We start from the raw sequence: 57,063 nt of genomic DNA on the forward strand, positions 1-57,063 counted from the left end.
TTCCGGGGTGAATTTCTGACGTTTGGACATGCACTCATTCTCCTACATACGCGTGTCTCACAACATCATGACAGCTCACCGGCCCAATACGCCCGCGAACTAGTCGCCGGAGCCCGGGTAGACCTCGAAGACCCCTTCCACCTCAGCCGCCACGACGACGAACTGAACCGCAGAATCTTCACCTTCCCCGAAATCCAGCGGATCTACACCGCCCCAGGAAATCAAGACCTCATCGCCATGGACTCCAAAGCTCGCGAATTCCCCGAAAGCCTCAAAGAGTTCATCCGCATCCGCGACGCGCACTGCCAAACCCCTTACTGCAACGGAGTCCCGGAAGAAATCGACCACGTGGTCCAGCACCACCTGAACGGGCCGACCACCGTGCACAACTCCTCCTTCCGCTGCTCATTCTGCAACAAGGCGAAGGAACTGCCGGGATGGTATGAAAAAGTCGATCCGTACCTGCCCCACTCCATCGTGATCGACACCGGAGACGGACGGACCTACCGGTCCCTGGCACCCCCAGCGACCGGAGTAGTCCGAGATATTGCCCCACCGGTCATCCACCTGCCCAAGCATCAACGAGAGTAAGCAACTTGACTGAAGTAGTCCTGCCCGAAGCACAGCCACAGGCCGCTAAGCAACGCGCCTCAGGGCAGTTAGCCGTCCTCCTAGGACTCCTAGCTTGCTGCGCCAGCACGCCGAAGCCCGGCCATCGACTACGAAGCCAGGATGACGGGGCAGAGCATCTTTGAAAACGGTAGGCGGCCTTCTGGCGCCTTACCGGAATAATAACCTCAAGAGATATCGGGGTTAAACAAAAGCACCCTCCCGAGCCGTTTTCACGGCTCAGGAGGGTGCTATTGAAATCAGAGCTTAGTAGTCGCGACGTCCGCCGCTACGGCCCGAATCGCCGAAACGGCTCTTGCCGCCACGTCCGCCGCCGCCGAAGCCGCCGCGCTTTTCGCCACCGCGTCCGCCGCCGCCGAAGCCGCCGCGTCCGCCACCGAAGCCACCGGAGCGCTTACGGTCGCCGTAGCCACCGCGATCCGAGTCTTCGGCTGGGCTACGACCGTTGTCGAGCTCCAGGTCGATGGCTTCGCCGCCGATGCGCGTCTTGGACAGTGCACGCCACTGGTCCTTGCTCAGCTCTGCTGGCAATTCGACCAGGGTGTGATCCGAACGGATGTCAATGCCACCGATTTCGGAGGAGTTGAAGCCGCCCTCGTTTGCCAGTGCGCCGACGATCGAGCCTGGCTGAACGCGGTTACGACGGCCAACGGCCAGACGGTACATGGCGTTGCCCTCGGCTGCAGTCTTGCGTGCACCGCGCTCACGTGGTTCGCGACGGGCTCCGTCACGACCGCCCTCACGTCCGCCTTCGCGGTCCATGCGGGCCTTCTTCGATGGTGGGATGACTGGTTCGGTCATCAGCAATGGACGACCGCCCTGAGCCATCAGTGCCAGTGCGGCAGCGATTTCCAGCTGATCCAGGTCTTCGTGCTCGCTGGCGAAACGCTCCACGATTTCACGGAAGGTAGTCAGATCCTGGCCACTGATGGTCTGGTCGATACGGTCAATGAAACGCTGGATGCGACGGTCGTTGACCGAGTCCAGGGAAGGGAGCTGCATCTGGGTCACCGGCTGGCGGGTAGCCTTCTCGATGGCACGCAGCAGGTACTTCTCGCGTGGGGTCATGAAGAGGATCGCGTCGCCCTTGCGGCCTGCACGGCCGGTACGGCCAATGCGGTGCACGTAGGACTCGGTGTCGTGTGGGATGTCGTAGTTGATGACGTGGGAGATGCGTTCCACGTCAAGGCCACGAGCGGCCACGTCGGTTGCGACCAAGATATCGATCTTGCCCGAACGCAGGTTCTCGACGGTGCGCTCACGCTGCTGCTGCGGGATATCACCGTTGATAGCTGCGGCGGTGAAGCCACGTGCCTTCAGCTTGTCGGCAAGATCTTCGGTAGCCATCTTGGTGCGCACGAAGGCGATAACGCCTTCGAATTCCTCGGATTCGAGGATACGGGTCATGGCGTCCAGCTTGTGGGCACCCATAACCTGCAGGTAACGCTGGGTGATGTTGGTGCCGGTCGAGGTGGTCGACTTGACGGAAACTTCCTGTGGGTTGCGCAGGTATTCCGCAGCGATACGACGAATGGTGCGTGGCATGGTTGCGGAGAACAGTGCAACCTGCTTGTCGGCCGGGGTCGACTCCAAGATCTTGTCAACCTCTTCGGCGAAGCCCATGCGAAGCATTTCGTCGGCCTCGTCCAAGACAACGTACTGGAGGTTGGACAGGTCCAGGGAACCCTTGTTGATGTGGTCGATGACTCGACCTGGGGTACCAACAACAACCTGTGCACCGCGGCGCAGGCCGTTGAGCTGTGGGCCGTATGGGGAGCCACCGTATACCGGCAGGACGGTGAAGTCGCTGAGGTACTTGGCGTAGGAAGTGAAAGCTTCAGCAACCTGAAGGGCTAGCTCGCGGGTTGGAGCCAGAACCAGGATCTGCGGGGTGCGAGCTGGACCGTTGAGGTCAGCAAGCTCGGCCATGCGGGACAGTGCCGGCAGCGCGAACGCAGCGGTCTTACCGGTACCGGTCTGAGCCAAACCAACAACGTCACGGCCTTCAAGAAGCAGTGGGATGGTGGCGGCCTGGATTGGCGATGGCTTCTCGTAGCCGAGGTCGGCCAGTGCTGCAAGCACTCGGGCGTCAAGACCAAGTTCGCTGAAGAGCACGGTCGGCTCTTCGGTGGTCTTTTCGTCATTGGTGTTTACGGGCATGTCAGATGACACGAAGAATTACCTCATTCGTTTGGGGGAAGGCCTACCCGTCCCCAAAAGAAAGAACGACGCATAGGCTACACAGTAAAAAACTACTCACGCTCATCAAGCGCTCCCCTATGACATAAAAACCGCGCTCACACTTGGCGGAAGAAATACAACACGAGAAGGCTCTAGCCTCAAAAATTGGGCGAGATGCAAGGAAACCCTGATGTTCGCGAACACCTAATACTATCGACATCAGGGGCCATTTGTCAGGGTGAGAGCCGTGTGAGTTCGGGCACCGCGACGCAGAGGACCCAAAACCGTTGCCGGAACGCTAGGCTGGAAGACGTGAAAAAGCCCGCGAATCCCTCACTTACGGACGTGTCAACCCCCGGTGCACTGCGTATCTCCCGGTTTGTTTGGATATTGGCCGGAGTGCTCTTCTTGGGCTTCGCAGCCAATCTGTTCTTCGATACCTGGACTGGCCGGTCCCTGGACCTAGGGCCGCTGGCACTCGTAGCCCTGCTGGCGGTGGCCGGCATTGCGTTCTGCCTCTTGGCCATCCGCCTGTGGAAGGGCGAACGGTCGGCACGTGCCCAGTTGACCTGGATCGGACTGATCGCGGCGCTGCCTACCCTGCTGCGCATGGGACGCTATGCGATTCTTGCGGCCGTGGTGCTCGTCGCGGTGCTGCTGATGTGGACACCTGCAAGCATCAAGTATTTTAAGCTCGTCTCGCCAAAGCCCAAACAGAAATAGTCGGCGGCCCGGTTAAACACCGCGGGACTCGTAACCCAAATGGTTGCGAGTCCCGCGGTGTTTTTTCTGCTTAGAGCGCCGTGAAGGCGCGCTCCAGATCATCGATCAAGTCGGCGGTGTCTTCGATACCCACCGAGAGGCGAAGCAAATTCACCGGGACGGCCAGTTCGGTGCCCTTGACCGAAGCGTGAGTCATCTCCGATGGGTAGTTCATCAGCGATTCGATGCCACCGAGCGACTCGGCCAAGGTGAAGAGCTTCGTGCTTTCGGCAATCTTCCGCGCGGCGGCCTCGCCACCGGCGAACTGCACCGACACCATGCCGCCAAAACCGCTCATCTGCTTCTTGGCGATCTCATGTCCGGCGTGATCCGCGAAGCCCGGGTAGAGCACGCGCTCCACTTCCTTGCGTTCGCGCAGCCAGGCAGCGACCTGGGCCGCATTCTCGCTATGCGTGCGCATGCGCACGCCCAGGGTCTTCAACCCACGGGTGGTCAGAAAGGCGTCCATCGGGCCGGAGACGGCACCGACCGCGAACTGAATGAAACCGATCTTCTCGGCCAGCTCGTCGTCGTTCACGATGATCGCACCACCGACAACATCGGAGTGCCCACCGATGTACTTGGTGGTGGAATGGACGACGATATCCGCGCCGTGGGTCAGCGGCTGCTGCAGGAAGGGACTGGCGAAGGTGTTGTCGACAACCAGCAGCGCTCCGGCCGCGTGGGCGATCTGGGCGACCCGGGAGATATCGGTGATCTTCATCATCGGGTTCGACGGGGTCTCAACCCAGACCAGCTTCGCCTTGTTCTTTTCGATCGCGGCGGTCAAAGCCTGTTCGTCGGACATGTCCACCGGGGTGTTGCCGATGCCCCAGGCGCCAAGCACTCGGTCGATCAGGCGGAAGGTTCCACCATAGGCGTCGTTGCCCAGGACGATGTGGTCCCCCGGGCGCAGGATCGCCCGGATCAAGGAGTCCTCGGCCGCCAGGCCCGAGCTGAAGGAAAACGCATGTTTGCCGAATTCGGCTCCGGCCAGCTGCGCCTGGAGCGAATCACGGGTTGGGTTGGTGCCTCGGCCATATTCATAGCCGTTGCGCAATTTGCCGATCGCTTCCTGCGCATAGGTCGAGGAGAAGTGCAGCGGCGGAACTACCGCGCCGGTCACCGGTTCAAATTCCTGGCCGGTGTGTACGAAACGAGTATTTGATCCCTGGGTATTTTCGGTCATGACGTTCCTGTCCTTGTGATGGAATTCGTTAGCGGGTGACGTAGGCCAGCAGGTCCGAGGCGGACAGCGCGGCGACGACGTCTCCGCCGTGCGTCAGCAGCACCGCCGGGTGCACGGCCAGCAGTTCTTGGGCACGGGCGAGATCTTCCCCCACGCCGAGCAGCGGGATGGCCAGCTGCTCGAGCTCTGCCAGCTCGCTGGTGGCCGCGGCACCGGCCAGGAGCGCGTCGGCGATGGTCGCCGCGCCGATGACCCCGCGAATTTCGCCGATCCGGGCGGGCAGCTGGCTGGTGGCCACGACCAGCGCTTCGGCACCGGACTCGCGTAGCGCCGCGGCGGCCTGGACCAGGGTGGTCTCGGGTGCTAGGGCCGGTTGCGGCTGGGTAGCCAGCGCGCGGGCTATGCCCACCAGCTCGGAGTCCGCCTCGCAGGTGAAGCCCTGGGTGAGCATCCAGGAGTCGTTGAAGATCTTCGCCAGGTAGCCTCGGCCGCCGTCGGGCGCGATGACCACTACGACGTCGTCCTCGCTCAGGTCCTTGGCCACGCGCAGCGCCGCCACGATGGCCATGCCGGATGAACCGCCCAGCAGCAGTCCCTCCTCGCGAGCCAGCCGGCGAGTCATCTCGAAGGAGTCGGCATCCTTGACCGCCTCGACCGCATCGGGCACCGCAGGATCGTAGTTGCCCGGCCACATGTCCTCGCCGACGCCTTCGACCAGGAACGGGCGGCCGGTGCCGCCGGAGTAGACCGAACCGTCCGGGTCCGCGGCGATGACCTTGACCGGACCCGTGGCACGATCGGCGGAAATCTCTTTGAGGTATCGTCCGGTACCGGTGATGGTGCCGCCGGTGCCCGCGCCGATCACCACATGGGTGAGCTTGCCGTCGGTATCGTTCCAGATTTCCGGGCCGGTCGACTCGAAGTGGCTTTCCGGGGCTCCGGGATTGGAGAACTGGTCTGGCTTGTATGCGCCCTCGATCTCGCGGACCAGACGGTCCGAGACACCGTAGTAGGACTCAGGGGATTCCGGGGCTACCGCCGTGGGCGTCACCACGACTTCGGCTCCGTATGCGCGCAGCACGTCGCGCTTTTCCTCGCCGACCTTGTCCGGGGTGACGAAGATGGTGTTGTAGCCCTTCAGCTGTCCGACCATCGCCAGCCCGACACCGGTGTTGCCGCTGGTAGGTTCGACAATAGTTCCGCCGGCCTTCAGCTCGCCGCTCTGCTCCGCACGCTCAACCATTTTCAGGGAGATGCGATCCTTGATGGATCCGCCCGGATTCAGGTATTCGAGCTTGACCAGCACGGTGGCTTTGATACCGTCGGTCACGCGATTGAGTTTGACGAGTGGCGTGTTGCCAATCAGATCTAGAACTGTAGACGCATACTTCATGTCAAGAACTTTACCGGCGGATGTCACACATGTCGTGGCCGCTCGTAGCTTAGCGTCATCCAGTAGCCATCACCGGCCCGAAATGTTAGCGATGGGCCCGAACAGGGAAGAGGTACCGAGCGTGCACACCGCGGCGATCAGCAGCACCTATGACCCGCGGCGTCCGGTCAATTTGCTGAAGTCCTTGGGGATTTTGCGTCGCGGCCTCGGCGACCCGACCATCCGCCTGTCGGCCACGGACGCCTGGTTGGCCTTTGCGACGCCGCAGGGAGATGCGACGCTGCACATCTCGAAATTGTCACCCGCTGGCGTCGCTCGATTCGGCGCGTGGGGGCCGGGTGCGCGCTGGGCCATCGATTTCGCGCCGGAGCTCTTGGGCAGCCAGGACGATTGGGCGCGCTTCGATGAGCCGGACTTCTTCGCCGCCCTGCCCGAAATAGTGCAGCGCCAGCGCAGGGAACATCGGGATATGGTGCTGCCGCGGACCCACCGGATCTTCGAGCATGCCGCCGGTGCGGTGCTGGAACAACGCGTCACCGGTATCGAAGCTAATCATGCGTGGCGCTGGCTGATCCGGCACCATGGAAGACCTGCACCGGGCCCGGCGCCCGACGGGCTGCGGCTTTTTCCGCGCCCGGAACAAATCGCGGCGCTCAAACGCTGGGATTGGCAAGGCGCCCGGGTTGAGAATCAGCGGGCGCAGACCTTGGGCAGGCTAGCGTTCGCCGCGAGCCGTTTGGAATGGTGGGCCGCCCCGGAACTGGGTGAGATCAAGCCGCAGGCTAGTGGCGCGGGCACCCTGGAAGCTGCGTTGCTGGCCATACCCGGGATCGGGCCTTGGACGGTTGCCGAAACCTTGCAGCGTTCCCACGGCTCCCCCGACCACATTTCGGTCGGCGACTTTCATCTGGCAGGGTTCGTTGGCCAGATGCTGACCGGCCGTCGCGTCAAGGATTCGACAATGCTTGAGCTGCTGTCGCCTTTTGCCGGACAGCGCCAGCGCCTGATTCGGCTGCTTCTGCTTTCCGGCCAGAAAAAGCAAAGCTTCGGGCCACGCTATGCCCCGTTGGATCATCGAGGTCGTTAGTAGCCCGAAGCTTTAGTTGCTAGATAGCTTTTGTACTATTCCGCCTGCGCGCCTTCCTCGGCGATCTGCGCGTGCACCTCGGACATGTCGATGCCCTTCACTGCGGTGACTAGATCTTCGAGCTGGGCCGCATTCAGTACACCAGGCTGGGAGAAAACCAGGACCTTTTCGCGGAATGCCATCACGGTCGGAATCGACGTGACATTGGCAGCGCGGGCCAAACCCTGTTCGGCTTCGGTGTCCACCTTCGAGAACACAACGTCAGGGAACTTTTCCGAAGTTTGCTCATAAACCGGCGCGAACTGACGGCAAGGACCGCACCACGCTGCCCAAAAATCAACGAGCACAATGTCATTGTCTTCAATCAGCTGGGCGAATTCTGCTTCGCTCACATTTTTAGTTGCCATGCTTACACGGTAGCCGAATTCGGCCACAAGTACGTAGCTGAGAGACATGGAGCGCAGTTCGAAAACCCGAAATATCGGGATTTTTGCGTACTTTTCCGGAGATGCAAAAAACTCCCAGATCCTAAGATCTGGGAGTCATTTGTGGCAGATACTGGATTCGAACCAGTGAAGGCGTTGCCAGCTGATTTACAGTCAGCCCCCTTTGGCCACTCGGGTAATCTGCCCCGTTTGTTCACGTCGGAACGAGAAATAACTCTACAGGAGTTTCGGGGACTTGTGAAATCGAGAGGCGCATTTTTGATGTAAGCCTGATCACAGCCCAAATTCGCGCTGCTAAACCGGTAGGCTATGAAGCGAATTGGACCCGTAGAACACCAAGGAGAAATCACATGGCTAGCGATTCCACTTTTGATGTCGTCAGCAAGGTAGACAGCCAAGAAGTCGCCAACGCACTACACCAGGCCCAGAAGGAAATCGTGCAGCGATACGACTTCAAGGGCGTCGGCGCCGAGATCGATTACAGCGGCGAGAAGATCCTGATGAAGGCCAACGCCGAGGAGCGCGTCAAGGCTGTGCTGGACATCTTCCAGTCCAAACTGGTCAAGCGCAACATCTCGCTGAAGTCCTTGGACGCTGGCGAACCTTATGCTTCGGGCAAGGAGTACCGCATCGAGGCGTCCATCGTCGAGGGCATCGCCCAAGACGTTGCCAAGAAGATCAATAAGCTCATTCGCGACGAAGCGCCGAAGGGCGTCAAGTCCACCATCCAGGGCGACGAGCTGCGTGTTTCGTCCAAGTCCCGCGACGACCTGCAGGAGACCATGACGCTGCTGCGCGGCTTCGACGAAGCTGACCTCCAGTTCGTGAACTTCCGCTAGGAACCCGCCGGAGCGCCAATGACAAAGCCGTTGCCAACGAACAGTTGGCAGCGGCTTTGTCATTGCATGGTGAATTTTCAACCGAAGTATTTAGCGGCCTCGGGCCATCGCTTCCAAACGGGCTACTCGGTCGTCCATGGATGGGTGGGTCGAGAACATCTGCTTCAGGCGCGAGCCGAAGGGGTTCGCGATCATCAGGTGCGAGCTGTTCACCAGCTTCTGGTCTTGCGCGGCAAGCGGGGCGGCGCTGATCCCGGATTCAAGCCGGCGTAAGGCGCTGGCCAGCGCCAGCGGATCTCCGGTGAGTTTGGCGCCATCTTCATCCGCATCGAATTCACGGGTTCGGCTCACGGCCATCTGGATGAGCGACGCGGCAAGCGGTGCCAGCAAGGACATGGCAATCAACGCGATCGGGTTGACGTTGCGGTTGTCCCGTCCGCCGAAGAACAGCATGAATTGGGCGACGGAGGTAATCACGCCGGCCACGGCCGCCGCCACCGAAGAGGTGAGGATGTCCCGGTTGTACACGTGCATCAGTTCGTGGCCCAGCACGCCGCGCAGCTCGCGCTCGTCGAGCAGCTGCAAGATTCCCTCGGTGCAGCATACCGCGGCGTTCTGCGGGTTGCGGCCGGTCGCGAAGGCGTTGGGCGAGGTCGTTGGGGATACATAGAGCCGCGGCATCGGCTGCTGGGCGTTAATCGACAGCTCGCGAACGATGCGGTACATGGCCGGCTGATCCGCTTCGGTGATGGGGTAGGCGTGCATCGAGCGCAGGGCGATCTTGTCGCTGTTCCAGTAGCCATAGGCGGTGGTGCCCACGCCGATCAGGGCAAAGATCCAGATGAATGAGCCGTTTCCGCTGCCGAAGGAAATCAGCGAGCCGAGCGCCAGCAGGAGGGCAAACATGCCACCGAGCAAAAGCGCGGTTTTGAAGCCATTGTTGTGTTGATGCACCTTAGGTCCACTCCCATATACGAAATCCCATTGCGGTTCCCTTTAGTGTATTTGAACGAGCCAGTCGATGTTTTTGTTCCCAGCCGGAGGCCCGCGCACCGGGTGCGAGATGGATCACGGCGCCCCTCGCGGATGTGCTTTAGTTCCCGGCTCTTTCCAGATCGAGCCGCGGCGTGACTACCATCACCTTGTACGGCCGCGCCCGGCCGTTGGGCATACGATCGACTCATAATGCTCGATCCATGGCGCCCTTGCGGCCCGTGGCGGCTCGGTGGAAGTAGAAACGATTAACTAATGAGTTCCGGCAGCAATAAACCCGTTCGCTCCGAACATTCCCTTGGCCTGATCCAAGGCACGACCGCATATTTGGTCTGGGGCCTGCTCCCCCTGTACTTCCTGTTGTTGCCGGAAATCTCCGCCTTCGAATTCGTCGCCGTGCGCATCGTCTTCTCGCTGGTTTTCTGCGCCCTGCTGCTGTTCGCGACCAAGCAGATTCGCTTGTTCCTCAGCATGTTCAGGGATCGCCAGGCGGTGGGCCGGCTGGCGCTGGCCAGCGTGCTGATCGCGGTGAACTGGACGCTCTATGCCGTGGCGGTGCTCACCGGCCATGTCCTTGAAGCCTCGCTGGGCTACTTCATCAATCCCATCGTCGCCATCGTGCTCGGCGTGATTGTCCTGAAGGAAAGGCTGAGCCGGTTGCGGTGGTCCGCCTTGGCCGTTGCCACGATCGCGGTGCTGGTTCTGACTTTCGGCCTCGGCCGGGTCCCGTGGATCTCGCTGGGCTTGGCGTTTTCCTTCGGCTTCTACGGACTGGTCAAGAGCCAGGTGGGGAAAAGCGGTACGGCCCTTGGCGCGCTGACCATGGAAACGCTCATCTTGGCGCCGCTCGCTGGCGGCTTCCTGATCTGGACGTCGAGCCAGGGCGCCTCGGCGCTAGCCGGCGTTGAGTTACCGATGCTGGCCCTGTTGGCTGCCAGCGGCATTATCACCGCCGTGCCATTGCTGCTTTTCGGCGGTGCCGCACGCCGCCTGCCGCTGAGCACCCTGGGCTCCTTGCAGTTCTTGGCACCGATCATGCAGTTCATCCTCGGCCTGCTGGTTTTCGGCGAGTCGATGCCGGTGGAGCGTTGGATCGGCTTCGGGTTGGTCTGGGCGGCGGTTGTGCTGATCATTCTCGACATGGTTCGCACGCCGCGGGCAGGGCGCGGCCCGGAACCTAAACAGGTTAGTTGACGCACGAGAGGCCTGGTTCAACAGAACCAGGCCTCTCGTGTTTGAGCGAGTTACGCGTGCTTGCGAATCGCTGCCTCGAGGACGTCGAAGGCTTCGCTCAGCAGAGCGTCCCCGATGACCAGCGGAGGCAGCAGGCGCACCACGTTGCCGTAGGTACCGCAGGTGAGGATCAGCACCCCCTGGGCCAGGCACTCGGCGGCGACCTTCTTGGTCAGCTCCGCGTCTGGTTCCTTGCCACCGGCCTTGACCAGTTCGAGGGCAACCATCGCGCCGCGGCCGCGAACGTCACCCAGCGCCGAAACATCCTTTTGCAGGGCTTCGAAGCGGGCGAAGAACTGCTTTTCGATCTCGCGGGCGCGCCCGGCCAGATCCTGCTCTTCCATGAACTTGATGCTCTCCAGCGCCGCGGCCACCGCGACCGGGTTGCCGCCGTAGGTTCCGCCGAGTCCGCCGCCGTGCACCGAATCGAGCAATTCTGCGCGCCCGATGAGTCCCGACAGTGGCATGCCGCTGGCGATGCCCTTGGCCACGGTCACCAGATCGGGTTCGATCCCTTCGATTTCCGAAGCGAACCACGCACCGGCGCGGGCAAATCCGGCCTGGACTTCATCGGCGATGAAGACGATGCCGTTTTCCTTGGCCCATTCGACCACGCGTGGCAGGAAGCCGGTGGCCGGGACGATGAAGCCGCCCTCGCCCTGGATTGGCTCGATGATGATCGCGGCAATCTGGTCGCCGCCAATCTGCTTCTCCATGGCCAGGATCGCGCGCTCGGCGGCTTCCTTTCCGGAGATGTTCGGGTTTTCCTCGCGGTATGGGTAGCTCATTGGCATCCGGTAGATCTCCGGTGCCAGCGGACCGAAGCCGCGCTTGTAGGGAGCTGCCTTGGCGGTCAGGCCCATGGTGAGGTTGGTGCGGCCGTGGTAGGCGTGGTCGAAGGCGACAACCGCCTGGCGGCCGGTAGCCACACGAGCAACCTTGATCGCGTTTTCTACCGCTTCGGCCCCGGAGTTGAAGAACACCGCGCGCTTCTCGAAGTTGCCCGGAGTGATCGCTGCGAGCTTCTCGGCCAGCTCGATGTAGTTCTCATAAGGGGCCACCATGAAGCAGGTGTGGGTGAAACGAGCCGCCTGCTCGGCAACGGCCTTGGCCACCGCAGGGTTGGAAGCGCCTACGGAGGTCACGGCAATGCCGGAGCCCAGGTCGATCAGCTGGTTGCCGTCAACGTCGACGATGATGCCGCCATCGACATCGGCTGCGTAGACCGGCAGGCTCGATGCCACGCCGGCGGCGACCGCCTTGGCACGGCGGGCGCTCAATGCTTGGGACTTCGGTCCTGGGAAGGCACCATTAATCTGGCGTTTCTGCTCAATGCGGTAAGTAACGTCCACCGTGTTTCCTTTCGAAAAATATTGCCGGTCCTTGTTGCCGGAATGACTCTATCTAGAAGAATATGGCCGTGCGGCGTATTGCTCTACCCATACCAGCACAATAATGAACCACATTCACAGTGCACTTGCACAGAGAAAAAGCCTCCTCCGCTCCGGACGCTGGTCCGAAGAGGAGGAGGCTTAGTTCTTTAGGCAGTGGCCTGGTGTTTATTCGTTGCCAGTGGTGACCGGCTCGACATCGTCATCGTGCTTTTCCGGATTGCGCGAGAGATTCACTAGGCTGATCGCCAGGCCGCCCCAAATGGTCAACATGGCGATGATCATGAAGGTGATTGCAATGCCGCTCATGACTAGTACTCCTTTCCAACTGGATCGGGCAACTCTTCTGCCTCGACGTGTTTCTGATGTTCCGCAAATTCGGGATCATTCAGCTTCGACTTTTTGCTCCATGGAACGAGCGCGAGCAGCACCGCACCGACGATCAAGGCACCTGCCATGCCCCAGCCGAAGACACCGTTGAACCAGACCGGGTAGCCGGAATACGGCTCGGCGATCTTGGTCTGGATTTCGTTGATCAGCATGTAGCCAAGCGCTGCCGGACCGACACCACCGACGAGAACCATCCACGCGGTACCCAGCTTGATGGAGCTGTGGCGGTTCAGGTGCTTGGCCAGGCGCGGCAGCATGCCCAGGCCAGCGCCGAAGACAATGACCAGAACCAATGCACAGGCGAGAATGCCGAACTGGTTCACGAACGCGTCCATGGTATCCAGCAGGTACAGACCGGTGGTGGTTGGGAACAGAATCATCGAAACGAGCGCCACCGGAAGGGTCACCACCAAGGTAGCGGCCTTGCGGTTCCAGCCCAGCTTGTCTTGGAACGCCGCCACGATGACTTCGAGGATCGAAATCAGCGAGGTAATTCCCGCGAAGACCAGCGAACCGAAGAACAGCACGCCGATGACCGAGCCGAAAGGCGCGGCAGAAACGATGGTCGGGAAGGCAATGAAGGCCAGCCCAATGCCGCTGGCGGCCACATCGGAGACCGCGGAGTTCGCGTTGTAGGCCATGAAGCCCAGCGCCGCGAAAACGCCAATGCCGGCAAGCAGTTCGAAGCTGGAGTTGGCGAAGGCCACCACGTAGCCCGAGCCGGTCAGGTCGCTCTTGCGCCTCATGTACGAGGAGTAGGTGACCATGATGCCGAAGGCGATGGACAGGGAGAAGAAGATGTGGCCGAAGGCCGCAGCCCAAACCCCTGGGTTCGACAATGCTTCGAAGTTCGGAGTGAAGAAGGCGTTCAGGCCATCGACTGCTCCGGGAAGGAAGACGGACTGGACCACAAGGATCAAGAACATCACGATCAGCAGCGGCATGATGAAGCCGTTGGCACGCGAAATGCCCTTGTTGACACCGGCGACCATAATGATGATGGCTACCAGCCAGACGCCGAGCATCGGCCCGAAGACCCCGCCCACGATATCCATCGAGACACCGGCTTCGGGTGCGACCTGGAGGAAGTCGCTCTGGAAGAAGGCACCAGCGCCATCGGGGTTGTCATCCCAGGCCTTCGTGAGGGAGAACCAGCAGTACATGGCCGCCCACGCGATAATTGCCGCGTAGTAGATGGCGATAATGAAGCAGATCAGTACCTGCCACCAGCCAAGCACCTCGGCCTTGCGGCTCGCCCGGCGATATGCCAGCGGGGCCGAACCTCGGTAGCGGTGGCCTATCGAATAGTCAAGGAATAGCAGTGGAATACCGGCGCAGAGAATTGCGACGAGGTATGGAATGAGGAACGCGCCGCCACCGTTCTCGTAGGCGACATAGGGGAAACGCCAGATGTTTCCCAGACCAACGGCTGAACCAATCGCCGAGAGAATAAAAAGCTTGCGCGACGAGAACGTCTCGCGCTTGCCTTCAGCGAGTGGAGCGCCCTTTTTCAAAGATGGAGTGCTCATGGCACTAAACTAGCGCAAATGGTTCACATTATGGGCAATTCTCCAAGAAAAATGTCCATAATCTGAACAACTTCGTTTTTCGGGAACTTTTGCGCGGCACCATAGAATTGCGGTATGGCAATCACACTACGCGCCCTATTGGCCCTTGACGAGCTGGATCTTCGTCCGCTCAACGATCATTCGGCAGCCAATGACACCGCAATCACCTGGGGCGCGGTCACCGAACTTCTCAATCCGGCAGACTTCCTCACCGGTCGAGAAATCGTGCTCACCACGGGCGTACGGCAGAAGACGACGGCCAGCCAACGAGAATTCGTCAAGACCCTCGCGCAGAACGACGTCGTGGCCTTGGGATTCGGTACCGGCTTGGGCCACAAAAATGTCCCAGCCTCGATCTTGCAAACAGCAAATGAGGTCGGTCTCCCGGTCTTCGAGGTTCCCTATCAGATTCCCTTTGCCGCAATCACTCGAATCATCGCCGAGGCGCTGAACGCGGACCACCTGCAGCGGCTCGAACGGCTGCTGCGCTCGCACCAGCGGCTGACCCGCGCATTGCTGTCCTCCGATCTGGACACCATGCTCGACGAACTCGCCCGGATATTGAAGACCGACGTGGCGTTGACACTTTATGGCGAATGCATCAGTGGCAACTACGATGCGCAACGCGATTGGAATAGCCTGCCGGTGGCCACCGGCATCCGCGACAAATGCGTTCTGCACCTGGCGCAGCCGTACGCGCCGGATCCTCTGATCGAATACGCGCAGTCGCTGATCGGATTGGAAGTTGCCAACAACGCCCGGCTGCTCGCCTCGGAGCGCCAATCCAACGGGCAGGTGCTGGCGGACCTGGCCGCCGGCACGCTGGCCGGGGACGATGCGACGGTCAGAATCGGCGCGCTGGGGCTCAATCCGAAGCGCGAGCATGCGGTGATCCTGATTCAGGCCGCGACGCACCCCGAACGCCTACCGGCGCTTCCCTTGCCAGCCGAACTGAGCTCACAGGTTTCCGTGATCGTCGAGGACCGCCTGGCGATTATTGTGGCGCACAACCAGCTGCAGCATTCGGTTCGACGACTTGATACCTATCTGAATGACGCGGGTATCACCACACGGGTGGGATATGGCGGGCGCTACCCGAATACCCCGGGCATCCGGTGGAGCTATTTTGAAGCTCTCGAAGCCTTGCGCCATGGTGACCGCGTCAACGTGCCCAATAAGTTGTCGCTAACCTCGCTGTTGCTTGCCGCCCGAGATGTGCCCTTGCAGGACCTGGCCGAGGAAGCCTTGGGGCCGATTCGCAAATTTGATGCAACTCACGATTCCGACCTCGAACGGACGCTGCGTGAGTACCTTAATCGCGACGGTTCGGTGGGCGCCGTCGCGGAATCACTGGGCTTGCACCGCAATACCGTGCGCTATCGCATGCAGCAGATATCCGAACTCACCGGGTACGACCCGAACGTCACAAGCGATCGTGTGCAGCTGTGGATCGCGTTGAGCGCACTTGAACTGGGCTAATTCTCGATAGGATAAAGACATGGCTGACATGTTTCTTGAGAAGTTCCGTTCCCTCGTCCCCAAGTACCTTGAGGACCAGTGGAATGAAGCTGACGGATTGACCGCCGAAGAATTGGCCGAGGGGCTGGCCCAATCGGGGGTTTCCATTCCTTTCGTGCTCGAAGAGTTCTACCTTGCGGTGGGTAATAACGAGGATTTCACCGAGGCCTACCATTTCTTCTTCGATCCCGAAGAGCTGGAAATCGACGGGGACTACCTGTTGTTCCTCGAAGACGAAGAAGAGAAATACGTTTGGGGCTTTAAAGCCTCCCAGCTCGACGTGCCGGATCCGATCGTTTACCGCCGCAATAATGCCAAGGGAACCTGGGTCAGCGAAGAAGGAACCTTCAGCGAATTCACCTTGGACCTGTTCAGCTGGGTCTTCGAAGAACTAGCCGCCGAACTGGATGACTAGTGCTGCATAGTTCCCACGAACCAGCAGGATATCGTTGCCCTTTTTGCGAGCTTGTCAACGAGCAGCCATTTAGCGAAGGCAACCTCTGCGCGCCGAGCGATCTGATCTATCAGACCGAATTGGTGGCCGCGATCATGGCCTGCGACGGATTCGGGAACTACGGCGGTCATGTGATGATCATTCCCACGGCGCATTTGGAAGCGCTCTACGACCTGGATGAGCGAACCGGCTCTGCCATTATGTGGGAGACCAAGCGCGTCGCCCTGGCGATGAAATTGGCGTGGAATCCGGAAGGAACCAGCACCCGCCAGCACAACGAGCCTGCGGGCAATCAGCATGTCTGGCACTATCACCAGCATGTGTTTCCGCGCTATGCAGACGACGAGCTGTACCGCCAGCTGCGCCATCGCGTCCCGGTCGACGACCGGGCGCAGAAGGCCAGGGAGCTGCGCGCGGCGCTATGCTCGCCCGAGCACCCAAACCGCCTTCAGCAGGACGAAATCATCCGCTGACAGGACCGCTCACAGGGCCTGATGTTTCCAAGCTCGCGCACCTGGCGCGCACGGTTGGCCGCCCAATTCTGCGGAACGAGCGAATCCTTGCGGCCCAACCCGTTCTACGGCCTGGCGTTTTGCCTCATCCTGCAAATGCCCTTCGCCAAGAAACCGGTAGCCGGCTGGCGGATTAAAAACAAAGCGCTGCTGGCGATCCCGGATGAGACCGCCAGCAGCGCATATTGTCAGTGGGCCTAAGCCTCGCGGGTCACTACTGCATCGGCGAAGGAAATCAGCGCCTGCTTGATGGTTCCCTCGGGCAGTGGCGCAAGTACGGCAATGGCGTCGTCCGCCCAGCGGCGGGCGACCTTCCATGCTTCGGCGGTGGCCGGGTGCGCGGCGACCGCCGCGACGGCGACCGCCAGCGCCTCATCGGTGCTCAAGTCCGCCTCGACCAGCGCTACCGCCGCCTGCGCCGCTTCGTCACCGTGCTCGGCTGCCTGGCGCAGCAGCAAGATTGGCAGCGTCGGCACGCCTTCGCGCAAGTCCGTGCCGGGAGTCTTGCCCGACTCGGCTTCCTTGGACGCAATATCAATCACGTCGTCGGCAACCTGGAAGGCGACGCCAACCTTTTCACCGTACTCGCGCAGCACGTCGATAAATTGTGGGCAGCCGCCGAAGTTGGCTCCATAGGCCCCAGAGGTTGCCAGCAGGGAAGCGGTCTTGTCGCTGATCACCTGAATGTGATGGGCAATCGCGTCTTCGCTTTCGCGCGGGCCGATTGACTCGTGCAACTGGCCGAGGCACAGCCTCTCGAAGGTGCGCGCCTGCCAATTCACCGCCTCGGTACCGAGCTCGGCGCCAAAGACCGACGCGCGGGCGAAGATCAGGTCCCCGGCGAGGATGGCGACAGAGTTTCCCCAGACCTCATGGGCGGTCGGTGCACCGCGACGCATGGGAGCTGAGTCCATCACGTCATCGTGGTACAGCGTAGCCAGGTGGGTTAACTCAACGATAGCGGCGGCCTTGATGACCTCGTCGTTGATGCCCTCGCCGAGCAGCGCCGCGAGCAGCACCAGCAGGGGGCGCACACGTTTACCGCCAGCCTCCACAAGGTGGCGGCTGGTGGCATCTATCAGCGGGTCGGAGTTGGCGATCGCGTCGCGCAGCAGCTTCTCAACCTTGGCCATGCCGGTGGAGATGGCGGGACCAAACTCCGGGTCCTCGGCGATCAGCGCGAAGCCCGAGGGAAGATTGATGGCCGCAGCGAGCACCGCGGTTTCAGGATTCAGCTCAATCGAGTCGGACACGTCGTGCCCGGCTGCGGTCCAGTTGCTCTTGGAATCAGTCACTGTTTTAAGGCTTACTTATCTTTCATCGGGTTGGTCATCGCAGAGTGCGAAGACTCCATGCATGCCAAATGCACGCAAACTTCACTCTAGCCGATGCTTACCAGTCAACGTCTTCGGGCGCTCCGCAACCACCGTCAATGACAGTCGAAGTACCTGAACTGTATTCGCCCCCGAGTTTACCGGTTGCTGCAGGCGCGGAGGAACAGACCCGGCGCATCTCACATGGGTGAGCAGCAACACCTCCACGCGACCGTCCAGCCCGTTGCGCGGTAGGCTTAGCCTTATCATGTCTGCCGATTCGACCGCTCTCGCCGCCAGCGCGCATCAATCTACGACACCGGCCCTGACCAGTGTCACCTTCGATTTCAAAGATGCCGCGCAGTCATTAATTTCCGACTCCCTGCGCCACCACGCCATGGTTTGGACGCGCAACGGAAATGGCCTCGTCGGGTTCGGCGTCGCCGCCCAGATCCACACGCAGGGCGAAGAACGCTTCGCACAGGCCCGGGGATGGTTTGCCCAAATCATCAAGCTGGCGCAGATCACCGACCCTATTGCCCGTCCCGGCAGCGGCCTGGTCGCCTTCGGTTCCTTCGCTTTCTCCTTCACCAGCACCTTCGCCTCACGGCTGGTCATCCCGGAGGTCGTGCTGGGCAAGGACGGGGATCAGGCCTGGATCACGATCACCGGACCGGCAAAGAAGCTCGAAGGGATGGAATTTGCCGACGCCCTGCGATTGGCCGAGGCAAAGCTCGCAAGTTCGGCGATTCCCGCCCAGGACCCAGGGGAAATCGAGCTCACCACCGGCCAGCTCACCGCGGGATCCTATCTGGAAGCCGTGACGGCGGCGCTGGGACAGTTCGAAGAGCGAGGCATTTCCAAACTGGTGCTGGCACGCGACATCCTGGCCCGGAGCACCAAGCCGATCGATCTGGCCTCGGTGCTGCGCACCTTGACCGAACAATATGAGAATTGCTGGACCTACGCCGTTGATGGTTTGGTTGGTGCGACTCCGGAGATGCTGGTGCGCGTCACCAACGGGCTTGCCGAGGCTCGCGTGCTGGCCGGTACCCTGGACCGGGCCATCGAAGGCGCCAACGCGCCCGGATACGCGCAGGAAAAGCTCTTCGAGGATCCCAAGCAGCGCCACGAACACCAGTTGGCCATCGATTCGCTGACCGAATCCTTGAATCCAATTTCCCACGGCATGCAGTCGCCCGAGGAACCGTTTATCCTGGCGCTGCCCAATGTCTGGCATCTGGCAAGCGACGTCCGCGCCGAATTGCGCGCCGACGCCGAGGGCCAGCTCCCCTCGGCACTGGATGTTGCGCAGATTTTCCACCCGACCGCCGCGGTGTGCGGCACCCCGACGAAGCCGGCCGGAGTATTGCTGCGTGAGTTGGAAGGCATGGACCGCGGCCCCTATGCCGGGCCGGTGGGCTGGGTGGATAGCCGCGGGGATGGCGAATTTGGCATCGCGTTGCGTGGCGGAATGCTCGAAGCGGAGAATCTCATGCGGCTCTACGCAGGATGCGGCATTGTGCCCGGCTCCGAACCGGAAGCCGAACTGGCCGAGTCCTGGGCCAAGATGCGTCCGATGCGCCAGGCCCTGCGCGCAGAATAGAATCCAGCAGCATCTGAGAGCCAAGTCTGAGCATAAGTAAAACTTATGCTTTGCGCTTCATGTGTGATGGAAATCTCGGTCTCGTGTGTCCGTGGTTATGATTGTTCCTACGCAATGATCCACTCGCATTACCGAAAGTAGGTTCTGATCCTATGCGTCCTCTCAAGAAGCGCTTCGTCTCAACTCTCGCCGTCTCCTCGGTGGCCCTCCTGGCCCTCACCGCCTGCGGTTCGGGGACTTCCGACGAGTCCGAAGACAGTGGATTCCCGGTCAACGCCGGCAAGCTCACCTTCTGCTCCGATATCCCCTACGAGCCCTTCGAATTTGTCCAGGACGGAAAGAACGTCGGCTTCGACATGGACATCGCTGCCGAAATCGCCAAGGATGCCGAGCTCGAGCTGAATGTCATCGATGCCAGCTTCGACTCGATCGAGTCGGGCCTGTTCAGCGTCCAGTGCGATATCGCGATCTCCTCGGTCTCCATCACCGAGGAACGTTCAGCCAAGATGGATTTCTCCACCCCCTACATGGACGATGATCTGGTGCTGATCGCGGCCGAAGGTTCGGGAGTTACCGATCTGGAGTCCGCGAAGGGCAAGAAGGTCGGCGTACAGCAGGCGACAACCGGCGAGAAGTACGCCAAGGAGCAGGGGCTCACCGACACCATCGGCTATGAAGATGCCGGCCTGCAGACCCAGGCGCTTCTAGCGGGCCAGGTCGACGCGCTGCTGGGCAACCAGTCGGTACTTGGCTACACCATCAAGGACAAGCCAGGCTACAAGGTGGTCGCAGACTTCAAGACCGGCGAACAGCTGGGCATCGCGGTGCCCAAGGAACAGGCCGAAACCCTCGAGCTGGTCAATGGCACCCTGAAGCGTCTGACCGATGCCGGAACCATGGAAGAACTGACCGTGAAGTGGTTCGGCGAGAAGTAATTCTGCGTCGCTGAACGAATGAACACCAGGCGGAGTCGAGGCGAGACTCAAAAAGTCCTCGCCGCGGCTCCCCTTACCTTTACGAGAGGTTTTCAAGCATGGCAATGACTACGAGTCAGCGTGCCCGCATGAGCAAGACCATCCAGATCGTGATCTTCGTGATCGCGGTCGTCGCGATTCTGTTTGCCGTGGACTGGGAAAAGGCGCGCTATGCGTTCTTCTCCTTCGAAAAATTGGGACCGATGTTCCCGGACATGATCCTCATCGGCCTGAGAAACACCGTGTTCTACACGGTGATTTCCTTCGCCTTTGGCCTGGTCCTGGGTTTGCTCCTGGCCCTGATGAAGATGGCCTCGTTCGCACCGTACCGGTGGTTCGCCACCGCATTCATCGAGTTCTTCCGTGGCATTCCCGCCATCCTGGTGCTCTTGGCCTTCGGATTCGGTTTGCCTCAGGCATTTGGAACCAACTGGCCACAACCGGTGAACATCATGTTCGCCTTGGGCCTGGTCTCCTCCGCCTACATCGCGGAGACCCTGCGCGCAGGTTTGCAGGCTGTGCCCAAGGGACAGACCGAGGCAGCCCGCTCCCTGGGCATGCCCGCCTGGCGTGCCATGGTCACCATCGTGATCCCGCAGGCGTTCAAGATCGTGCTCCCTCCGATGACCAACGAAATCATCTTGCTGACCAAGGACACCTCGCTGGCCTTCATCCTCGGTGCCGCCTTCACCCAGTACGAGATGACCAAATTCGGTCGTGACGGCATCTCATCGCTGGATGCAGGTATCACCCCGCTGGTGGTTGCCGGTCTGTTCTACCTGGTGATCACCATTCCGCTGAGCCTGATTGCTCGTAAGTTCGAATCCCGCTCGGCGCGGACCAAGCGATAGTTAGGAACAGAGAATGACGACTCCAAACAATGAGCTATCGGTCAAAGCTTCGGGCGTGAACATCGTCGGCCTACGCAAGGCCTACGGTTCAAATGAAGTGCTCAAGGGAATAGACCTCGAGGTCAAACCGGGCGAAGTGGTGTGCCTGATCGGCCCATCGGGTTCCGGCAAGTCCACCTTGCTGCGCTGCGTGAACCTGCTCGAACAGCCCAACGGCGGAACCATCCACGTGGCAGGTTTTGAGACCACCGATTCGGAGGTCAATCTGGATAAGATGCGCCAGCATGTGGGCATGGTCTTCCAGCAGTTCAACCTCTTCCCGCACCTGACGGTGTTGGAAAACTGCACGGTGGCCCAGCTCAAGGTGCTCAAGCGGAATAAGAAGGACGCCAGCAAGATCGCCCTGAGCAACCTGGAACGGGTGGGCCTGGGCGACTTCGGCGAACGCTACCCGGATCAGCTCTCCGGTGGGCAGCAGCAGCGCGTGGCGATCGCCCGCGCGCTATCGATGGAACCAACGCTGATGCTCTTCGATGAGCCAACCAGCGCCTTGGACCCGGAGACGGTCGGAGAAGTTCTTTCGATTATGAAGAACCTCGCCAAGTCCGGCATGACGATGCTGGTGGTGACCCACGAGATGAGCTTCGCCAAGGAAGTTGCCGATCGTGTGGTGTTCATGGACGGAGGCGTCGTGGTCGAAGAAGGCAAGGCCGTGGACGTGATCGGCAATCCGCAGCAGCCGCGTACGCAGGACTTCCTGCGTCGGGTTTTGGACCCAACGCACGTAGACCTCTAGGCGATACGGTCCGCTAAAAAGCAGGGCGTGGAGTCAGCGATCGCTGATTCCACGCCCTGCTTTTTTGGGATTATGCGGGCCAGCGAAGCTCGGTTATGCGCGAGCTGAGTTCAAGGTTATCGGCCCGCAACCCCGCTCTGCTCGCACCGATTTCGATCAGCCGCAGCTTGCCTGCCTTGGGGGCCCGCAGTGCCTCGCGTAGCTCGGTCGGCGTCGCCACCCGTTGGTATTGCCATCCATAAGCCGCCGCCAGCGCCTCCAGCCGGGCATTTTGCGGCGTGGCGAAGAGCCGCTCGACCGCCTGCGCGTAGCGTCCTGACTGCTCTACCTGGCCGTGTTCCAGCGTGGAGAAGATCGCGCCTCCCCCATCGTTGTAGACCACCACGTCGAGGTCCGGCTCCGCTTCCCCCGGGGTCCAGGCCAGGGAACTGGCATCATGCAGGAAGGTGATATCTCCCATCACGCTCAGCGTCGGTTCACCGGTGGCCAGCGCCAGGCCCAGCGCGGTCGAGATCGTTCCGTCGATCCCGGCAAGCCCGCGGTTGGCGAATACCGTAGCCCCGGCCGCGGCGGCGGGAATCGCGGCTAGATCGAAGTCGCGGACGATATTCGAGGATCCCAAGAGCAGCGGGCCGGAATGCGACCGCCAAATTTCCTCGGCAACCACCGGGCCGCTGAGTGGCGTTTCGGGTGCCAGACCCTGCCGCACGGCGAGCGCCTGGGCATCTAGCTCCTGCCAGCTCGCCAGCCAACCCTCCGGCGCGGCCCCGGCGAATTCGACCAGTTTCTCCGGTTCGCCAATCACCATTTCGCGGCGGCGTCCGGGTTCATACCAGGCCACCGGTCCCGGCTGCCAGATCGCGCTGGACACCGCGGGGTTCGCCAATAACTTCCCCACCGGGCGGCTGAGCGTAGGACGGCCGAAAAGCACCACGCGGTCAATCTGCTCCGCCCCCACGGCAAGCAATGGCCGGTAGTGGCCGATGGCCTGGGCTGAGTAGCGCGCATTGGAGGACGGTTCGGCGAACAGCGGCAGTCCGAGCGCCTCGGCGAAGATTTGGGCTTCGGCGCCGGCTCCATGGCCGGCGACCACGACGGTTCGGCGGGTTGCCAAGGTCTCGGGCCTAGCCCAGGTTGCCGGCGCCGTGGCCGTGTGCCAGCGCCCCGGGGCCAGGTCGGTCCAGGGCTGATTCGCGACGCGGTCTGCTTCTCCGGGGGTCAGCGGGTCGCGGAACTGCAGGTTCAGCTGCACCGGGCCCGCTGGATGCTGGGTTGAACCTGCCAGGGCCGCAAGTGCTTGGGCAAGCGCTGGTGCCGGGTCGGCACCGGCGGCGACGTTCAACGCGGCACGCACGTGGGGGCCGAATAGGTTCTTCTGGTCGGTGCTTTGGCTTGCTCCGGTCCCCAGTAGCTCATCGGGACGGTCGGCCGAGAGCACCAGCAGCGGCGTTGCCGTGTGGTTGGCCTCCATTATGGCCGGCAGCAGCTGCCCGATCGCGGTTCCGGAGGTGGCGGCCAGCGCTACGGGAGTCTTTGATCCGTGGCTCAGCCCCAGCGCCAGGAAGCCTGCCGAACGCTCGTCGATGCGTACGTGTATCCGCAAGTGTCCGGCGGCTTCCGCCTCGGCTGCGGCGTAGGCCAGGGGCGCGCTACGTGAGCCTGGGGATAGCACCAGGTCGCGCAGCCCGGCGCGAATCAGTGCAGCCAGAACCTGACGCGCCGTGGCAATTGCCGGTTGTCCTTCGTCTTGCCGCGCGCTCACGCCGTGTTCCACCCCTGAAGTATCGCCTGAAAGCATCGGTTCAAGTCTATGCCCAGTTATAGCAAGACCCCGGTGCGGACGCTCAGTGCTGCACTGAGTCGCCCTCACCGGGGTCTAGGGTCGGCTAAGACTGAAGACTAGTCTTTGTTCTTGCCGTTTCCTTTGCCGTTGCCGTTTCCATTTCCGTTGTTTCCGTTGCCGTTGCCCTGCTTGAAAACCTGGACTACGGATGGGCGCGGGCCGTAGAACTGGCCCTTCCCGACCGAATCTGCGGAATTGATGAAGTCCGGGAAGAGGGAGGTCGGCTGCGCGAAGCTGCCGCCCTCGCCCGGGTGCTGGACCGAGACGAAGACCGAGTTGTCCTTGTCGTGCACCACCGGGCCGCAGGTCTCTGCACCGGTTGGCACGGCCAGGAACTGCTCGACCCGTCCGCGATCCTTGCCGTGCAGGCTGACCTTGTGCAACGCGTCAGACAGGCCGATGACCCCTGGTGCGCCATCGGTGGAGATCCACAGGTTACCGGCCGAGTCGAAGGCGAGGTTGTCCGGGCAAGAAATCGGCGAGACCTTGTCGGTCGGGTACCCGGAGAAGTAGGTCGAGGAATTGACCCGCGGGTCTCCGGCGACCAGCAAGATGTTCCAGGTGAAACGGGTGCTGGTTGCGTCGTTCCCGGCTTCGGTCATTTCCAGCACGTGGCCGTCGCGGTTCGCGATACGCGGGTTCTGCTCGGTGGCGCCTTCCTTGCCGGCCTTGCCGCGGTCGGTGTTATTGGTCAGTGCCACGTACACCTTGCCCGATACCGGGCTCGGCTCGACATCTTCTGGACGGTCCATCTTCGTGGCGCCGACCTTGTCCGCAGCCAAGCGGGTGTAAACCAAAACCTCGTCGAGGCTCATGCCTTCGACCATCGACTCGCCGTTGCGCACCAGCGGCAGCCACTGGCCGGTGCCGTCGAACGCGCCGTCCGTTGGGACCTGGCCGCTGCCGTCAAATTCGGAAACCGGGGAGTTTCCGGAGAATTTGGCCACGTATAGGTCACCCTCGTTGAGCAGGGACATATTGTGCTGGCGATCGTTCTTGCGGTAGGTGTCCTTCGAAACGAACTTGTAGATGTATTCGAATCGCGAGTCATCGCCCGAGTAGGCCACGGCCTTGCCGTTCTTCGCCACGCGCACGGTAGCGCCCTCGTGCTTGAAACGGCCCAGGCTGGTGTGCTTGACGGGGGTGGAGTTCGGGTTCTGCGGGTCGATCTCAACGATCCAGCCGAAACGGTTTGCCTCATTTTCGTAGCCCGCGTTGTTCAGGCCGAAGCGTGGATCGGTGTGCTCCCAGCCGCGGCCCGAAGCGCTGGTGCCGATGCCGTAGCGGGATTCCTCGGCGGTTCCGCGGCCCTGGAAGTACTGGTCGAAGTTCTCTTCGCCGGACAGCACGGTGCCCCACGGGGTGGTTCCGCCGGCGCAGTTGTTCAGCGTGCCGAGCACCAGCTTGCCGGTCGGGTCCGCGACGGTCTGCAGCAGCTCGCTGCCGGCGGCGGGACCGGTAACGGCGAATGGGGTATTTGCGGTGATGCGGCGGTTGCGTTCCCCGCCGACCACGTAGGTCCAACGCTTGTCGTTCTTCTTGCGCTTGATCTCCACGACGCTCAGGCCGTGGGAGCTCATCGCGATGCGGCGGGCCTCGTCGGTGTTCTCGGCAAACCACTGGGCATCGAACATCATGTCTTCGTTGGAGTACTCGTGGTTGGCCACCAGCACGCCGGTGCGTCCGGAATACTTATCGGCGATGATGTCCAGGTAGTCGCAGTTGTAGCCGAACTGCAGATCCTGGGCCTTGGCGGACTGCTTCGTGGCGTCGAATTCCGGGCTCGACTTGAATAGCGGATCGCCCCAACGGATGATCGCGTGCCAGTCATAGCCTTCGGGGACGCTCATATTGTCCACGGAACGCGAAACCGGTTCGATGGCTTCGAATTTCAGGTGGCCGCCCTTGCCGCGGCCGGTCTCTACCAGCGGTGCGGCCATGGCGCCCGGGGCGCCCAGCAGCTGTGGGCCGATAACCAGCGCCGAGGCGCCGACTGCGCCTAGGCCCAGCACGTTGCGGCGGGAGAGGGCCTGGTCGGCGATGTCCTTGAAGTAGCTATTACCCGAGGTGTTGCACTCTGGCTTAACGCAAGCGTCGCCGCATTTGAAGTGGCAGGTAGCTGCGGAACGTCCGCCGCGGGTGTGGCCCAGCATTGGCAACAGGGTTCGGATGGGATTCATAACTACGGCACTTCCTCATTCTTTGGCTCAAGTTCAGGGGAACGAACTAGTTGAGCTTTTCATCAAGAGGTGAGCTGTTGCCGTCGCGCAGGTTAACTGCGCGTAAACACCTGTCAGGAGCGATTTTCTGGCTGCTCCAGATACGCGTAGCAGTCACGGAGTCGTTGTTCCCACCAAATTCTGCGTGGCGCGGCGACCCGCAGCTTGTGCAATTTCTCAGCTTCCGGCTCCACTGGTCGAACCGGCAATTGACCGGCGGTGGCCAGCAACGGCTTCGATGTCACGTCGTCGGTGAATAGCGAGCCGGTGGACAGCCCGCAGGCGTAGGGAAGCTCCGGCAGGGCCGCAGCCAGGGCGGCGGCCTGCGCCAGCCCCACGGAGGTGTCCAGGGCACTGGAGACCACCACGTCCAGCCCTGACTTGGCGGCGATTTCCAGTACCGTCTTGATACCGCCCAGGGGTTGGGCCTTGATGACCATCAGGTCCGCTGCGCCCAGGCGGGCGACTTCGAGCGGATCGGTATGCTTGCGCACGGCCTCGTCGGCGGCGATTTTCAGCTCTACTCCGCGGGCGCGCAGCCGTTCGCGGACCTGGGCCAGCCCGGTAATTCCGGGAACCGGCTGTTCGGCGTACTGCAGGTCGTATTCCGCAAGGGCAAGGAGCGCGGTGATAGCTTCCTCGATCCCCCAGCCGGCATTCGCATCGACGCGCAAGGCGGCCTCCGGGAAGAGCTGGCGGGTCTTCGCGACCCGGGCAATGTCATCTTCCAGGCTCTGGCCCTTCTCGGCGACCTTGATCTTGATGGTGTGCGGTGCATCGTAGTTTGCAAGGACGCGGCTCACCTGGTTCGCGGCCACCGCCGGAAGCGTCGCATTCACCGGGATGCTGGAGCGCAGGGCCGGCGGGAAGGGCTGATAGGCGGCTTCGATGGCCGCGGCAAGCCAGCGCGAGGCCTCTGGCGGACCATATTCGAGGAAGGCGGAGAATTCCCCCCAGCCGGCCGACCCCTGAATCAGCAAGGCTTCACGCTCGGTCACCCCGCGGAATTTAACCCGCATGGGTAAACGCACCACGTGCGCATTCGTTATCAGTTCTTCCACCGGAGGCAGGGCAAAATTCATAAGCCTAGACTATCGATAGTGTCTAGGCTTACAGGCATCGGCGATAGGGCTGGTCGGCCAAAATGTGAGATTCTAGAGTCATGAGTCCGCGGTCATTCCTCCTTGCCCCTCGCCACCTTCGCTGGTGGTGGGCTTTGGTGCTGCTCGCCGGACTATTTGCCGTCGAATATTTGTTCTTCGTTCAGCTTCGCGTAGGGCAATGGGCCGATCAGGCTGCCTTCGTGGGGTGGACCCAGTGGTGGCCGCGCACGGAAATACTTGACCCGGTGCGCGAATTCTTGAATCTCCTGCCGTGGATCTGCGCCGGAATTTCAGGGATTTTCCTACTCTACCGAGTGATTCGGGATCGTAGTTTCCTGCGCGCGGCCCTTGCCGTCGCGGCGGTGGCCGCGGCGTTGCTGAGCACCCAAATACTCAAACATCTGCTCTTGGGACGGCCCGACTTCAATTTCGGCACGGCTGGCAATTCATTCCCGTCCGGACACACCACGGCCGCCGCGGCAGCCATGGGGCTGATGTATCTCATTTCGCCGCCAAAGCTCCGTCCGGTGGTGCAACCTATCGCCTGGATCTTTGCGACCGCCACGGGGCTCGCTACGCTGATTTGCGGATGGCACAGGCCCAGCGATATCGCCGGAGGATTCCTCATCGTGGCGTTCTGGCTGGTGCTGGCAAGCGCCATCCTGCAGCGCATCCAACCGCTGGCCCCGGTCGTTTCAGAATCGGCGTGGTCCCGTAAGACCGGGATTGGCTGCCTGGTGATCTGGTTTCTGGTTTTGGCTGCCTCGGTCCTGCTGCCGCACCCGCACATCCAGCGCATCCCCGAAGCGCTGCTGATCGCCTATGCGATCCTCGGATTGGTCCATGTGACTGCGGTTTCGCTCATCGCCGGGCTGTGCCTGCGCTCGGTAATCCTGGGTCCGACGCGCCAGCTGCAGAACTAGGCGGCCCCGCCGCGCCGGAGCACGGTCTATCTAACCACATTGGACTCTTGCGCTGCAGCCGATCAGGCTTGCTGCATTTTTGCCTGCAAGATCGCGGACGCGCGTTGCGACTCGGGTACGGTGACCGCGAAGCGTTTGCCGTTGTGCAGTTCAAATGCCAGCCCCTCGCTCTTGCGAAGCACCACGGCAGATCCTCCGGGGAAGAATCGCCAGCCCCAACCGCCCCACAGCGTTGGAGAAATTTCTTCGCTGTGCACTTCCTTGATCTGCTCCAGGTCAAGGGTGCGCAGCGGGAATCCGAAGATGGCCGAGGAGACCCGGAATTTATCGTCGTGGATTCGCACGCGCACCAGGCAGACTCCGAGAATCAATGGGGTCAGCAGCAGCACAAAGATCGATCCGGCGACCAGCAGCATGAGGCTTTCGGAACCGTCATCGCCCTTCATCACGGTCAGCATGAGGATACCCATCACCAGCGGGAATAGTCCCAGCAGCCAGAACCCCCACGGGGCGCTGGCTTTCTGGTTGAAGTTCTCGGCGGCAGTTTCCGGTTCGGGCATCACCGGTTCATCCACCGTGCGCCCCTGGGCTTGGGCTACGCGACGGCGGCGCTGTTCCTGGTGTTCGCGCGCGAATTGCTGGTATACCCCGGCAATCCAGACCGGCAGCAGGCCAATGAGCGAAGCGAGCACACCGACAAAGGTCAGCCCGCCGCTCACTGCCTGGGTGGGATCCCCTGCTAGTGCCGTAGGCACGGCGCAGACTACGAACAGGCCGGCGCTGGTCCACGCTGCCAAGGCGCCGAGGAACAGTAACGCAATATGCAGCATCGGCTTGCTGGCCAACGCTAGCGAGAGGAAACCCAGCAGCCCTCCGCCGATGGCGAGGCTCAAGCACACCGCCACAAAGACCCGGGTGTCGGTGAAGCCGTCGGGGTATGAACTTCCGGACCAGTGGGTGGCGGTAATCGCCGGCAGGCTCTCGCCCAAGACCAGTCTCGTTCCCAACACCGCCAGGAGCGGCAGCACCAGCAGGAGCGTGACCAGCGAACGGTGTTTGACCTCAAAGCGTGATGTTGAAATGATCGCATCCTATTCACTGGGGTTGGCGCTCGGCTGGAGCATGTCGATTTTTAATGCCCAGAATGCCTCGCCGAAGTATGTAAATCATTCTAGTAAACGCTTTATGGCTTGCAAATAATTCTTATGGTTGCGAATCATTTTGGTGCTTGGCCGGCAAATAGCTATCGCCCGGCACGGGGCCGGGCGATAGCTATTGGTTGATCTTCCCTACAGCGCTGTCAGGGCCGCCTTCGGATCGGTCATCGCATCCGCAACGAAACGCAGGAACCCTGCGGCCGTTCCGCCGTCGCACACCCGGTGGTCGAAGCTCAAGGTCATCTCGCAGATCGAGCGAACCTTGACCTTTCCGTTGACCACCCACGGTTTTTCGACGACCCGGCCAATGCCCATAATTGCCGCTTCTGGGTAGTTGATGATCGCGGCCGAGCCATCGACGTTGAACACGCCATAGTTGTTTATCGTGAATGTGCTGCCGGACAGATCGCTGACCTGCGCCTTGCCCTCACGGGCCAGGGCAGCGAGGCGGGCGAACTCTGCCGAGAGTTCTCCGGCGTTGAGCTTATCTGCACCGCGCACGTTCGGCACGACCAAACCGCGATCGGTCTGCGCGGCGAAACCAAGGTTCACCCCGTCGAACACGGTATGGCGCAACGAGCCATCGGCTTCGGTGTCGATGCGGCTGTTCATCGCCGGGAAGCGAGCCAGGCCGGCGACGGCGAAGCGTGAGATCATCGCGAGCATGCTTGGCGCACTGCCCTGCGCTTCCTTGAGCTTGCCGCGAAGCTTCAACAGCTTGGTGACATCCACGTCCACCCACACGGTGGCTTCGGGAATTTCTCGGCGTGAGGTAGCCATCGCGTTGGCGATGGTCCGGCGCACGCCGGTAAGCACCTGCGAGCTGGCCACCGGCAAGCCGGTGCGCGAATCGGCATCCGAGGAGGCCGGCTGTGCTGCCGAGCCCTGGGCAGGCTTGGCCTGCTCCTGCTTGGCCGCAGCAGGCGAATCGGCAGCAGCTGCGCCCTGGCCGATGAGCGACTGCACATCGCTGCGCAGAATCAGCCCGTCGGCTCCGGTTCCGCGCACCTGGTTGATATCCACGGAGTTTTCGCGAGCGAGCTTGCGCACCAGCGGATTGATAACCCGTGTTGCCACCGACGTCGTTTCGCTGGACGCCGCTGCCGTGGTGATCCCGTTGCGCGGGCGACGGCGGCGGCTGGCACCGGTCTTGGCGGCACCGGTTCCGTATCCGATCAGGACGTTGCCGCTGCCTTCGTCTTCCTCCGCCGGCGCCTGCGTTCCGGCAAGCTCCTCCTCGAGGTAGCTCTGCGCCCCGGCAGCTGGCTCCTCGGCCGGGGCTGCTTCGTCTCCCCCGGTGTTCACCGAGAAGAACGGCTCATCAACCAGCATCATCTGGCCGGCCTCGCCGTGCAAGGTGGAAACTACGCCCTCGAAAGGCGAGGGGATCTCCACCAATGACTTGGCGGTTTCCACCTCGGCGATGGGCTGGTCCACGGCCACCGAGTCGCCGGCGGCAACCATCCAGCGAACAAGTTCTGCTTCGGTCAGCCCTTCACCCAAATCGGGTAGGAGAAAAGTCTTGACGCTCATTTATGCCTCCCACTGAAGTTGATCTACCGCATCGAGGATGCGCTCGGCACTTGGCAGGTTGTATTTCTCCAAGGTTGGTGCCGGATAAGGGATGTCAAAACCGGTCACGCGCAATACCGGGGCGGCCAAGGAGTGGAAACAACGTTCCTGGACGCGGGCCACGATTTCGCTGGCTACGGAGACGAAACCTTGGGCTTCGGCCACCACGATAGCGCGTCCGGTTTTGCGTACCGAGGCGCAGACGGTCTCGTCGTCGAAGGGCACGATGGTGCGGATGTCGATGACTTCGAGGCTGATGCCCTCCTCGGCGGCGAGCTTAGCCGCTTCCATGGCGGTGGACACGCTCGGCCCGTAGGTGATCAGCGTGGCGTCGGAGCCGGCACGCGCGATCCGCGCGCTGCCTTCGGTGCGTGCCCCACGCTTGGCTTCGTACTCGGCGGACAGCGCCGCGAGGTCCACCTGCTCCTTGGACCAGTAGAGCTTCTTGGGTTCGAAGAACACGACCGGGTCCGGCGAGTCGATCGCCTCGCGCAGCATCAGGTAGGCGTCCTTGACGGTGGCCGGGGTGAAGACCTTCAGGCCCGGGGTGTGCGCGTAGTACGCCTCGGAGGAATCGCAGTGGTGCTCCACGCCGCCCACGCCGCCGGCATAGGGGATGCGGATAACCATCGGCAGCTCCACGTTTCCGCGGGTGCGGTTGTGCATCTTGGCCACATGCGAGGCGATCTGCTCGAAGGCCGGGTAGGCGAAGGCGTCGAACTGCATTTCGATCACCGGGCGCATCTCGTTGATGGCCATGCCGATGGCCATGCCGACGATGCCGGATTCGGCCAGCGGGGTGTCGAAGCAGCGGTCGGTGCCGAAGCGTTCGGTCAGCCCGTCGGTGATGCGGAAGACCCCGCCCAGGGTTCCCACGTCCTCGCCGAAGATGACCACGGAGTCGTTGGCCACCAGCGCGTCGGCAAGCGCGGTGTTCAGCGCCTTGCCGAAGGTGACCGGCTGGTTTTCGTTGGCTGCCTGGGCGGCTGCGCGTGCGGTTGCATCGCTGACGTTCGGGTTCACCCGTGATGTCGTGGCGGTCATGGCTAGGCCTCCTCGCGGGCTAGTTCGTCGGCCAGCAGCGCCTGCTGCTCGGCCAGCTGGGTGGTTTTGGAAGCAAATACGTGTTCGAACAATTCGCTCGGCGGGGTATCGGCGTCCTGGTTCATGCCGTCGCGCAGCTTCTTCGCGACCGACTCGGCGCGCTCGGTGATCTTCGCCTGCGCCGCCTCGGTGAGCAGTCCGGCATCGTCGAGGTAGGCCTGCATGCGCGTCACCGGGTCCTTAGCGATCCAGCCCTTGACCTCGGCGTCCTCGCGGTAGCGCTTGTCATCGTCGGCATTGGTGTGGGCCTGCATGCGGTAGGTGTGCGCCTCGATCAGCAATGGGCCGTTGCCTTCGCGGGCCAGCCGGACCGCGCGTCCCATCACGGCCATCAGCGCCATCAGGTCGTTGCCGTCTACCCGCTCGCCCGCCATGCCGTAGCCGACGGCCTTGTGCGCCAAGGAGGGTGCGGCCGACTGCTGCGCGAGCGGCACGGAGATGGCGTACTTGTTGTTCTGCACGAAGAAGATCACCGGAAGCTTGAAGACCGCGGCGAAGTTCAGCGCCTCGTGGAAGTCGCCCTCGCTGGTGGCACCGTCGCCGCACATGGCGACCACCACGGTGTTTTCCCCGCGCAGCTTCGCCGCGTGGGCCACGCCGACCGCGTGCAGCAGCTGGGTGGTCAGCGGGGTGGACATCGGCGCGCAGTTGTAGGCCTTGGGATCGTAGCCGCAGTGCCATTCACCGCGGAAGCTGGTCATAACCTCCATCGGGGCTACGCCCTTGGTGAGCACGGCGACGGTGTCGCGGTAGGTCGGGAACAGCCAGTCGCCGGCTTCGAGGCACAGGGAGGCGGCCACTTGGCAGGCTTCCTGTCCGTGGCTCGAGGGGTACACGGCCATGCGGCCCTGGCGGACGAGGGCCGAGTTCTGGTCGTTTACGCGGCGGCCAACGGCGAGGGCAGAATATGCGTCCATGAGCTCGGCGGGGCTCGGCAGCGGGTACTCGTGCCCCGGCTCGGTGCCTTGGTCGCTCTGCTCGCGCAGCGTTCCATCCGGATCCAGAAGATTAATCATGTGCCGTGCTGGCAGCATGTAATCTTCGGGGGTAATCCCGAACTTCTTACTGACTTCGGAGATGCGATCTTCGTGAGCTTCGGTGCTCATGCCATCCCGCCTTTCGTTCTCTGGTTGGGCCTCAAGAAACCACGCCTTGTGACTCAACTCACCCAAACATCATTTGCAATCAATTATGCGCAGGACGATCAATTTGTATCCACTCCGGAGTTGAATCGTAGAAAGTTGCGCTGAAGATCCGTATACTTGTAGACGATTAGTACGAACAAAATGGGTTTGGCGGATACTCGTCCTGCCCCTGCAAGGAGAAGAAATGGCCGCGGATGCGGAGCTGAAGCTGGACGATGTTGACCGAGCGATCCTGGCCGAGCTCACCAGCGACGGGCGGCAATCGGTGACGACGGTGGCGCAGCGCGTTCACGTTTCCCGGGCCCATGCCTATTCACGTATCGCAAAGCTGCAAGATGCGGGGGTCATTACCCGATATACCGCCGTGATTGATCCGGTGAAAGCGGGATTAAAGGCCAGCGCATATGTGACCCTGAAATTGCGCCAGCACTCCTGGCGCGAGCTGCGCGACCATCTCGCCTCGATTCCCGAGGTGCATCATATCGGTCTGGTCGGCGGAAATTTCGATGTGATTCTGCTGGTCCGGGCCAAAGACAATTTAGATCTGCGACGCGTGGTTTTTGAACATCTGCAATCCTTGCCTACGGTGCTGGATACCCAGACCTTGTTGATCTTCGAGGATTCCGATACCCGCTAAGCGCGGACAGCAAAAAGCGGGCGGAACAGTATTTACTGTTCCGCCCGCTTTGCGCCGTTTAATTGCCGCCAGTAAAGACCGGTGGCCGCTTCTCCTGGAAGGCTTTGAACCCTTCGGCATAGTCGCTGGTGTCGCACAGCGCCGCCTGCGCCTTGTTTTCGGTGCGCATGGAGGCCCAGAGGCCTACCCGCTGATCGCGGATCTCGGCAACGAGCGCCTTGGATGCGACAAAGGCTTGGGTCGCGCCGTGGGCCACCTTCGAGATGATCTCTTCGCTGCGTTCGATCAGTTCCTCGGCCGGGAACGCGCGAGAAAATAGTCCCGAACGCACGGCCTCAGCACCGGAAATCAGCTCGGCGGTATAGATCATGTCGAGCGTGCGGTGGGCTCCCAAACGCTCGGTGAGCAGCCAGTGCCCGCCGGAGTCGAGGGTTGCGCCGAGATTTGCGAACGGCGAACCGATCTTCGCATTCTCCGCGACATACACTACGTCGGTGGCTACCGCGAGCCCCAGCCCAACACCCAGGCAGGCGCCTTGCACGATGGCGAAGGTGGGAGCCGGGAAGCTGGACATCTTCTCCAGCAACGGCTGAACCTGGCCATCCAGGTACCCCATAACGTCGTCATCGGCCGGGTTGACTCCGGAAATATCGCGGCCCGCGCAGAATCCGCGGCCTTCGCCGGTGAGCACCAGCGCACGTACCGTTCCCTCGGCCACCCCGGCGGCTGCCTGGTCGTAGGCCTCGGAGAGCTCATGCAGAGCGGCCGGGTCCAAAGAATTCATCTTCTTCGGTGCGTTGAGCACCATGCGGGCAACGCCCTGGTCAATGCTTAGCTCGATCATGGCTTATCCCCTAGGAGTCGAAGTTGACGCTGAGCTTGTCGCTGGTTGGGTGCGACTGGCAGGTCAGCACGTAGCCGGCTTCCACCTCTTCCGGTTCCAGCGCGTAGTTCTCCGCCATGGTCACGGTTCCCGAAGTGACCTTGGCACGGCAGGTGCCGCAGACTCCGCCGGCGCAGGCGAAGGGAACGTCCTGGCGAACTCGCAGAGCCGCATTGAGCACGGTTTCGTTGGCCCGTACCGGGGACTTCACCTCGCCCTGCAAACCATCGAGGGTGAAGCTGATTTCGATGCTCTTCTCGTTTTCATCGACAAGCACTGGCCGTCCCACATGGCCCTGCGGACGATTCGGCTCACCGGTGGTGAACAACTCGAAGCGCACCTTTTCGCTCGGGACTTCCAGCTCGGTGAGCTGATCGCGAACCATCTGAACCAGCTCGAATGGACCGCAGAGGAACCATTCGTCGACCTTCGGCGCCTGTAATACGTTAGTGAGCAAGGCCGAAAGCTTCTCGGCATCGATACGTCCGGAGAGCAATGGGGAAATACGCTGTTCGCGGCTCAGCACGTGGTGCAATGCCAGGCGTGCCGGGTAGCGATCTTTTAGATCTGCCAGCTCCTCCAGGAACATGACGTCCATGGCTGCCTTATTGGCGTAGATCAAATCGAATCGGGTATTTTCGTTCGCTTCGAGAATGGTGCGTGCAATCGCCAACACCGGGGTAATCCCGCTGCCTGCGGCCACGGCCACGAACTGGTCCTGGTTCACGGTATCCACCGAGCTTGGATCGTTCATTTCGGTGAGCTTGTGCTTCGAAATAAACGCTCCGGTAGGACTCATCACATCGATCTGGTCTCCGGCGACAAGTTCTTCGTTGGCCCAGGTGGAGAACTGACCGCCAAGGTCGCGCTTGATTGCGACCTTGATCAGCTCTCCGGTCGGTGCCGCGCAGATCGAGTAGGAGCGGCGAACCTCAACTAGCTCGCCTTCGGCGTTTGGCAGTTCTTTGCGCAGCGCGACGTACTGGCCTGCCAAGTAATCGAAGTCGCTCGAAAGCTCTGCCGGAATCGCGAAGCTGACCTCGATGGAATCCTTGGTCAGCCGGCGCACCTCGGCGACCGTCAGGCGGTGGAAAGTGGCCCGACGACGGGTGGGGGTAGTTTGTTCGCTCATGAAAGCACCTTGAAATAGTCGAAGGGTTCTAAACAGTCTTTGCAGGAGTACAACGCCTTGCACGAAGTCGACGCGAAGCGCGCGAGCTCTCGGGTATTCAAGGAATGGCACCGTGGGCACTTGACGCTCATGCCCACGGTGACGCGCCCGCTATGTCCGGTACCGGTCGGCGGGGCAATTCCATACTCTTCGAGTTTGCGCTTCCCATCATCGGTCATCCAGTCGGTCGACCAGGCCGGGGTCAGTACCAGCTTCACGTCGACCTTCTCGATGCCCACCGCGCGGAAGGCCAGGTACAGATCTTCGGTAATCACGTCCATGGCCGGGCAACCGGAATAGGTCGGGGTGATCACCACCTGCACGCTGCCGTCCGCATTGGCGTTGACCTCGCGCAAGATGCCCAGATCCGCGATGGAAAGCACCGGGATTTCTGGATCGTTGACCTTGGCGGCAACGCCATAGAGTTCTTCTGCACTGGTTATTGCACTGCTCAAGACTGTTGCTCCCTTCAAACGGATTAGGGAATCGGTTACCAGCTCGCACCGGGGTGCTTGCGGGCAAGAACTTGCATCTCGGCCAGAATGTAGCCCATATGCTCGGAATGCTCTCCGGCGCGTCCATGCGCCATCGCCAATCCCGACTTCGGTATTTCTAGCCCGGCTTCGGCGAGGACGGAGGTGATCTCGGCGTCCCATGCTTCGCGCAGCGAGGACGGGAGAACCGCCACATCGCCTAGTTCGCTGTGCATCTCTTCGTCCTGGAACATCTCTCCGGTGTAAGGCCAAAGGATCTCCAGCGCGTGGCGCATCTTTTCGGCCGATTCCTCGGTTCCCTGTCCCAAGCGGATGGTCCAGGCGATGGCGTGGTCCCGGTGGTAGTCAACTTCCTTGACCGCCTTGGCGCAGATCGCCGCGATGGTTTCATCCGCGGATTCCAGCAATCGGCTGTAGAGCAGGTGCTGGTAGATCGAGACGATGAGCTGGCGCATGATGGTGACGCCAAAATGGCCATTTGGCTGTTCCACGATCTGCAGCGAGGTGAATTCCTCTTCCTCGCGCCAATAGGCCAGATCGTCTTCGGTCTTATCCCACGCCAAACCGGCATAGGTCAGGAACGAACGGGCATGGCCAAGGACATCGAGGGCAATATTGCCCAAGGCAATGTCTTCCTCGATTTCCGGAGCACGGGAGATCCAGTGCGAAAGCCGCTGGGCGAGGATCAGCGCGTCATCACCGAGGTGCAGGGCATACTGGGCGACTTCGTCGCTTGGCTTGGCTCCTGCCACCGCGATATCTTCCGGACGCAGCGCGTTGCCCGGCGTGACGCGGGTGGCCGAGGCCAGCGCGTCGCCGAAGCTATCGAGCGAAGCATCGAGTTCTTCGTGGTTCACAGGTGCTTCACCCCTTCGCTTGCCTTGTAGTAGGTGGCGTGGCGGTAGTCCTTGCCCTGCGGCGACTCGAAGAACGCGTCCTTGCTGTCCGGGTCGGAGGTGATGATATCGGTGGAAAGCACCACCCAGAGGGAAATGCCTTCGTTGCGCCGGGTGTACAGATCCCGTGCGTTGCGCAGCGCCATTTCCTTATCCGGGGCATGCAGCGATCCGGCGTGCACATGCGAGAGTCCGCGGGAGGAACGGACGAATACTTCCCACAGGGGCCAATTGCTCTTTTGGCTCATGCTAGGCAACCTCACTTTGTTCTTGCTTTGCGGCGTATGCGGTAGCGGCTTCACGGACCCAGGCACCTTCGCGGTGGGCCTTGCGGCGATGTTCAAGCCGCTGGGCGTTGGCTGGACCATTGCCCTTGATGACGTTCATGAATTCGTCCCAGTTCAGATCCTTGTGGATCCACTGTTTTTTCTCTTCATCGAAGTGCAGGTCCGGATCCGGCAGGGTCATGCCCAGCACCTTCACCTGTTCTTCGATCATTCCCACGAAGCGCTGGCGCAGTTCATCGTTGGAGAAGCGCTTGATCTTCCAGGCCATGGATTGGGCGGAGTTCGGCGACTGGTCATCCGGTGGACCGAACATCATCAGCGACGGCTCGTAGAAGCGGTTGATGGCCTCTTGCGCCATCTTCTTCTGTGCCTCGGTGCCGCGGGAGAGGGAGAGCAGGATTTCGAATCCCTGGCGCTGGTGGAAGGATTCTTCCTTGCAGATGCGCACCATTGCGCGTCCGTATGGGCCATAGGAGGCACGGCATAGCGGCACCTGGTTGGCGATTGCAGCACCATCGACGAGCCAACCGATGGCACCCATGTCGGCCCAGGTGCGTGCCGGGTAGTTGAAAATCGAGGAGTATTTGGCGCGTCCGGTCAGCAGCTGGTCGTTCAGCTCGTCACGGTCGGTGCCCAGGGTTTCTGCCGCGGAGTACAGGTACAGCCCGTGGCCGGCCTCGTCCTGGACCTTCGCCATCAGAATCGACTTGCGCTTCAACGAAGGGGCGCGCGTAATCCAGTTGGCCTCTGGCTGCATGCCAATGATTTCGGAGTGAGCGTGCTGGGACACCTGACGGGTTAATGTCTTGCGGTAGGGCTCTGGCATCCAGTCACGAGGTTCAACACGGGAATCGTCGTTAATTAGGGCGTCGAAGCGCGCCTGTGATTGCTGCTCTTCATAGCTTGGGACGGCACTCAGTCCCGGCTCCTGCGGTGTGGTCGGGGCCATGGTTCACCTCACTGAAATTCAATTTACATACTGACCGTTCGTTCAGTATATGAGAGTGCGCTCGATCACGTCAACAGCAACGCCGCGATGCGGCGTCACACTTGAAGGTAATGACCGCGAACCGGGCCCGCGGGCACAAAAATGCCCCAGGCATCGCCTGGGGCATTTGAGGGTCGTGCGGCTGCCGGTTATGCGTTTACGGCGGCCTTCTTGTTCTTGAAGATCAACGCATCAACCGATACGCGGCCCGGTCCCACGAGGAACAGCGCAAGGGCGCCGGCGGCCAACGCCAGCACCAGCTCAAAGCCGCCGTTCTCCACGAAGACGCCACCTGGAATGTGAACCATGAATAGCGCAACGACCATTTGCGCACCCAGCAAGCCTGCGAACACGCGGGTCAGCAGGCCGAGGATCAAGGCTGCGCCACCGACGATCTCCAGGGTCGCGGCGACCGGTGCGATAATTCCGGCGGCCGGAATTCCCATCTGGTCAAAGGACGCCGTGGTGCCCTCCAAGGTGTACTGGAAGTACTTCTGCCAGCCGTGAGCTAGGAAGAGGAAGCCAAAGGCAAGGCGCAGCATCGTTTGGGCAATGACCTGCAGGCGCGGGTTGTCGATGAGGTTATTCATATGGGCGACTCCTAGTGGGTTGATCCGAAAGCATCGGATCTCGAATGGTCAGCTCCGCGTCGACGGGTCGGCGCTAGCTCTGGTTCCAGACTAAGTTAATTTACTTTAATCTTCAACTAACGTTGCGTGGCGCAACAACCAAGCCCAAAAGTGCGCACACAAATTCGGCCCACCCTGGCACCGCCTCGGATGAGGACGCTGCAAGGGTGGGCCGAATTTATGCGGTAGCGCTGGGAAAACCTAGAGCACCTTGGACAGGAAGTCGCGGGTACGTTCCTGCTGGGGGTTTCCGAACAGCTCCTCTGGCTTGCCTTCCTCGCAAACCACGCCACCATCCATGAAGACCACACGGTCCCCCACTTCACGGGCGAAGCCCATCTCGTGCGTGACCAACACCATGGTCATGCCCGAGTCGGCGAGCTCCTTGATCACCTGCAGCACCTCGCCAACCATCTCCGGGTCCAACGCGCTCGTTGCCTCGTCGAAGAGCATGATGCCCGGGGACATCGCCAACGCACGGGCGATCGCCACGCGCTGCTTCTGTCCGCCGGAAAGCGAGGCCGGACGGGCATTGGCCTTTTCCGCCAAGCCCACACGGGTCAGCAGCTCTTCGGCTTTGGCCCGCGCCTCGGTCCGGTTCAGCTTCTTCAGCTCCACCGGCGCCAACATGATGTTCTCTGCCACCGACATATGCGGGAACAGGTTGAAATGCTGGAACACCATGCCCACATGGCGACGGACCTCGTTGATATCCACCTTCGGATCGGTGACGTCGAATCCGTCGACAATCACCTTGCCCGCGGAAATATCTTCCAGCTTATTCAGGCAGCGCAGCAGCGTGGACTTGCCGGAGCCCGAAGGCCCGATCACGCAGACAACTTCGCCTTCGCCCACCTGAAGATCGATGCCCTTGAGGACCTCGTTTGAGCCGAAGGACTTGCGCAGTTCCTTGACCTGGATCTTCGACGTGGCAGTTTGCTCGCTTACGGTGCTCACTTGTTAAACCTCCGATCGGCAAAGTTTGCCAATTTGGTCAGGGCCATGATGGCGATGAAGTAGATGACGCCAACGATCAGCAGGGTCTCGGTGACACGGAAGTTCGCCGCGTAGATCTGCTGACCCTGGTAGAGCAGCTCGGCAAAGCCGATGGCGAGCAGCAAGGAGGAATCCTTGAGCATGATGATCAACTGGTTGATCAAGGAAGGAGTCATCATCTTGAAGGCCTGCGGCACCACAACCTTCTGCATTGACTTCCCGTAGCCAAGGCCCAGCGAACGGGAGGCTTCCAGCTGTCCTGGATCAACCGACTGGATGCCGCCGCGAACGATCTCGGCAATATAGGCGCCGGCGTTCAGCGACAGCGTGAGCACACCTGCAACCCAGATGCTGACATCCCAGCCGGTGAGCTGAGGCAGGCCGAAGTAGAACATGAAAGCCCAGAGCAGCAGCGGCGTGCCACGGAAGATATTGACGAATGACGTCGAAATTCCGCGGACCACGATGTTGCCCGAAATCTTCATGAAGCCAAAGAGCAAACCAAGGACCATGGCCACCGCGAAGGAAATCGCCGTCACCAGCAGGGTGTTCCCCAAACCGGTCATCAACGCCGGCAAGGACTTGGCCACCAGGTCGAAGAAGTTGCTCGGCACCGCGGCGCTCGGATCGGCCAGGTACTCGTTCAGGATCTTGTCGTACTCCCCGCTGGCCTTCAGCTCGGCCAGCCCGTCGTTGAAGGCCGCCAGCAGTGCGGTATTCTCGCCCTTGTTGACCGCGAATCCGTAGGAGCCGCCCGGCACCTTGTCGGTCACGGTCTTCAATCCGTTGTTCTGCGCAATGCCGTAGGCAAGGACCGGGTAGTCGTCGATGACGGCCACGGCGCTGCCGGATTTCACCGATTCGTACATGGTGGCCGACTGGTCCAAGGACTTGACGGTGAAGCCATACTCGTCCGCGATGGACTTCGCATAGGTCTCGCCCTCTGAACCGGTCTTGGCTACAACGGTTTCGCCCTCCAGGTCTTCATAGCCCTTGGTGGTCTCATCGTCGCGATCCACCGCCATCTGAACACCGGATTCAAAGTATGGCTCGGAGAAATCATAGATTTCCTTGCGCTCGTCGGTAATCGACATACCGGCGATCACGCCATCGACCTGATTCGAGGACAACGCCTGCAAGGCAGCGCTGAAGCCCAGGGAACGAATCTCGACGTTGAAGCCTTGTTCCTCGGCGATGGTATTGATCAGATCCATGTCGATCCCGGTGAGCTCGCCATCCTGGCGGAACTCGAACGGAGCGAAGGTGGTGTCGGTGCCGATGACGTAGGTTTGACCCTCGACGCTCTCGTTGCCCTGGGCCAACGCCCCGGGGGCCCCGGCCACCAGCGCCATGAAACCGATGGCAGCCGCAGCAATCCACCGAGTCAAACGCCTCGACCTCAAAGTTGTGCGTGTGTTTTTCACTGCTGAATCACTTTCTATTGCGAATAGGGCGCTTTGCCCTTGGTGCAGTTCGATTCTTTATGTTAGTTAGCCTATGGCCAATGTCGGCCGGCCGACACCCTTTGCACCATGTCCGCGTGCCAAAACGAGGAATTTGCCGCCCGATTCCTGTCCGCGCTGAGCATAGCCAACCCCACAATCGCCGCTGGTGAGATTGAATGGGTGCATGACTTCTGCATCGATTACCGCTAGCGCGCCGCTCGCAGCGAAGATTCCCACGATCCGCGAATTCCATGGTGATACCTTCACCGACGATTATGAGTGGTTGCGGGAAAAGACCAGCAAGCAGGTACTCGACCACCTGCATGCGGAGAATGCCTATACCGATGCGGTCACCGCGGATCAGGAAGAGCTGCGCCAGGAGATCTTCAAGGAGATTAAGGCGCGCACCGTCGAAACCGATTTGTCGGTTCCCACGCGGCGGCGCGGCTGGTGGTACTACACCCGTTCGGTTGAGGGCAAGCCCTACACCATTCAGTGCCGGGTCAAGGCCGAAGACTCCCCCGATGCCCGCGCCGACTGGACGCCTCCGGTCATCGACCCGGTCGAAGCGCTGCCCGGGGAGCAGGTGCTGCTCGACGGCAACGAGCTGGCCGAGGGCCAGTCATTCTTCGCGCTGGGCGGCATGGCCATCAACGAGCCGAGCAACCTGCTGGCATACTGCATCGATACCCAGGGGGACGAGCGCTTCACCCTGTACATCAAGGATCTGGAAACCGGGCAGCTGCTTCCGGACGTCATCGAAGGCGTGTTTTACGGGCTGGCCTTCTCCCCCGATTCCTCCACCGTCTACTACCTGGTCGTTGACGATACGTGGCGCCCGCATCAGGTGCGCGCCCATGTGCTGGGCAGCGATCCGGCCAGCGATACGGTAGTTTTCCAGGAAGATGATCCGGGCATGTGGCTCGGCTTCGATCTCAGCGCCGATCTCCAGCAGTTGCTCATTTCCATCGGCAACTCCGAATACGCGGAAACCAGCGTCTTGGATCTGAACGACAAGGACGGACAGGTTCGCCTGCTCGTTCCGCGCGAACTGCGCCTGCTCCACGGGGTCGACCTGTTGCCCGGAGACGATCGGCGCGCCCTGATCACCCACGATCATCAGGCACCGAACAATATGCTCTCGCTGGTCGAGCTGGCGCAGCTGGGCGCCGATACCGATCCGGCGAGCTGGCGCACCGTGCTCGGGCACGAGTCCACGGTCAAGATCGAGGGCACCGCGCTGACCGCCACGCATCTGGTGGTTTCCGTGCGTCGCGATACCTGCGAACGGGTTCAGCTGATCCCGTTGGAGTCGCTGGGCACCGAATCCCAGCTGCCGGTGCTCGAGCCGGCCTTCGACGAGGAGCTGTTCACCGCCGCTGCCACCTTCGCCGATCTGGAAGCCCCGCTGATCCGCATCGGCTACACCTCGGACTTCACTCCGGCGCGCGTCTACGACCTGTGGCTGGATGACAAGGAATTGGTGCTGCGCAAGCAGACTCCGGTCAATGACTACGACTCGGCGGATTACCTGTCCACACGCGAATGGGCGACGGCCGCCGATGGCACCAAGATTCCGTTGACGGTGATGCGCCGCGCGGATTTGGACACCTCGGTGCCGAATCCGGTGCTGATCTACGGTTACGGCTCCTATGAGGTGTCGATGGATCCGGGATTCGGGATTCCGCGGTTGAGCGTGCTGGACCGCGGGGTGGTCTTCGTGATCGCCCACGTGCGCGGCGGCGGCGAGCTGGGCCGCGACTGGTACCTGCAGGGCAAGAAGCTCGCCAAGCGGAACACCTTCACCGACTTCATCGATGCCACGCGGTACCTGATCGATGCGGGCTGGGCCGATCCGGCGCGCATCGCGGCCCTGGGCGGCTCGGCGGGCGGCCTGCTGATGGGCGCCATCGCCAATCTGGCGCCGCAGCTGTACACCTCGATCATCGCGCAGGTTCCCTTCGTGGACCCGCTGACCTCGATCCTGGATCCGGAGCTGCCGCTCTCGGCCCTGGAGTGGGAAGAATGGGGCAACCCGATCGAGGACAAGGAAGTCTACGAGTACATGAAGGCCTACTCCCCCTACGAGAACGTTACGGCCGTGGACTACCCGCGCATCGCCGCGGTGACTTCCTTGAACGACACCCGCGTGTTGTATGTGGAGCCGGCCAAATGGGTGGCGAAGCTGCGCGAGGTCGGCACCGGCAGCGAACCGATCTTGCTGAAAACCGAGATGGAGGGCGGCCACGGCGGCGCCTCGGGCCGCTACGAGGCGTGGAAGAATCGCGCCTGGGATTACGCCTTCGCCCTCGATGCGCTGGGCAAGAACCCGGCCACGGCGAAGTAGCCCGCGAGGACACCTAAGCCTGAATTCACCGATCCGCCCGCAACCTTCGATTGTTTTCGATGGCTGTGGGCGGTTTCGTTTTCAGCCGCGGGGAATCCTCTGGCCGTGCCCTCGGCGAAGTTCCACCACCGGAAGCACTTCTCGACCGGCGCGCAGCCCTGCCGGAGCCGGCCGCCGGGCCGGACAAGGGCGGCTCGGCGATGGAATATCAGCAATTCAAGGAACCCGCTATTCTGCGTGTTCACCAGCGCCTTTGCCGCTGGGAGGCGCCGGCTCTCCGCGCAATTGTGACGTCCGCCATTAGACAGCAGGGCTTGAGATGGGTCACAATCTAGTATTACCTAATGATCGTTCGGTAACTAATTCGGCGGAGGTCCCTATGAGCGAAACCCAAATCGATAAGTCACTACCCCACGCAATCTTGCACAATGACTATGCCACCCAGTGGATGGGCATTGAAGTGGTGGAAGTGAGCGACGGGTTTGCGGTCATTACGATGACGCTTCGCCAGGAAATGCTCAACGGCTTCGGCATCGCCCATGGCGGAATGATCTTCTCGCTGGCCGATACCGCGTTTGCCTTGAGCTGCAATCCGCCGGAAGGCTCCGCGGACACCATCACCGTGGCCTCCGGCGCAGACATCAATTTCCTCAAGCCAGGGATCCCGGGACGCCTGCTGACGGCAACCGCGCAGCGCGTCTCGCAGCAAGGACGCAGCGGAATTTACGACATCACGGTCACCCAGCCGGGAACGAATGGCGGGATTGAAACCGTGGCCGAGTTCAGGGGCCGCTCGCGCACCGTTCCCAAGCCTAAGAACCGCTAAAACATTCAGTCACCACACGAAAGTATGAGCATGTCACAGCCAACTGACCGCGATAACTTGCCCAACCCACTGGATCCCGAAGAGACGATGAGCCGGGACCAGATCGAGTCGATTCAGCTCACTCGACTGAAGGAAACGCTGGACTACGCGTACACCAATGTTCCTTACTACAAGGACAAATACGATGCGGCTGGCGTGCACCCCACAGACTTGAAGGAACTGGCAGATCTGAAGCTGTTCCCGTTCACCGAAAAAGAAGATCTGCGCAAGAGCTACCCCTTCGGCATGTTCGCCGTTCCGCAGCATCAGGTGGCGCGGATCCACGCTTCCTCGGGCACCACCGGCCGCGCCACCGTGGTGGGCTACACCCAGCAGGACTTGGATGACTGGGCCAAGATGGGCGCACGTTGCTTGCGCCTCTCCGGAGTCAAGCCAGGCTGGAAGGTCCACAACGCCTACGGCTACGGCTTGTTCACCGGTGGCATGGGCGCGCACGCGGCTGCCGAGCGCCTGGGCACTACCGTCATTCCGATGTCCGGCGGACAGACCGAAAAACAGATTACGCTGATCAAGGACTTCGAGCCGGACGCGATCCTGTGCACCCCGACCTACCTGCTGACTATTGGCGATGCCATGCAGCGGGCAGGCTTGGACCCGCGCGACACCTCGCTGAAGGTCGCCGTCTGCGGCGCCGAACCGTGGACCGAAGAGATGCGCCACGAGCTGGAAGAGATGTTCGGCATCGACGCCTGCGATATCTACGGCCTCTCCGAAGTCATGGGCCCGGGCGTGGCCGGCGAATCGGTCGAGCTCAAGGACGGCAGCCACATCTGGGAGGACCATTTCCGTCCCGAAATCGTGGATGCGTTCGACGAAACCAAAGTATTGAACGACGGCGAACACGGCGAGCTGGTCTTCACCTCGCTGACCAAGCAGGCGCTGCCGATCATCCGCTACCGCACCCATGATCTGACCCGCCTGATGCCAGGTACCTCCCGCCCAGGTCACCGTCGCATGGGCCGGATCACCGGACGCAGCGATGACATGATCATCCTGCGCGGGGTGAACCTGTTCCCAAGCCAGATCGAGGAATTGATCCTGAAGGTGCCATCGCTTTCGCCGCACTTCCAGCTCATCCTTTCCCGTCCAGACCGCATGGACCAGCTGGCAGTGAAGGTGGAGCGCCGCATGGATGCCTCATCCGGGGACGCCGCCAACGGGGCCAAGGAGCTGGCCAAGCTGATCAAGATCCACGTCGGTTCTTCCTGCGCCATCGACGTGGTCGAGCCAGAATCCTTGGAGCGTTCCATGGGCAAGCTCAAGCGCATCTTTGATCTGCGCAACAGCTAACCCAGTGAGCACATGGGATAATCGATAAATCATGGAAACTACCGATATTGTGAACCGTCCGGCCAAGCGTGGCCGCCCCGGGTACGACCAGGAAACCGTATTGCGCATTGCCGTAGAGGCATTCAACGAATACGGCTACGACGCGACTTCCATGGGCAAGCTCGCTGACCGGCTGGGTATCAGCAAGTCCGCGATTTACCACCACGTCCCTTCCAAAGAGGACCTGCTGCGTCTGGCGTTGGATGAAGCGCTCATTCCCCTGGAAGCGGTGATCGCCGAGGTCCGCTCCCATGAGGGCAGCGCCGATGAGCGTTTGGAATTCTTCTTGCGCGCTACCTTCCGGATCCTGTTGGCCAAGCGTTCCTACGTGACACTGCTGCTGCGCTTGCGCGGCAACACCGAACTGGAACGCCAAGCTCTTCAGCGCCGACGGGCGATGGACCGCCAGCTCGCTGAGCTGGTCACCGCAGCCCAATCCGACGGCAAGCTGCGCGCGGACTTGGAACCGCGGGCCACGGCCAGGTTGCTGTTCGGCCTGATCAACTCTGTAGTGGATTGGTACCGCGCTGACGGTCCGATCAACGGACCAGAATTGGAAGACCAAGCCATTTCATTGCTCTTCAACGGATTGCACACCACAGCGGCTTAATCGCTGGATTGCATCTTGCGCTGGCTCCCACCTGATCGGTGGGAGCCAGCGTCGTTTAAGCGTGCCACAGGGCAAGCGGCAATGTGGCGTATGCCTCCTTGTAATCTTGTCTTCCTCACAGGAATCACCGTTAGCATCTAAGGGGTGCCTCGTGCACCTGTCGTTGCCAATCGATCGAGTGAAGAGCACCGTGGATTCCTTCTTAGAAACCCTGTTCATGGCTACTGCAGACAGCGGTAGTTCCTATGTCCAGATCCTGCTGTCAGCCGCTAGCATGCTGCTAGTTTTCGTCTCCGCAATCCTTCTTGCGCACCGCAATGATTTGGGTTGGTGGACGCTGATTCTCTCGGTTTTCGTAGGACCCATGATCTCCGCATTGCAGTATGACCTGCTGGGCCTGATCTACGCGATCCCGTTGCTGCTTCTGCCGATTTTCGGCCTATGGCGTTTTTCGCAGTTCATGCTCAACGGCAAGTTCACGCGCGAAGTGACCAAGACCCCGGTCACCCTCTGGTCTGCCGTGGGCATGGTTGTCGGCTTGATCCTGCTGGTGGCCTTGCGCTTCGGCCCCTTCCTCTTCAACTCCGGCTTCTTGACCGCCACCCCGGAAGTCTGGGTGATGTATTTCGCTGACGCCGCCATTTTCGCTTCCTTCGTCATGATTGCGCGCGGCGTTCGCGAAGGCTGGCTGCTGCTGGCTGTGGCAGCTATCGCGGACCTGGTGGTGTACTTCTTGATTTCGCCAATGCTGGGCATGCTTGGCCTCTACGTCTTCATCGCCCTGGCCGCCGCGTACGGCTACTTCCTGTGGCGCGGTCTTCCTGCCCAGGCTGCCGAGCCGGTGCAGGTCGAGCTGGACGAGGAAGGCCTGGCCTTGCAAAAAGCCAAGCAGGCAACCTTGGACAAGCTGAATGCCAAAACCGAAAAGTAGCTGAACCTAGAATGATCCCGCCCCAGTGTGAACTGGGGCGGGATCATTTTTTTGTGGCTACTTGCGCCAGCTGTCGTTCAGGTTCAGGGAACCGTCCGCATTCACGGTCGCGACGCGGTTGGCCCCTGATTCCCAAGTGGCATTGCCGCTCTGGTCGTACTTGACGTACTTGTATTCGAACTGCGTTCCTGCCGGAAGGTCCACCGTTCCGCTCCAGCTCGGGTAGCTGGCAGCTGATAGCTGTGGCGCCTTGGCCGGATCCCAGCTTCCTAGTTCCGGCTGGTTGCCGACGATGCGGATGTTCTGCCCCATGACGGTTTGGGCGGTGACCGCGACGCTGACATCAGCGGTGTCCTCGACCGGATCCGGCGTTCCTGATCCGCCATCGGATTCGGCACCGATGTGCAGGGCCATGGCACCGTAGGCAGGCAGTGTCGCGGTGAACTTGCCGTCGGCGCCCACAGTGATGGTCTTCGAGCAATCGCCTCCGGACACCACATCACAATAGGTGCCACCGGCCAGCGAGCTGGTGTATTCGCGGGTGGTTGCCGCCGAGGTGTTGTTGATGGCTACGAAGCCCTTATTGCCGCGGCCGTATGCGATCTGGTTGCCGCCATCGTCCCACCAATTGCTGACAGCCGCGTCGCCGACGGTGTTGTTGAAGCCCACCATTCCGGTGATTTCATCTTGCCGCTGTTCGCAGGTCCAGGCGGAGGAGTCGCAGTCGGCATTGGGTACCGATGCGTCACTGACGCCCGGAGCGCCTGCATCCTTGTCGGTGAACTCGTATCCGGAATACACGGTGGGTGACCCGTAGGGCCAGGACAGCATGAAAACATTGCCCAGCAGGTACTTGGCGCCCCACTTGTAGTTCATGGATTCGCCGTTGCGTTCGGTGTCGTGGTTGGTGACAAAAACCCCGGCCCGGTCACTGGTGAGCTTGCCGTCGCCGATGAAGCGCAAGTTGGCGATTTGCGCGTCGAAATCATGATGGAGCTGTCGTGCGTAGTCGAATTCGTGCGAGTCGCCGCTGCCGAGGTACTCGCTTTCCTGGATCGGTTCACCCGACGCCCCGATCACCTCGTGCACCCAGTACACGCCGGGGTTCTTCATCTTGGATTTGATGCCTTCGAGGTCCGTTGCGGGCATGTGCTTCGAGGCATCGATGCGGAATCCGGATACCCCAAGCGAGACGAGGTCATCGAGATAGTCGGCGATGTTTTGCTGGACGTAGCTGCTGGAGGTTTTCAGATCCTGCAAGCCCACGAGGCGGCAGTGCTGCACTTGCCAGCGGTCGGCATAGTTGTTGATGTTGGTGCGGCAATCGTTGAAGTCCTGGGCCGAATACTCTGGGAAGTTGTCATCGGAGAAAGCCGAGCCTGCGGTTCCAGTACCGGTCTGCCCGGCTCCGGTCATGTGATTGACCACGGCGTCTGCGATCACTTTCACGCCTGCGTCGTTGCAGCTTTTGACCATGGCGGAGAATTCCTCGCGGTTGCCCAGTTTCGAGTCCACCTTGTAGCTCACCGGCTGGTACGAGGTCCACCATTCAGTGCCGCGCAGGTGCTCAGCTGGAGGCGAGACCTGGACGTAGCCATATCCTGCTGGGCCGATGCTGGACTCGCATTCCTGGGCTACCGAATTCCAGTTCCATTGGAACAGGTTGAGGATGACATCCTTGCCGTCGTTGGATGGGGTGGCGGCTTGGGCGGGTGCTGCGAACAACGGTGCGGCGAGCAGGGCGAGCGAGGCGCCGAGTGCTGCCACCGGCTTCACCGTCCTGGCTCCGTGCCGGCGTTGTGTTGATTTGGCGCGTGATGGCAAAAGTTCCACAGAAAAACTCCTTTATTGTGATGATCGGGCTGCGATAGCTCGACGCGACAGCGTCGGGATCGCTCAACCACACGTTCCCCATCAACGCGTGACCTGTCACACAACTGTAAGCGTTTTCTTAGCTCTCTCCAATAAGTAAATTCCTGTAAATACAGGAAACCCGCGAAACTGTCCGCGTAAATTGCCCTAAAATTTTTTCACTCCGCGTCAAATCTTGCCAAAATTGGAAACGCTTTCATAGATATCCGGCAAAGCTGTCCTGGCTCCGAGCACGCAAAAGGGTGGATGCCGTGGTTGACGGCATCCACCCTTGCTGAAGTTGCGTTTTAGCCTTCGAAGTTGGCGTAGGTGAGGTTTTCTTTCTCCACCAAGGTCAAGACATCGTAGGTCGCGACAATCTCATCATTCTGGTTGTGCAAGATCGCATCCCATGCGACCTCGCCATATTCATCGGTGACTCGCGGCGTGATTTTCTTGGCCGTCAGGGTCACGCGGATTGAATCTCCGGCAGCCACCGGGGTGATGAAGCGCAGGGATTCCAATCCGTAGTTGGCTAACACTGGCCCCGGCGCTGGCTCTACGAAGAGGCCGGCAGCCCACGACACGAGCAGGTACCCGTGGGCGACGATTCCCGGGAAGAACGGGTTCGCTTCGGCTGCCTTTGCATCGGTGTGGGCGTAGAAGGTGTCGCCAGTTTTCTTGGCGAATTCGCTGATCTCTTCAAGGTTCACTACGCGCAGATCAGAGGCGAAGCCATCGCCTACTTGCAGCTCGGCCAGCGACTTGCGGAACGGGTGCGTGTATTGCTCCTGGCCGCCGAACTTTTCGCATCCGGCCAGGCGCTGTTCAGCACCGGCATGCCACACGCCGCTGAGCGCAGTGAGCATATTCGGCGAGCCCTGAACGGCAGTGCGCTGCATATGGTGCTTCACTGATCGGATTCCGCCCAGCTCCTCGCCGCCGCCGGCGCGCCCTGGGCCACCATGGACCAGGTGTGGCACTGGTGAACCGTGACCGGTCGTTGATCGCGCGGTTTCCCGGTTCAGGATGTGCACGCGGCCATGGTGGGCGGCGATTCCCAGGGCCAGTGAACGCACGGTGTCGGTGTCATTGCTGCACACGGTGGCTACCAGCGACCCTGCACCCATGGCGGCCAGCCGCACGGCTTCGTCAAGATTGTCGTAGCCGATGACGGAGCTGACCGGTCCGAACGCCTCGCGGGAGTGCACAAGCGGGTTGCGGGCATCGGCCCATCGCAGAACCACCGGAGACATGAAGGCACCGAATTCGGCCACGGCGTCGCGTTCTGGCGCCACGCGTACGGCTGGGGCATCCAGGCGGCCAAAGGCCAGCTCGCCACCAGCGTCAATCATGTCCTGCACTGCAGCACGCACATCAGCCAGCTGTTCCAGGGAAGCCAAGGCACCCATGGTCACGCCCTCGACGCGGGGGTCGCCAATGACAACCCGCTGCTCGATTCGCTGGCCGATGGCGGCAATGACCGGTTCTACCAGATGGGAAGGCACGATATTGCGGCGGATCGCGGTGCATTTCTGGCCGGCCTTGGAGGTCATCTCGGTGACGACGACCTTGACGAAGGCCTCGAATTCCGCTGTTCCCTCCTCTGCATCAGGGCCGAGGATGGCCGCGTTCAGGGAGTCGGTTTCTGCTGCGAAGCGCACTCCCCCGTCGATGACATTTGGATGGGACTTCAGCTTGCTGGCCGTGGCGGCCGAGCCGGTGAAGGCGAACATGTCACGGTAGTCGAGGTGGTCCATCAGGTCGCGGGCTGATCCCGAGAGAAGCTGCAGGGACCCTTCGGGAAGGATGCCTGATTCGAGCATCATCCTCACGGCTGCCTCGGTGAGGTACCCCGTTGGAGTCGCTGGCTTGACGATGGTGGGAACACCAGCGATAAACGCCGGGGCAAACTTTTCGAGCATGCCCCATACCGGGAAGTTGAACGCGTTGACCTGCACCACGACACCACTCATTGCGGTGTAGATATGCGTGCCGATAAAAGAGCCGTCCTTGCTCAGCGGTTCCGTTGGCCCGTCCAGGATGACATTGCTATTGGGAAGTTCACGGCGGCCCTTGGATGAGAATGTGAACAGAACACCGATTCCGCCATCGATATCCACCATGGAATCGATTTTGGTGGCCCCGGTCTTGAAGGAAATCTCGTAAAGGTCTTTGCGTCGCTCGTTCAGATACAGCGCGAGTTCCTTGAGCTTGAGTGCGCGCTCATGCAAGGAGAGCTTGGCCAGCTCCTGATGCCCGGTGCCACGGCCATAGTCCACCGCCGCTGCAACATCCAGCTTGTCATTGGTGACAGTGGCTAGAAGTTCTCCGGTGTTGGCGTCACGGACTTCTGTTCCGCCCTCGGACTGCGGGGTCCGCCATTGTCCGGCGATAAAGCTGGGTACCACGCTGATCTGTTTTGTCGACATCGACATAATTCCTTCCTGAACGGTCGGTCAGTATTAACCTTAACCTTATCAGCAAGGGCGTGACCGTGAACACCTCAAATTGTTGTTCGCGAGAATTCTCCACCCCGCCCGCTACTCAGGAATTCCGTGCGAGATCACTCAGGTGATCGAGACCCTCCTCGCTCATGCCCTGGGACAGCAGATAGGAGCGGGCCGTACCAAGCCATGCACAGCATTCCGACAGGGCCGTGGCTCTTTCTTGAATGATTTCCCGCAGCTCTTCTTCACCCCGATAGCTCTCGTAGGGATGCTTTCGCGGCGAGACACGATGCCATTCATTGATACCCCGCACCGCCAGCTCATCATGGACGAGAATCTGATCCCGGGAACCTGCGAGATCCAGCAGCATGGTGGCAATCAAGCCGGAGCGGTCGCGGCCTGCCGAACAGTGGATCACGGTTGACCCTTGGGAGTTCGCCAAATTCTCGAAGACTGCACGCAGTTGGTCGCCGAATTCTTCGCACACCAACCTGTACATGGCGGTGTGATTCATATATGGCACGGCAATCGATTCGAACCTCGGATTGCCGGGCGTCTCCAGCGGCAGGTTCACCAGTTCAATGCCGGAGAACGCTGCCTGGGGTACGGCGGGGTCATGCTCCCGCCGGCGGATCTCGTTGGGGTTGCGCAGGTCCACGACCTTGCTGACTCCGCCCTCGTGCATTTGCTGCCAGCCCCGGGCACTAAGCCACTCGTGGCGACCCATTCGATAAAAGGCTCCGCAAATATGCCGCGCATTCACGGATCCTTCCCATTCCAGATCTCCGCTTTGCTTTTGATAGTTCAGGCCCCGGCTCATTTACCCATTGCAACATATTGATTCTCTGTTGTAGAGTTCTACTCATTGGCAACTGCCAATCAGTCTATTGAAGGAGGGGTAACGATGATTGCTTACCGCCGTTCCCGGTCATTGATCTCTTTTTCTAAGGACTTATCCCCATGCATTTTCCTGCTGGAGAACCAACCACCAGCTCACAGGTAACCTCGTCCAACTTCGCTGACGCAGATACCAAACTCAAATTCCGCAGGCACAAGCCCGTATGGAACGAATCATCCTCGGATGAGCCACCGGCTGGCCAGCGCTACTCCACCTGGCCGTTTATCGAAAAGGGCATGCGCGGGCCGCAACCATACCCGCTATGGCTGATTGAGGACGCCGGTGCCGTAGACACCGAATTAGGCATCCTCAAAACCGGCAAAGAAGGCGACGTCTTCCTGTTGGAACGAGCAACACAGGAGCGCTCAAGCTTACTGGCCGCCAAACGCTATCGCTCCCGCGACCACCTTCAATTCAGCCGTTCGCAAGCTTATAGCGATGGCAGGTCTGCCCGGCGCTCGCGCGATAATCGAGCCATCAGCCACAATTCCGCCTACGGCCGGGACATCGCCGCTTTGCAGTGGGCCAACGCGGAATGGACCTACCTCTTGCGCTGTTACGAAGCCGGCATTTCGGTGCCGTATCCGGTACAGATTGACGGCACCGAAATCCTCATGGAATTCATTGCCGACCCGGACAATTCGCTGGCGGCAGCACCCCGCCTGCAACAGCTTGCGCGCTTTGATCCACGGCTTCCCGAACTATGGGATCAACTCACTGACGCCCTTGAGAAGTTCGCTGGATTGGGCATTGCCCATGGCGACCTGTCCGCCTACAACCTCCTGGTTTCCGGCGAGCGCCTAGTGGTCATCGATGTTCCGCAGTGCGTGGATTTGGCGGGCAATCCGCAAGGCATGGACTTCTTGCACCGCGACTGCGTCAATTTGTGCGAGTGGTTTGATTCCAAGGGACTGTCACATGATCCAGATGAGCTCTTTGCTTCACTGCTAGGACATCTCTTCTAGGATCCAGAGGGACAATGGCCTCCGCGAGTCATTCCTGACCGGCGGAGGCCATTGTCGCTGAAGGTTATATGGCGGGTTTCCTACCAGCTGTAGAAGCCTTGGCCGCTCTTGCGCCCCAGCTTGCCCTCGGCCACCATATCCCTGAGGATCTGCGGTGGAGCAAACCGGTCACCCAAGGTCTCATGGAGGTATTCTGCGATTCCCAGGCGCACATCCAAGCCGACAATGTCGGTGGTTTTCAGCGGTCCGGTCGGGTGCTTGTAACCCAGGACCATGGCATTATCGATGTCTTCGGCGCTGGCTACGCCTTCTTCCACCATGCGCATGGCTTCCAGGGCGATTGCCACGCCCAGGCGCGAAGAAGCGAAGCCCGGAGCGTCATTGACCACCACGGCGGTCTTCCCCAGCGCCTGTACCCAGCTGCGCGATGCATCAACCAGGTTCTTATCAGTCTGCTCGCCGATGACCACCTCGATGAGCGTCGAAGCGGGCACCGGGTTGAAGAAATGAAGCCCGAGGAACTTGCCGGGCCGAGCCAGTTCCTTAGCCAGCCCGCTGACCGACAGGGAGGACGTATTCGAGGCCAGCACGGCCTCGGCGTCCAGCACCTGCTCCACAGCCTGCAGCGAGGAGACCTTCAAATCCCAGATTTCCGGAACTGCCTCGATCACCAATTGAGCGGTGGCGAATTGCTCGTAGTCCGTGCTCACCGAGAAACGCTGCATGAGCTCATCTTTGGATTCGCACACGACGCCGCGCGCGATGGACTTGTCGACGGACTCGGCGACCCTCTCATAGGCAGCCTGCGCAGAGTCCTCATCGCGCTCAACGACAACCACCGTGCTGCCGCTGGTCAGCAGGGCGTGGGCGATTCCCGCGCCCATGCGGCCGCCGCCGAGTACTCCGCTGTACTTAGGCAGCTGGCCCATCACAATTTCATTGGTTGCACTCATGGTTACTTCTTCTTTCGATCAAGGAATGCCTGCATGCGTTCAAACTTGGCTTGGGATTCGAACAGCATCCCCTGGGCCAAAGTGTCGATGACCGGATGGGCTTCACGCGGAGCGTGGAATACCGACTTGGTGATCCGCACAGCCAAGGGATCCTGGGCCGCAATGCGATCAGCCAGCGCCTCAGCCGCCGCATCCAGTTCGCTTGCCGGATGCATTTCCGTGATCAGTCCTGTTTCCAGGCACTGCCGGCCGGTGAGCACCTTGCCAGCCAGGAGGATCTCCTTGGCCATCGGTTCACCCACCAGCTCCTTGAGCCTCCAGGTCGCGCCGGCCGCGGCGATGATGCCGAGGTTGGTTTCGGGATTGCCCATGCGCAGCTCTTCGGTGCCGATGCGGAAGTCCGCGGCGTAGGCCAGTTCTGCTCCCCCGCCCAAAGCAAATCCGTCAAGGGCGGCGATCACGGGCATCGGCAGCTTGGCGACGCGATCGAAGATCCCAGAGTTGATCCCGGCGAGTGCATCATCGCGGCGGCGTTCTCGCAGCTGCGAAATGTCGGCACCGGAAGCAAAGATCCCCTTGCTCCCCTTGGGATTCGCGGCGCTGGGCGCTTGGCTGGCAGTGCCGGCCAAGATCAGGATTTTGGGATTCCTTTCCAGGTAATCGCAGACGGCATGCAGTTCGTCGACCATCGCCTGGTCGATCGCATTGCGCACCTCGGGCCGGTGGAGCCGGACCCATAGTCGATCATCGGTTTCGCTGACCTTGAGGGTCTGGAATTCGCTATCGAGGCTTTCCATTTTAGGCTCCTTCCAGCAAGATGGCCGAGCCTTGACCCACGCCGACGCACATGGTGGCCACCCCGAGCTTGCGCCCAGCTGTTGCCAGCTCGCGCTCCATGCGGCCCAGCAGCGTGATCACGATGCGCGAACCGCTTGATCCCAGCGGATGGCCCAGCGCGATGGCTCCGCCGTCGCGGTTCACGATCTCTTGGTCGACGCCGAGTTCGCGCATGCTGGCCAGCGACTGGCTGGCGAAGGCTTCATTGATCTCCATGGCGCCGATCTGCTCGATGCCCAGCCCGGCACGTTCCAGCACCTTGCGGGTGGCTGGAACTGGGCCCATGCCCATGATTTCCGGCTCCAGGCCGGCGGCCTGGCCATCGACGATGCGGGCGCGCGGGGTCAGCCCGTACTTCTTCAGGGCGCGTTCGGAAACCACCAGGATGGCCGAGGCGCCGTCGTTCAGCGTGGAGGCGTTGCCGGCGGTAACTACGCTGCCGCCCTTGACGACCGGGCGCAGTCCGGACAGCACGTCCATGGTGGTGCCGGGGCGCGGGCCTTCATCGGTGTCCACGATGCTCTCGCCCTTGCGGTGCTTGACGGTCACCGGGACGATTTCATCGACGAAGCGGCCAGCTTCAATGGCGGCGATGGCCTTTTCGTGGGACTGCACGGCGAACTGGTCGCAGTCCTCACGGGAGATGTTGTAGACGCGGGCGACTTCCTCAGCGGTCTCCGGCATGGAGAAGGTGGCCTTGCCATCACGCGAGTAGTCGCCGGAGAGGAACTGCGGGTTGGTGAAGCGCCAGCCGATGGAGGTGTCGAAGGTTGCTCCTGGCATGGCGAAGGCCTTGGATGGCTTTTCCATCACCCAGGGGGCGCGCGACATGGATTCGGTGCCGCCGGCGATCACGATGTCCGCAGCTCCTGCCTTGATCATATGGCTGGCCATCGTAATGGCGCTCATGCCCGAGGCGCATAGGCGATTGACGGTTATCCCGGGGACTGTCACCGGAAGGCCTGCGAGCAAGGCTGCCATGCGTGCCACGTTGCGGTTCTCTTCGCCGGCGCCGTTGGCGTTTCCGTAGATCACTTCATCCACGTGTGCCGGATCGATCCCTGCGTCTTCAATGACACGGCGGATGGTCACTGCGGCCAGGTCGTCGGGGCGCACAGCACTGAGCGCTCCGCCGTAACGGCCTACCGGCGTACGTGCTCCACCAACGAGAAATGCCTCGGTCATCTGTGCTCCTTATGCCAAAGTGGTAAGTGACTCTCAACACCTAAACTTACCGACCATTCGTTCAATAATAAAGTCGCGGGTCAGCAAATTTTCACAATTGCACTTTTTCAGCCCTCGGCCATCCGGGCTGCTCCTGGCTGTTCTAATTGCCTTTTATCCCACGCGGCGTCCAATCGATTCCATGTCAGCGGTTGATATTAGAA

Annotated in this window: 52 protein-coding genes and 1 tRNA gene; 21 read left to right on the top strand and 32 right to left on the bottom strand. The window is 61.1% G+C overall.

Features of this window, described 5'->3' with window-relative positions; translation table 11 throughout:
- A partial coding sequence (locus tag CQ015_RS18970) for an HNH endonuclease signature motif containing protein (RefSeq protein ID WP_181150392.1) occupies positions 1-591 on the top strand: 591 nt, incomplete at its 5' end.
- Positions 592-876: 285 nt separating this feature from the next.
- Here the strand turns inward: CQ015_RS18970 and CQ015_RS09905 are convergent.
- Entirely contained in the window at positions 877-2,790 is a 1,914-nt protein-coding gene (locus CQ015_RS09905; protein ID WP_105568733.1) for a DEAD/DEAH box helicase, read from the bottom strand.
- A gap of 333 nt (positions 2,791-3,123) precedes the next feature.
- Here CQ015_RS09905 and CQ015_RS09910 point away from each other — a divergent pair, with 333 nt between their 5' ends.
- A complete protein-coding gene (locus CQ015_RS09910; RefSeq protein WP_141393447.1) occupies positions 3,124-3,534 on the top strand; it encodes a hypothetical protein in 411 nt (136 codons plus the stop codon).
- A 70-nt stretch (positions 3,535-3,604) separates the two neighbouring features.
- Here CQ015_RS09910 and CQ015_RS09915 read toward each other — a convergent pair whose 3' ends face one another.
- Together CQ015_RS09915 and CQ015_RS09920 are read right to left on the bottom strand one after the other, a co-directional pair.
- Complete coding sequence (locus CQ015_RS09915) at positions 3,605-4,762, bottom strand: cystathionine gamma-synthase (RefSeq protein ID WP_105650037.1); 1,158 nt, start codon at positions 4,760-4,762, stop codon at positions 3,605-3,607.
- A 28-nt stretch (positions 4,763-4,790) separates the two neighbouring features.
- Positions 4,791-6,155, bottom strand: coding sequence for a pyridoxal-phosphate dependent enzyme (locus CQ015_RS09920; protein ID WP_105553172.1), 1,365 nt, complete (start codon positions 6,153-6,155; stop codon positions 4,791-4,793).
- Between the two features lie 91 nt (positions 6,156-6,246).
- Between CQ015_RS09920 and CQ015_RS09925 the strand changes: the two genes are divergently transcribed.
- Positions 6,247-7,242 carry a DNA-3-methyladenine glycosylase gene (locus CQ015_RS09925; protein ID WP_105650038.1) on the top strand — a complete coding sequence of 332 codons (996 nt, stop codon included), beginning with the start codon at positions 6,247-6,249 and terminating at the stop codon, positions 7,240-7,242.
- Between the two features lie 35 nt (positions 7,243-7,277).
- Here the strand turns inward: CQ015_RS09925 and CQ015_RS09930 are convergent, their stop codons facing one another.
- The gene (locus CQ015_RS09930; RefSeq protein ID WP_096283570.1) at positions 7,278-7,649 is read right to left on the bottom strand and encodes a co-chaperone YbbN; all 372 of its coding nucleotides are present in this window, start codon (positions 7,647-7,649) and stop codon (positions 7,278-7,280) included.
- 142 nt (positions 7,650-7,791) lie between these two features.
- Positions 7,792-7,873 (bottom strand) — tRNA-Tyr (locus CQ015_RS09935).
- Positions 7,874-8,038: 165 nt separating this feature from the next.
- Here CQ015_RS09935 and CQ015_RS09940 point away from each other — a divergent pair.
- The gene (locus tag CQ015_RS09940; protein ID WP_105553174.1) at positions 8,039-8,527 is read left to right on the top strand and encodes a YajQ family cyclic di-GMP-binding protein; all 489 of its coding nucleotides are present in this window, start codon (positions 8,039-8,041) and stop codon (positions 8,525-8,527) included.
- A gap of 90 nt (positions 8,528-8,617) precedes the next feature.
- On the opposite strand, the gene htpX is transcribed toward CQ015_RS09940, so the two are convergent.
- Positions 8,618-9,481, bottom strand: a complete 864-nt coding sequence (gene htpX / locus CQ015_RS09945; RefSeq protein WP_105553175.1) for a zinc metalloprotease HtpX — start codon at positions 9,479-9,481, stop codon at positions 8,618-8,620.
- 294 nt (positions 9,482-9,775) lie between these two features.
- Between htpX and rarD the strand changes: the two genes are divergently transcribed.
- Positions 9,776-10,714, top strand: coding sequence for an EamA family transporter RarD (gene rarD / locus CQ015_RS09950; RefSeq protein ID WP_105650039.1), 939 nt, complete (start codon positions 9,776-9,778; stop codon positions 10,712-10,714).
- Positions 10,715-10,764: 50 nt separating this feature from the next.
- Here rarD and gabT read toward each other — a convergent pair whose 3' ends face one another.
- The 3 genes from gabT to CQ015_RS09965 all read right to left on the bottom strand — a co-directional run bounded on the left by gabT (position 10,765) and on the right by CQ015_RS09965 (position 14,063).
- Complete coding sequence (gene gabT, locus CQ015_RS09955; protein ID WP_105650040.1) at positions 10,765-12,105, bottom strand: 4-aminobutyrate--2-oxoglutarate transaminase; 1,341 nt, start codon at positions 12,103-12,105, stop codon at positions 10,765-10,767.
- Between the two features lie 207 nt (positions 12,106-12,312).
- The gene (locus tag CQ015_RS09960; RefSeq protein ID WP_105553178.1) at positions 12,313-12,453 is read right to left on the bottom strand and encodes a methionine/alanine import family NSS transporter small subunit; all 141 of its coding nucleotides are present in this window, start codon (positions 12,451-12,453) and stop codon (positions 12,313-12,315) included.
- A 2-nt stretch (positions 12,454-12,455) separates the two neighbouring features.
- Positions 12,456-14,063, bottom strand: coding sequence for a sodium-dependent transporter (locus CQ015_RS09965; RefSeq protein ID WP_105553179.1), 1,608 nt, complete (start codon positions 14,061-14,063; stop codon positions 12,456-12,458).
- A gap of 114 nt (positions 14,064-14,177) precedes the next feature.
- Between CQ015_RS09965 and CQ015_RS09970 the strand changes: the two genes are divergently transcribed.
- Genes CQ015_RS09970 through CQ015_RS09985 form a run of 4 tightly spaced genes read left to right on the top strand, consistent with a single transcriptional unit; the run spans position 14,178 to position 16,787 of the window.
- A complete protein-coding gene (locus CQ015_RS09970; RefSeq protein WP_105650041.1) occupies positions 14,178-15,581 on the top strand; it encodes a PucR family transcriptional regulator in 1,404 nt (467 codons plus the stop codon).
- A 19-nt stretch (positions 15,582-15,600) separates the two neighbouring features.
- Complete coding sequence (locus CQ015_RS09975) at positions 15,601-16,035, top strand: hypothetical protein (protein ID WP_096283502.1); 435 nt, start codon at positions 15,601-15,603, stop codon at positions 16,033-16,035.
- Positions 16,035-16,547 carry an HIT family protein gene (locus tag CQ015_RS09980; protein WP_105553181.1) on the top strand — a complete coding sequence of 171 codons (513 nt, stop codon included), beginning with the start codon at positions 16,035-16,037 and terminating at the stop codon, positions 16,545-16,547. The genes CQ015_RS09975 and CQ015_RS09980 overlap by 1 nt, the downstream gene beginning before the upstream one ends.
- 54 nt (positions 16,548-16,601) lie before the next feature.
- Positions 16,602-16,787, top strand: coding sequence for a hypothetical protein (locus tag CQ015_RS09985; RefSeq protein WP_146114045.1), 186 nt, complete (start codon positions 16,602-16,604; stop codon positions 16,785-16,787).
- On the opposite strand, the gene CQ015_RS09990 is transcribed toward CQ015_RS09985, so the two are convergent.
- The gene (locus CQ015_RS09990; protein ID WP_105553183.1) at positions 16,784-17,881 is read right to left on the bottom strand and encodes a polyprenyl synthetase family protein; all 1,098 of its coding nucleotides are present in this window, start codon (positions 17,879-17,881) and stop codon (positions 16,784-16,786) included. The genes CQ015_RS09985 and CQ015_RS09990 overlap by 4 nt on opposite strands.
- Positions 17,882-18,167: 286 nt before the next feature.
- Between CQ015_RS09990 and CQ015_RS09995 the strand changes: the two genes are divergently transcribed.
- The 4 genes from CQ015_RS09995 (at position 18,168) to CQ015_RS10010 (ending at position 22,126) form a co-directional block, all read left to right on the top strand.
- Positions 18,168-19,505 carry an isochorismate synthase MenF gene (locus CQ015_RS09995; protein ID WP_105553184.1) on the top strand — a complete coding sequence of 446 codons (1,338 nt, stop codon included), beginning with the start codon at positions 18,168-18,170 and terminating at the stop codon, positions 19,503-19,505.
- Positions 19,506-19,657: 152 nt separating this feature from the next.
- A complete protein-coding gene (locus tag CQ015_RS10000) occupies positions 19,658-20,440 on the top strand; it encodes an ABC transporter substrate-binding protein (RefSeq protein ID WP_105553185.1) in 783 nt (260 codons plus the stop codon).
- Positions 20,441-20,538: 98 nt separating this feature from the next.
- Positions 20,539-21,330 carry an amino acid ABC transporter permease gene (locus tag CQ015_RS10005; protein ID WP_105553186.1) on the top strand — a complete coding sequence of 264 codons (792 nt, stop codon included), beginning with the start codon at positions 20,539-20,541 and terminating at the stop codon, positions 21,328-21,330.
- Positions 21,331-21,343: 13 nt separating this feature from the next.
- Complete coding sequence (locus CQ015_RS10010) at positions 21,344-22,126, top strand: amino acid ABC transporter ATP-binding protein (RefSeq protein ID WP_105553187.1); 783 nt, start codon at positions 21,344-21,346, stop codon at positions 22,124-22,126.
- Between the two features lie 70 nt (positions 22,127-22,196).
- On the opposite strand, the gene menD is transcribed toward CQ015_RS10010, so the two are convergent.
- The 3 genes from menD to CQ015_RS10025 form a co-directional block, all read right to left on the bottom strand.
- The gene (menD, locus tag CQ015_RS10015) at positions 22,197-23,924 is read right to left on the bottom strand and encodes a 2-succinyl-5-enolpyruvyl-6-hydroxy-3-cyclohexene-1-carboxylic-acid synthase (protein ID WP_105568729.1); all 1,728 of its coding nucleotides are present in this window, start codon (positions 23,922-23,924) and stop codon (positions 22,197-22,199) included.
- Between the two features lie 101 nt (positions 23,925-24,025).
- On the bottom strand, positions 24,026-26,149 hold the full coding sequence (locus CQ015_RS10020; protein WP_105650043.1) for a PhoX family phosphatase: 2,124 nt from the start codon (positions 26,147-26,149) through the stop codon (positions 24,026-24,028).
- A gap of 113 nt (positions 26,150-26,262) precedes the next feature.
- Complete coding sequence (locus CQ015_RS10025; RefSeq protein WP_105568727.1) at positions 26,263-27,270, bottom strand: o-succinylbenzoate synthase; 1,008 nt, start codon at positions 27,268-27,270, stop codon at positions 26,263-26,265.
- 80 nt (positions 27,271-27,350) lie between these two features.
- Here CQ015_RS10025 and CQ015_RS10030 point away from each other — a divergent pair, with 80 nt between their 5' ends.
- Positions 27,351-28,214 carry a phosphatase PAP2 family protein gene (locus CQ015_RS10030; RefSeq protein ID WP_105650044.1) on the top strand — a complete coding sequence of 288 codons (864 nt, stop codon included), beginning with the start codon at positions 27,351-27,353 and terminating at the stop codon, positions 28,212-28,214.
- A 62-nt stretch (positions 28,215-28,276) separates the two neighbouring features.
- Here the strand turns inward: CQ015_RS10030 and CQ015_RS10035 are convergent, their stop codons facing one another.
- The 4 genes from CQ015_RS10035 to pdhA all read right to left on the bottom strand — a co-directional run bounded on the left by CQ015_RS10035 (position 28,277) and on the right by pdhA (position 33,153).
- Positions 28,277-29,242 carry a hypothetical protein gene (locus CQ015_RS10035; RefSeq protein ID WP_105568726.1) on the bottom strand — a complete coding sequence of 322 codons (966 nt, stop codon included), beginning with the start codon at positions 29,240-29,242 and terminating at the stop codon, positions 28,277-28,279.
- Positions 29,243-29,503: 261 nt separating this feature from the next.
- On the bottom strand, positions 29,504-30,904 hold the full coding sequence (locus CQ015_RS10040) for a dihydrolipoamide acetyltransferase family protein (protein ID WP_105650045.1): 1,401 nt from the start codon (positions 30,902-30,904) through the stop codon (positions 29,504-29,506).
- On the bottom strand, positions 30,905-31,987 hold the full coding sequence (locus CQ015_RS10045; RefSeq protein ID WP_105650046.1) for an alpha-ketoacid dehydrogenase subunit beta: 1,083 nt from the start codon (positions 31,985-31,987) through the stop codon (positions 30,905-30,907).
- Positions 31,988-31,989: 2 nt separating this feature from the next.
- Positions 31,990-33,153 (bottom strand): pyruvate dehydrogenase (acetyl-transferring) E1 component subunit alpha, encoded by a 1,164-nt coding sequence (gene pdhA / locus CQ015_RS10050; RefSeq protein WP_105568724.1) that lies wholly within the window; start codon positions 33,151-33,153, stop codon positions 31,990-31,992.
- A gap of 223 nt (positions 33,154-33,376) precedes the next feature.
- On the opposite strand from pdhA, the gene CQ015_RS10055 reads away from it, so the two are divergent.
- Positions 33,377-33,829: an Lrp/AsnC family transcriptional regulator gene (locus tag CQ015_RS10055; protein ID WP_105553196.1), complete on the top strand. Its 453-nt coding sequence runs from the start codon at positions 33,377-33,379 to the stop codon at positions 33,827-33,829.
- A 58-nt stretch (positions 33,830-33,887) separates the two neighbouring features.
- Here the strand turns inward: CQ015_RS10055 and CQ015_RS10060 are convergent, their stop codons facing one another.
- From CQ015_RS10060 to CQ015_RS10100, 9 genes are all read right to left on the bottom strand, one after another.
- Complete coding sequence (locus CQ015_RS10060; RefSeq protein WP_105650047.1) at positions 33,888-34,673, bottom strand: enoyl-CoA hydratase/isomerase family protein; 786 nt, start codon at positions 34,671-34,673, stop codon at positions 33,888-33,890.
- A gap of 10 nt (positions 34,674-34,683) precedes the next feature.
- Positions 34,684-35,844, bottom strand: coding sequence for a 1,2-phenylacetyl-CoA epoxidase subunit PaaE (gene paaE, locus CQ015_RS10065; protein WP_105553198.1), 1,161 nt, complete (start codon positions 35,842-35,844; stop codon positions 34,684-34,686).
- Positions 35,841-36,338: a 1,2-phenylacetyl-CoA epoxidase subunit PaaD gene (gene paaD, locus CQ015_RS10070; RefSeq protein WP_105650048.1), complete on the bottom strand. Its 498-nt coding sequence runs from the start codon at positions 36,336-36,338 to the stop codon at positions 35,841-35,843. The genes paaE and paaD overlap by 4 nt, the downstream gene beginning before the upstream one ends.
- Positions 36,339-36,373: 35 nt before the next feature.
- Complete coding sequence (gene paaC / locus CQ015_RS10075; RefSeq protein WP_105650049.1) at positions 36,374-37,234, bottom strand: 1,2-phenylacetyl-CoA epoxidase subunit PaaC; 861 nt, start codon at positions 37,232-37,234, stop codon at positions 36,374-36,376.
- A complete protein-coding gene (paaB, locus tag CQ015_RS10080) occupies positions 37,231-37,521 on the bottom strand; it encodes a 1,2-phenylacetyl-CoA epoxidase subunit PaaB (RefSeq protein WP_096283458.1) in 291 nt (96 codons plus the stop codon). The genes paaC and paaB overlap by 4 nt, the downstream gene beginning before the upstream one ends.
- A 1-nt stretch (position 37,522) precedes the next feature.
- Positions 37,523-38,509 carry a 1,2-phenylacetyl-CoA epoxidase subunit PaaA gene (paaA, locus tag CQ015_RS10085; protein WP_105568720.1) on the bottom strand — a complete coding sequence of 329 codons (987 nt, stop codon included), beginning with the start codon at positions 38,507-38,509 and terminating at the stop codon, positions 37,523-37,525.
- A gap of 188 nt (positions 38,510-38,697) precedes the next feature.
- A complete protein-coding gene (locus tag CQ015_RS10090; RefSeq protein ID WP_105553202.1) occupies positions 38,698-39,138 on the bottom strand; it encodes a DoxX family protein in 441 nt (146 codons plus the stop codon).
- Positions 39,139-39,378: 240 nt separating this feature from the next.
- On the bottom strand, positions 39,379-40,134 hold the full coding sequence (locus CQ015_RS10095; RefSeq protein WP_105553203.1) for an amino acid ABC transporter ATP-binding protein: 756 nt from the start codon (positions 40,132-40,134) through the stop codon (positions 39,379-39,381).
- A complete protein-coding gene (locus CQ015_RS10100; protein ID WP_105553204.1) occupies positions 40,131-41,525 on the bottom strand; it encodes an amino acid ABC transporter substrate-binding protein/permease in 1,395 nt (464 codons plus the stop codon). Before CQ015_RS10100 ends, CQ015_RS10095 begins: the two co-directional genes overlap by 4 nt.
- Before the next feature lie 277 nt (positions 41,526-41,802).
- Here CQ015_RS10100 and CQ015_RS10105 point away from each other — a divergent pair, with 277 nt between their 5' ends.
- The 5 genes from CQ015_RS10105 (at position 41,803) to CQ015_RS10130 (ending at position 47,721) form a co-directional block, all read left to right on the top strand.
- Positions 41,803-43,965 carry a S9 family peptidase gene (locus CQ015_RS10105; RefSeq protein ID WP_105553205.1) on the top strand — a complete coding sequence of 721 codons (2,163 nt, stop codon included), beginning with the start codon at positions 41,803-41,805 and terminating at the stop codon, positions 43,963-43,965.
- Positions 43,966-44,344: 379 nt separating this feature from the next.
- The gene (paaI, locus tag CQ015_RS10115) at positions 44,345-44,791 is read left to right on the top strand and encodes a hydroxyphenylacetyl-CoA thioesterase PaaI (protein ID WP_096283446.1); all 447 of its coding nucleotides are present in this window, start codon (positions 44,345-44,347) and stop codon (positions 44,789-44,791) included.
- A 30-nt stretch (positions 44,792-44,821) separates the two neighbouring features.
- Positions 44,822-46,141 carry a phenylacetate--CoA ligase family protein gene (locus tag CQ015_RS10120; RefSeq protein ID WP_105553207.1) on the top strand — a complete coding sequence of 440 codons (1,320 nt, stop codon included), beginning with the start codon at positions 44,822-44,824 and terminating at the stop codon, positions 46,139-46,141.
- A gap of 31 nt (positions 46,142-46,172) precedes the next feature.
- Complete coding sequence (locus tag CQ015_RS10125; RefSeq protein WP_013349779.1) at positions 46,173-46,790, top strand: TetR/AcrR family transcriptional regulator; 618 nt, start codon at positions 46,173-46,175, stop codon at positions 46,788-46,790.
- A 151-nt stretch (positions 46,791-46,941) separates the two neighbouring features.
- A complete protein-coding gene (locus CQ015_RS10130; protein ID WP_105553208.1) occupies positions 46,942-47,721 on the top strand; it encodes a nicotinamide mononucleotide transporter in 780 nt (259 codons plus the stop codon).
- Positions 47,722-47,778: 57 nt separating this feature from the next.
- Here CQ015_RS10130 and CQ015_RS10135 read toward each other — a convergent pair whose 3' ends face one another.
- The 3 genes from CQ015_RS10135 to CQ015_RS10145 all read right to left on the bottom strand — a co-directional run bounded on the left by CQ015_RS10135 (position 47,779) and on the right by CQ015_RS10145 (position 52,842).
- On the bottom strand, positions 47,779-49,554 hold the full coding sequence (locus CQ015_RS10135) for a carbohydrate-binding module family 20 domain-containing protein (protein WP_258133541.1): 1,776 nt from the start codon (positions 49,552-49,554) through the stop codon (positions 47,779-47,781).
- A gap of 326 nt (positions 49,555-49,880) precedes the next feature.
- Entirely contained in the window at positions 49,881-52,004 is a 2,124-nt protein-coding gene (gene paaZ / locus CQ015_RS10140) for a phenylacetic acid degradation bifunctional protein PaaZ (protein WP_105553209.1), read from the bottom strand.
- Between the two features lie 115 nt (positions 52,005-52,119).
- Positions 52,120-52,842 carry a tyrosine-protein phosphatase gene (locus CQ015_RS10145; RefSeq protein WP_105553210.1) on the bottom strand — a complete coding sequence of 241 codons (723 nt, stop codon included), beginning with the start codon at positions 52,840-52,842 and terminating at the stop codon, positions 52,120-52,122.
- Between the two features lie 140 nt (positions 52,843-52,982).
- Between CQ015_RS10145 and CQ015_RS10150 the strand changes: the two genes are divergently transcribed.
- Complete coding sequence (locus CQ015_RS10150) at positions 52,983-53,885, top strand: serine protein kinase RIO (protein ID WP_105553211.1); 903 nt, start codon at positions 52,983-52,985, stop codon at positions 53,883-53,885.
- 80 nt (positions 53,886-53,965) lie between these two features.
- Here CQ015_RS10150 and CQ015_RS10155 read toward each other — a convergent pair whose 3' ends face one another.
- From CQ015_RS10155 to CQ015_RS10165, 3 genes are read right to left on the bottom strand one after another with little or no spacing between them, the layout of a single operon-like run.
- Complete coding sequence (locus tag CQ015_RS10155) at positions 53,966-54,838, bottom strand: 3-hydroxyacyl-CoA dehydrogenase family protein (RefSeq protein ID WP_105553212.1); 873 nt, start codon at positions 54,836-54,838, stop codon at positions 53,966-53,968.
- A 2-nt stretch (positions 54,839-54,840) separates the two neighbouring features.
- Positions 54,841-55,635: an enoyl-CoA hydratase/isomerase family protein gene (locus CQ015_RS10160; RefSeq protein WP_105553213.1), complete on the bottom strand. Its 795-nt coding sequence runs from the start codon at positions 55,633-55,635 to the stop codon at positions 54,841-54,843.
- Between the two features lies 1 nt (position 55,636).
- Positions 55,637-56,860, bottom strand: coding sequence for an acetyl-CoA C-acyltransferase (locus CQ015_RS10165; protein WP_105553214.1), 1,224 nt, complete (start codon positions 56,858-56,860; stop codon positions 55,637-55,639).
- Between the last annotated feature and the right edge of the window lie 203 nt (positions 56,861-57,063).

This window comes from Arthrobacter sp. MYb221 (genome assembly GCF_002979835.1).
Taxonomy (GTDB): domain Bacteria; phylum Actinomycetota; class Actinomycetes; order Actinomycetales; family Micrococcaceae; genus Glutamicibacter.

Excerpts from the sequence above, each read along its gene's own strand:
- CQ015_RS09905 (WP_105568733.1), bottom strand. The coding sequence starts at position 2,790 with ATGCCCGTAAACACCAATGACGAAAAGACCACCGAAGAGCCGACCGTG.
- CQ015_RS09915 (WP_105650037.1), bottom strand. The coding sequence starts at position 4,762 with ATGACCGAAAATACCCAGGGATCAAATACTCGTTTCGTACACACCGGC.
- CQ015_RS09920 (WP_105553172.1), bottom strand. The coding sequence starts at position 6,155 with ATGAAGTATGCGTCTACAGTTCTAGATCTGATTGGCAACACGCCACTC.
- CQ015_RS09925 (WP_105650038.1), top strand. The coding sequence starts at position 6,247 with ATGGGCCCGAACAGGGAAGAGGTACCGAGCGTGCACACCGCGGCGATC.
- CQ015_RS09930 (WP_096283570.1), bottom strand. The coding sequence starts at position 7,649 with ATGGCAACTAAAAATGTGAGCGAAGCAGAATTCGCCCAGCTGATTGAA.
- CQ015_RS09940 (WP_105553174.1), top strand. The coding sequence starts at position 8,039 with ATGGCTAGCGATTCCACTTTTGATGTCGTCAGCAAGGTAGACAGCCAA.
- rarD (WP_105650039.1), top strand. The coding sequence starts at position 9,776 with ATGAGTTCCGGCAGCAATAAACCCGTTCGCTCCGAACATTCCCTTGGC.
- CQ015_RS09960 (WP_105553178.1), bottom strand. The coding sequence starts at position 12,453 with ATGAGCGGCATTGCAATCACCTTCATGATCATCGCCATGTTGACCATT.
- CQ015_RS09965 (WP_105553179.1), bottom strand. The coding sequence starts at position 14,063 with ATGAGCACTCCATCTTTGAAAAAGGGCGCTCCACTCGCTGAAGGCAAG.
- CQ015_RS09970 (WP_105650041.1), top strand. The coding sequence starts at position 14,178 with ATGGCAATCACACTACGCGCCCTATTGGCCCTTGACGAGCTGGATCTT.
- CQ015_RS09975 (WP_096283502.1), top strand. The coding sequence starts at position 15,601 with ATGGCTGACATGTTTCTTGAGAAGTTCCGTTCCCTCGTCCCCAAGTAC.
- CQ015_RS09995 (WP_105553184.1), top strand. The coding sequence starts at position 18,168 with ATGTCTGCCGATTCGACCGCTCTCGCCGCCAGCGCGCATCAATCTACG.
- CQ015_RS10000 (WP_105553185.1), top strand. The coding sequence starts at position 19,658 with ATGCGTCCTCTCAAGAAGCGCTTCGTCTCAACTCTCGCCGTCTCCTCG.
- CQ015_RS10005 (WP_105553186.1), top strand. The coding sequence starts at position 20,539 with ATGGCAATGACTACGAGTCAGCGTGCCCGCATGAGCAAGACCATCCAG.
- CQ015_RS10010 (WP_105553187.1), top strand. The coding sequence starts at position 21,344 with ATGACGACTCCAAACAATGAGCTATCGGTCAAAGCTTCGGGCGTGAAC.
- menD (WP_105568729.1), bottom strand. The coding sequence starts at position 23,924 with ATGCTTTCAGGCGATACTTCAGGGGTGGAACACGGCGTGAGCGCGCGG.
- CQ015_RS10020 (WP_105650043.1), bottom strand. The coding sequence starts at position 26,149 with ATGAATCCCATCCGAACCCTGTTGCCAATGCTGGGCCACACCCGCGGC.
- CQ015_RS10025 (WP_105568727.1), bottom strand. The coding sequence starts at position 27,270 with ATGAATTTTGCCCTGCCTCCGGTGGAAGAACTGATAACGAATGCGCAC.
- CQ015_RS10030 (WP_105650044.1), top strand. The coding sequence starts at position 27,351 with ATGAGTCCGCGGTCATTCCTCCTTGCCCCTCGCCACCTTCGCTGGTGG.
- CQ015_RS10040 (WP_105650045.1), bottom strand. The coding sequence starts at position 30,904 with ATGAGCGTCAAGACTTTTCTCCTACCCGATTTGGGTGAAGGGCTGACC.
- CQ015_RS10045 (WP_105650046.1), bottom strand. The coding sequence starts at position 31,987 with ATGACCGCCACGACATCACGGGTGAACCCGAACGTCAGCGATGCAACC.
- pdhA (WP_105568724.1), bottom strand. The coding sequence starts at position 33,153 with ATGAGCACCGAAGCTCACGAAGATCGCATCTCCGAAGTCAGTAAGAAG.
- CQ015_RS10055 (WP_105553196.1), top strand. The coding sequence starts at position 33,377 with ATGGCCGCGGATGCGGAGCTGAAGCTGGACGATGTTGACCGAGCGATC.
- CQ015_RS10060 (WP_105650047.1), bottom strand. The coding sequence starts at position 34,673 with ATGATCGAGCTAAGCATTGACCAGGGCGTTGCCCGCATGGTGCTCAAC.
- paaE (WP_105553198.1), bottom strand. The coding sequence starts at position 35,844 with ATGAGCGAACAAACTACCCCCACCCGTCGTCGGGCCACTTTCCACCGC.
- paaB (WP_096283458.1), bottom strand. The coding sequence starts at position 37,521 with ATGAGCCAAAAGAGCAATTGGCCCCTGTGGGAAGTATTCGTCCGTTCC.
- paaA (WP_105568720.1), bottom strand. The coding sequence starts at position 38,509 with ATGGCCCCGACCACACCGCAGGAGCCGGGACTGAGTGCCGTCCCAAGC.
- CQ015_RS10090 (WP_105553202.1), bottom strand. The coding sequence starts at position 39,138 with ATGAATAACCTCATCGACAACCCGCGCCTGCAGGTCATTGCCCAAACG.
- CQ015_RS10100 (WP_105553204.1), bottom strand. The coding sequence starts at position 41,525 with ATGGCGCTGGTGGCCGGGGCCCCCGGGGCGTTGGCCCAGGGCAACGAG.
- CQ015_RS10105 (WP_105553205.1), top strand. The coding sequence starts at position 41,803 with ATGACTTCTGCATCGATTACCGCTAGCGCGCCGCTCGCAGCGAAGATT.
- paaI (WP_096283446.1), top strand. The coding sequence starts at position 44,345 with ATGAGCGAAACCCAAATCGATAAGTCACTACCCCACGCAATCTTGCAC.
- CQ015_RS10120 (WP_105553207.1), top strand. The coding sequence starts at position 44,822 with ATGTCACAGCCAACTGACCGCGATAACTTGCCCAACCCACTGGATCCC.
- CQ015_RS10125 (WP_013349779.1), top strand. The coding sequence starts at position 46,173 with ATGGAAACTACCGATATTGTGAACCGTCCGGCCAAGCGTGGCCGCCCC.
- paaZ (WP_105553209.1), bottom strand. The coding sequence starts at position 52,004 with ATGTCGACAAAACAGATCAGCGTGGTACCCAGCTTTATCGCCGGACAA.
- CQ015_RS10145 (WP_105553210.1), bottom strand. The coding sequence starts at position 52,842 with ATGAGCCGGGGCCTGAACTATCAAAAGCAAAGCGGAGATCTGGAATGG.
- CQ015_RS10150 (WP_105553211.1), top strand. The coding sequence starts at position 52,983 with ATGCATTTTCCTGCTGGAGAACCAACCACCAGCTCACAGGTAACCTCG.
- CQ015_RS10155 (WP_105553212.1), bottom strand. The coding sequence starts at position 54,838 with ATGAGTGCAACCAATGAAATTGTGATGGGCCAGCTGCCTAAGTACAGC.
- CQ015_RS10160 (WP_105553213.1), bottom strand. The coding sequence starts at position 55,635 with ATGGAAAGCCTCGATAGCGAATTCCAGACCCTCAAGGTCAGCGAAACC.
- CQ015_RS10165 (WP_105553214.1), bottom strand. The coding sequence starts at position 56,860 with ATGACCGAGGCATTTCTCGTTGGTGGAGCACGTACGCCGGTAGGCCGT.